This is a genomic window from Sphaerisporangium sp. B11E5 (assembly GCF_039871875.1).
Lineage (GTDB): Bacteria > Actinomycetota > Actinomycetes > Streptosporangiales > Streptosporangiaceae > Sphaerisporangium.
This window is the reverse complement of the sequence record NZ_JBDPMD010000039.1, coordinates 1-57,671: the sequence shown is the minus strand read 5'-3', so window position 1 is coordinate 57,671 and position 57,671 is coordinate 1. Positions and strand designations below refer to the sequence as shown.

Annotated in this window: 48 protein-coding genes (1 of these 48 running past the window's edge); 14 read left to right on the top strand and 34 right to left on the bottom strand. The window is 71.8% G+C overall.

Features of this window, described 5'->3' with window-relative positions:
* Positions 1-1,268, bottom strand: the beginning of a protein-coding gene (locus ABGB17_RS28440; protein WP_347634950.1) for an NAD-glutamate dehydrogenase. 3,529 nt of this gene lie to the left of the window's left edge; the window shows 1,268 of its 4,797 coding nt (coding positions 1-1,268); the start codon lies at positions 1,266-1,268; the stop codon falls past the left edge of the window.
* Positions 1,269-1,625: 357 nt separating this feature from the next.
* Here ABGB17_RS28440 and ABGB17_RS28435 point away from each other — a divergent pair, with 357 nt between their 5' ends.
* Positions 1,626-3,170, top strand: a complete 1,545-nt coding sequence (locus ABGB17_RS28435) for an FAD-binding oxidoreductase (protein ID WP_347634948.1) — start codon at positions 1,626-1,628, stop codon at positions 3,168-3,170.
* Between the two features lie 10 nt (positions 3,171-3,180).
* On the opposite strand, the gene ABGB17_RS28430 is transcribed toward ABGB17_RS28435, so the two are convergent.
* The 3 genes from ABGB17_RS28430 to ABGB17_RS28420 all read right to left on the bottom strand — a co-directional run bounded on the left by ABGB17_RS28430 (position 3,181) and on the right by ABGB17_RS28420 (position 5,838).
* Positions 3,181-5,091, bottom strand: a complete 1,911-nt coding sequence (locus tag ABGB17_RS28430) for an acetoacetate--CoA ligase (protein WP_347634946.1) — start codon at positions 5,089-5,091, stop codon at positions 3,181-3,183.
* Positions 5,092-5,247: 156 nt separating this feature from the next.
* Complete coding sequence (locus ABGB17_RS28425; protein WP_347634944.1) at positions 5,248-5,502, bottom strand: hypothetical protein; 255 nt, start codon at positions 5,500-5,502, stop codon at positions 5,248-5,250.
* Entirely contained in the window at positions 5,503-5,838 is a 336-nt protein-coding gene (locus tag ABGB17_RS28420; RefSeq protein WP_347634942.1) for a DUF6247 family protein, read from the bottom strand.
* Between the two features lie 461 nt (positions 5,839-6,299).
* On the opposite strand from ABGB17_RS28420, the gene ABGB17_RS28415 reads away from it, so the two are divergent.
* The 4 genes from ABGB17_RS28415 to ABGB17_RS28400 all read left to right on the top strand — a co-directional run bounded on the left by ABGB17_RS28415 (position 6,300) and on the right by ABGB17_RS28400 (position 9,816).
* A complete protein-coding gene (locus ABGB17_RS28415) occupies positions 6,300-6,647 on the top strand; it encodes a hypothetical protein (RefSeq protein ID WP_347634990.1) in 348 nt (115 codons plus the stop codon).
* 167 nt (positions 6,648-6,814) lie between these two features.
* Entirely contained in the window at positions 6,815-8,149 is a 1,335-nt protein-coding gene (locus tag ABGB17_RS28410) for an alpha/beta hydrolase (protein ID WP_347634940.1), read from the top strand.
* A 161-nt stretch (positions 8,150-8,310) separates the two neighbouring features.
* Positions 8,311-8,814, top strand: a complete 504-nt coding sequence (locus tag ABGB17_RS28405) for a SigE family RNA polymerase sigma factor (protein WP_347634938.1) — start codon at positions 8,311-8,313, stop codon at positions 8,812-8,814.
* 3 nt (positions 8,815-8,817) lie between these two features.
* Positions 8,818-9,816: a hypothetical protein gene (locus tag ABGB17_RS28400; protein WP_347634936.1), complete on the top strand. Its 999-nt coding sequence runs from the start codon at positions 8,818-8,820 to the stop codon at positions 9,814-9,816.
* 54 nt (positions 9,817-9,870) lie between these two features.
* Here the strand turns inward: ABGB17_RS28400 and ABGB17_RS28395 are convergent, their stop codons facing one another.
* The 13 genes from ABGB17_RS28395 to ABGB17_RS28335 form a co-directional block, all read right to left on the bottom strand.
* Positions 9,871-11,565 (bottom strand): RICIN domain-containing protein, encoded by a 1,695-nt coding sequence (locus tag ABGB17_RS28395; RefSeq protein ID WP_347634934.1) that lies wholly within the window; start codon positions 11,563-11,565, stop codon positions 9,871-9,873.
* A gap of 151 nt (positions 11,566-11,716) precedes the next feature.
* Complete coding sequence (locus ABGB17_RS28390; RefSeq protein WP_347634932.1) at positions 11,717-12,424, bottom strand: haloacid dehalogenase-like hydrolase; 708 nt, start codon at positions 12,422-12,424, stop codon at positions 11,717-11,719.
* A 119-nt stretch (positions 12,425-12,543) separates the two neighbouring features.
* Positions 12,544-13,182 (bottom strand): HAD family hydrolase, encoded by a 639-nt coding sequence (locus ABGB17_RS28385; RefSeq protein ID WP_347634930.1) that lies wholly within the window; start codon positions 13,180-13,182, stop codon positions 12,544-12,546.
* A 60-nt stretch (positions 13,183-13,242) separates the two neighbouring features.
* Positions 13,243-13,749 (bottom strand): hypothetical protein, encoded by a 507-nt coding sequence (locus ABGB17_RS28380; protein WP_347634928.1) that lies wholly within the window; start codon positions 13,747-13,749, stop codon positions 13,243-13,245.
* A 44-nt stretch (positions 13,750-13,793) separates the two neighbouring features.
* Entirely contained in the window at positions 13,794-14,486 is a 693-nt protein-coding gene (locus tag ABGB17_RS28375) for an HAD family phosphatase (protein ID WP_347634926.1), read from the bottom strand.
* An 83-nt stretch (positions 14,487-14,569) separates the two neighbouring features.
* Positions 14,570-16,279 (bottom strand): glycoside hydrolase family 3 N-terminal domain-containing protein, encoded by a 1,710-nt coding sequence (locus ABGB17_RS28370; protein ID WP_347634924.1) that lies wholly within the window; start codon positions 16,277-16,279, stop codon positions 14,570-14,572.
* Between the two features lie 40 nt (positions 16,280-16,319).
* Complete coding sequence (locus ABGB17_RS28365) at positions 16,320-18,263, bottom strand: hypothetical protein (protein ID WP_347634922.1); 1,944 nt, start codon at positions 18,261-18,263, stop codon at positions 16,320-16,322.
* A gap of 40 nt (positions 18,264-18,303) precedes the next feature.
* Entirely contained in the window at positions 18,304-20,061 is a 1,758-nt protein-coding gene (locus ABGB17_RS28360; RefSeq protein WP_347634920.1) for a carbamoyltransferase N-terminal domain-containing protein, read from the bottom strand.
* A gap of 49 nt (positions 20,062-20,110) precedes the next feature.
* Positions 20,111-21,490, bottom strand: a complete 1,380-nt coding sequence (locus ABGB17_RS28355; RefSeq protein ID WP_347634918.1) for a TrpB-like pyridoxal phosphate-dependent enzyme — start codon at positions 21,488-21,490, stop codon at positions 20,111-20,113.
* A complete protein-coding gene (locus ABGB17_RS28350; protein WP_347634916.1) occupies positions 21,487-21,789 on the bottom strand; it encodes a phosphopantetheine-binding protein in 303 nt (100 codons plus the stop codon). The genes ABGB17_RS28355 and ABGB17_RS28350 overlap by 4 nt, the downstream gene beginning before the upstream one ends.
* 43 nt (positions 21,790-21,832) lie before the next feature.
* Positions 21,833-23,200, bottom strand: a complete 1,368-nt coding sequence (locus ABGB17_RS28345) for an FAD-linked oxidase C-terminal domain-containing protein (RefSeq protein WP_347634914.1) — start codon at positions 23,198-23,200, stop codon at positions 21,833-21,835.
* 94 nt (positions 23,201-23,294) lie between these two features.
* Entirely contained in the window at positions 23,295-23,750 is a 456-nt protein-coding gene (locus ABGB17_RS28340) for a hypothetical protein (RefSeq protein ID WP_347634912.1), read from the bottom strand.
* Positions 23,747-27,340: an SDR family NAD(P)-dependent oxidoreductase gene (locus tag ABGB17_RS28335; RefSeq protein ID WP_347634910.1), complete on the bottom strand. Its 3,594-nt coding sequence runs from the start codon at positions 27,338-27,340 to the stop codon at positions 23,747-23,749. The genes ABGB17_RS28340 and ABGB17_RS28335 overlap by 4 nt, the downstream gene beginning before the upstream one ends.
* Before the next feature lie 579 nt (positions 27,341-27,919).
* Between ABGB17_RS28335 and ABGB17_RS28330 the strand changes: the two genes are divergently transcribed.
* From ABGB17_RS28330 to ABGB17_RS28320, 3 genes are read left to right on the top strand one after another with little or no spacing between them, the layout of a single operon-like run.
* Positions 27,920-29,095 carry an acyl-CoA dehydrogenase family protein gene (locus ABGB17_RS28330; RefSeq protein ID WP_347634908.1) on the top strand — a complete coding sequence of 392 codons (1,176 nt, stop codon included), beginning with the start codon at positions 27,920-27,922 and terminating at the stop codon, positions 29,093-29,095.
* Complete coding sequence (locus ABGB17_RS28325; protein WP_347634906.1) at positions 29,095-30,669, top strand: amino acid adenylation domain-containing protein; 1,575 nt, start codon at positions 29,095-29,097, stop codon at positions 30,667-30,669. The genes ABGB17_RS28330 and ABGB17_RS28325 overlap by 1 nt, the downstream gene beginning before the upstream one ends.
* A gap of 22 nt (positions 30,670-30,691) precedes the next feature.
* A complete protein-coding gene (locus ABGB17_RS28320) occupies positions 30,692-31,489 on the top strand; it encodes an alpha/beta hydrolase-fold protein (protein ID WP_347634904.1) in 798 nt (265 codons plus the stop codon).
* A gap of 10 nt (positions 31,490-31,499) precedes the next feature.
* On the opposite strand, the gene asnB is transcribed toward ABGB17_RS28320, so the two are convergent.
* The 9 genes from asnB to ABGB17_RS28275 all read right to left on the bottom strand — a co-directional run bounded on the left by asnB (position 31,500) and on the right by ABGB17_RS28275 (position 43,258).
* Positions 31,500-33,329, bottom strand: coding sequence for an asparagine synthase (glutamine-hydrolyzing) (gene asnB / locus ABGB17_RS28315; RefSeq protein WP_347634902.1), 1,830 nt, complete (start codon positions 33,327-33,329; stop codon positions 31,500-31,502).
* A 34-nt stretch (positions 33,330-33,363) separates the two neighbouring features.
* Complete coding sequence (locus ABGB17_RS28310; protein WP_347634900.1) at positions 33,364-34,614, bottom strand: MFS transporter; 1,251 nt, start codon at positions 34,612-34,614, stop codon at positions 33,364-33,366.
* The gene (locus ABGB17_RS28305) at positions 34,614-35,630 is read right to left on the bottom strand and encodes a ParB/RepB/Spo0J family partition protein (protein WP_347634898.1); all 1,017 of its coding nucleotides are present in this window, start codon (positions 35,628-35,630) and stop codon (positions 34,614-34,616) included. The genes ABGB17_RS28310 and ABGB17_RS28305 overlap by 1 nt, the downstream gene beginning before the upstream one ends.
* A 263-nt stretch (positions 35,631-35,893) precedes the next feature.
* Positions 35,894-36,676, bottom strand: coding sequence for an HAD family hydrolase (locus ABGB17_RS28300; protein WP_347634896.1), 783 nt, complete (start codon positions 36,674-36,676; stop codon positions 35,894-35,896).
* 32 nt (positions 36,677-36,708) lie between these two features.
* Positions 36,709-38,010, bottom strand: a complete 1,302-nt coding sequence (locus ABGB17_RS28295; RefSeq protein ID WP_347634894.1) for a DegT/DnrJ/EryC1/StrS family aminotransferase — start codon at positions 38,008-38,010, stop codon at positions 36,709-36,711.
* A gap of 120 nt (positions 38,011-38,130) precedes the next feature.
* The gene (locus ABGB17_RS28290) at positions 38,131-39,546 is read right to left on the bottom strand and encodes a condensation domain-containing protein (RefSeq protein WP_347634892.1); all 1,416 of its coding nucleotides are present in this window, start codon (positions 39,544-39,546) and stop codon (positions 38,131-38,133) included.
* Positions 39,543-40,565, bottom strand: coding sequence for a glycosyltransferase (locus ABGB17_RS28285; protein WP_347634890.1), 1,023 nt, complete (start codon positions 40,563-40,565; stop codon positions 39,543-39,545). Before ABGB17_RS28285 ends, ABGB17_RS28290 begins: the two co-directional genes overlap by 4 nt.
* A 217-nt stretch (positions 40,566-40,782) precedes the next feature.
* Entirely contained in the window at positions 40,783-41,760 is a 978-nt protein-coding gene (locus tag ABGB17_RS28280; protein ID WP_347634888.1) for an NAD-dependent epimerase/dehydratase family protein, read from the bottom strand.
* 457 nt (positions 41,761-42,217) lie between these two features.
* Complete coding sequence (locus ABGB17_RS28275) at positions 42,218-43,258, bottom strand: phosphotransferase (protein ID WP_347634886.1); 1,041 nt, start codon at positions 43,256-43,258, stop codon at positions 42,218-42,220.
* Between the two features lie 104 nt (positions 43,259-43,362).
* On the opposite strand from ABGB17_RS28275, the gene ABGB17_RS28270 reads away from it, so the two are divergent.
* Entirely contained in the window at positions 43,363-44,052 is a 690-nt protein-coding gene (locus tag ABGB17_RS28270) for a PIG-L family deacetylase (RefSeq protein ID WP_347634884.1), read from the top strand.
* 6 nt (positions 44,053-44,058) lie between these two features.
* Here the strand turns inward: ABGB17_RS28270 and ptsP are convergent, their stop codons facing one another.
* From ptsP to ABGB17_RS28245, 5 genes are all read right to left on the bottom strand, one after another.
* Positions 44,059-45,720 carry a phosphoenolpyruvate--protein phosphotransferase gene (gene ptsP / locus ABGB17_RS28265; protein ID WP_347634882.1) on the bottom strand — a complete coding sequence of 554 codons (1,662 nt, stop codon included), beginning with the start codon at positions 45,718-45,720 and terminating at the stop codon, positions 44,059-44,061.
* A gap of 28 nt (positions 45,721-45,748) precedes the next feature.
* Positions 45,749-46,006 carry an HPr family phosphocarrier protein gene (locus tag ABGB17_RS28260; RefSeq protein ID WP_347634880.1) on the bottom strand — a complete coding sequence of 86 codons (258 nt, stop codon included), beginning with the start codon at positions 46,004-46,006 and terminating at the stop codon, positions 45,749-45,751.
* A 68-nt stretch (positions 46,007-46,074) separates the two neighbouring features.
* Positions 46,075-46,521, bottom strand: a complete 447-nt coding sequence (locus ABGB17_RS28255; RefSeq protein ID WP_347634878.1) for a PTS glucose transporter subunit IIA — start codon at positions 46,519-46,521, stop codon at positions 46,075-46,077.
* Positions 46,522-46,532: 11 nt separating this feature from the next.
* On the bottom strand, positions 46,533-46,769 hold the full coding sequence (locus ABGB17_RS28250) for a PTS glucose/sucrose transporter subunit IIB (RefSeq protein WP_347634876.1): 237 nt from the start codon (positions 46,767-46,769) through the stop codon (positions 46,533-46,535).
* Positions 46,770-46,823: 54 nt separating this feature from the next.
* Positions 46,824-47,858 carry an SIS domain-containing protein gene (locus ABGB17_RS28245; protein WP_347634874.1) on the bottom strand — a complete coding sequence of 345 codons (1,035 nt, stop codon included), beginning with the start codon at positions 47,856-47,858 and terminating at the stop codon, positions 46,824-46,826.
* 158 nt (positions 47,859-48,016) lie between these two features.
* Between ABGB17_RS28245 and ABGB17_RS28240 the strand changes: the two genes are divergently transcribed.
* The 3 genes from ABGB17_RS28240 to ABGB17_RS28230 all read left to right on the top strand — a co-directional run bounded on the left by ABGB17_RS28240 (position 48,017) and on the right by ABGB17_RS28230 (position 50,742).
* Positions 48,017-48,757: a GntR family transcriptional regulator gene (locus ABGB17_RS28240; protein WP_347634872.1), complete on the top strand. Its 741-nt coding sequence runs from the start codon at positions 48,017-48,019 to the stop codon at positions 48,755-48,757.
* 31 nt (positions 48,758-48,788) lie between these two features.
* Positions 48,789-50,123, top strand: a complete 1,335-nt coding sequence (locus ABGB17_RS28235) for a PTS transporter subunit EIIC (RefSeq protein WP_347634870.1) — start codon at positions 48,789-48,791, stop codon at positions 50,121-50,123.
* A gap of 124 nt (positions 50,124-50,247) precedes the next feature.
* A complete protein-coding gene (locus tag ABGB17_RS28230) occupies positions 50,248-50,742 on the top strand; it encodes an Rv3235 family protein (RefSeq protein WP_347634868.1) in 495 nt (164 codons plus the stop codon).
* A 236-nt stretch (positions 50,743-50,978) separates the two neighbouring features.
* Here ABGB17_RS28230 and secA read toward each other — a convergent pair whose 3' ends face one another.
* Positions 50,979-53,795 (bottom strand): preprotein translocase subunit SecA, encoded by a 2,817-nt coding sequence (gene secA / locus ABGB17_RS28225; protein ID WP_347634867.1) that lies wholly within the window; start codon positions 53,793-53,795, stop codon positions 50,979-50,981.
* Between the two features lie 283 nt (positions 53,796-54,078).
* Between secA and ABGB17_RS28220 the strand changes: the two genes are divergently transcribed.
* Together ABGB17_RS28220 and ABGB17_RS28215 are read left to right on the top strand one after the other, a co-directional pair.
* Positions 54,079-54,360 (top strand): HGxxPAAW family protein, encoded by a 282-nt coding sequence (locus ABGB17_RS28220; RefSeq protein ID WP_347634865.1) that lies wholly within the window; start codon positions 54,079-54,081, stop codon positions 54,358-54,360.
* A 160-nt stretch (positions 54,361-54,520) separates the two neighbouring features.
* The gene (locus tag ABGB17_RS28215) at positions 54,521-55,759 is read left to right on the top strand and encodes a crosslink repair DNA glycosylase YcaQ family protein (RefSeq protein WP_347634863.1); all 1,239 of its coding nucleotides are present in this window, start codon (positions 54,521-54,523) and stop codon (positions 55,757-55,759) included.
* Between the two features lie 3 nt (positions 55,760-55,762).
* Here the strand turns inward: ABGB17_RS28215 and ABGB17_RS28210 are convergent, their stop codons facing one another.
* Entirely contained in the window at positions 55,763-56,467 is a 705-nt protein-coding gene (locus ABGB17_RS28210; protein ID WP_347634861.1) for a response regulator transcription factor, read from the bottom strand.
* A 136-nt stretch (positions 56,468-56,603) separates the two neighbouring features.
* A complete protein-coding gene (gene raiA, locus ABGB17_RS28205; RefSeq protein ID WP_347634859.1) occupies positions 56,604-57,260 on the bottom strand; it encodes a ribosome-associated translation inhibitor RaiA in 657 nt (218 codons plus the stop codon).
* Between the last annotated feature and the right edge of the window lie 411 nt (positions 57,261-57,671).

Below are 57,671 nucleotides of genomic sequence, written 5' to 3'. Positions count from 1 at the left end.
CGCACGCGCACGTCGGTGGTGTACCGGTCGCGGGGCAGGTAGATCAGGCAGGAGATGTAGCGGCCGTAGTCGTCGCGGCTGAGGAAGAGGCGCACCCGCTTGCGCTCACGCAGCCGCAGCACGCCGGCGACGACCGGGACCAGCTCCTCGGCCGGGACGTGGAACAGCTCGGCGCGGGGGTAGCTCTCCAGGATCTCGATGGCGTCCTTGCCGTCGTGGCTGTCGGGGGCCAGGCCGGCGCGGTCGAGCACCTCGCCGAGCTTGCGGCGCAGCACCGGGATGCGGGAGATCGACTCGCTGTACGCGACATGGGTGAACAGGCCGAGAAAGCGGCGCTCGCCGACCACCTCGCCCTCAGGGGAGAACACCTTGACGCCCACGTAGTCGAGGTAGACGGGGCGGTGCACGGTGGCGCGGCTGTTGGCCTTGGTGACGACCAGAAGCTGTTTCTCGCGGGCCTTGGCGCGCAGCTCGGGGGGCAGGGCGGCGAAGCTGGTGGAGCCGGCCTTGTCGGCACGCAGGATGCCGAGGCCGGTGCCGGGCACGGCGCGCAGCCGGTCGCCGTCGGAGGCGCTCTCCAGGCGGTACTCGCGGTAGCCGAGGAAGGTGAAGCGGTCGTCGGCGAGCCAGCGCAGCAGCTCGGTGCTGTCCTCGATCTCCTCCGGTGGCAGGGGAAGGGAGGTGTCCGCCGCGAGGTCCAGGGCGAGGGCGCGCATCTTGTCGCAGTCCTCGACGGCGTTGCGTACGTCCTGGAGGACGCGGCGCAGGTCCTCCTCCAGGGCGCGCAGCACGGTCTCGTCGGTCTGGCGGTCGATCTCGATGCGCATCCACGACTCGGCCAGGAGCTGGCCGGTGACGCCGCGCTCGGCGCCGAGCATGCGGCCCGTCATGTCCCGTTCGACGGCCATCTGGGGGTGCACGATGAGGTGGACGCCGATCTCGTGCCGGTCCAGCTCCATGGTCACCGAGTCGACCAGGAAGGACATGTCGTCGGTCACGACCTCCACCACGGAGAACGGCCGCTCCGCCGGGCTGTAAGCACGCACCAGTGCCCGTCCCTGCGGCCGGTGCGCCGCGAACGCGCGATGCCCCGTCACGGTGCGGTACAGCTCCTCCGGCGCACGGTCCTGGAGGTCCTCCGGCGCGACATGCCGGTAGTACTGCCGCAACAACGTCAGCGCCCGCTCGCCGTCCAGCCCGTCGCCCCCTGCCGCGTCCAGTCCGGCAGCCGACCGTAGCAACTCGTCCTTCTCCTCTTCGAGGGACATGTCGCGCTCACTCCTTTGTGAGGGGTATCACCTATGTGCCACAGCCGGACCCCCACCCCGCCAAGGCGGCCGGCGTCTTACCGTCCCCATGGACGCCACAGACCCGGAAAGCCCCCAGGTCACGGGCTCCACCAGCGGTGGCACCCTTGATCCCCATTGATCAGGCTCACCCCCCGCCGTACCCGATATCAGCCCATCACACCTCAAACGTCAACTTGCGCGCCCACCTCCACCACACCAGCCTCCCGCATCCCAAGCGCCTCCGAGACCGACCTGTGATAAACCACAACTCCTTTGGGCACGTCTCACGTAATAGGCACCTTTTTTCGCGCCCCTTGACCGTTTCGAGGAGGAAGCATGGCCACGACCGGGCAACCCCGGCTCGACCGGCGGAGCTTCCTTGGCGTGTCGGCGTTGTCGGTGCTCGGGGCGGCCGGGTGCGCGCCGGAGGGCACCGGCGTGCGGACCCGGACGCCGCCGCCCGGGGGGGCCACGTCCAGGTCACCGATCGCGGCGCGGACCAAACCCGTGCCCAGGGACTGGTCCGCGCTCAGGGAAGGGCTGGCCGGGCGGCTGGTCCGGCCGGGGGACGCGGCGTACGACGCGGCGCGGCGGCTGTACAACCCGCGGTTCGACGGCATCCGGCCGGCGGGGGTGGCGTACTGCGCCGACGCCTCGGACGTCGCGGAGTGCCTGGCGTTCGCCCGGAAGACGGGAGTGCCGGTCGCGGCACGCTCGGGGGGGCACAGCTACGCCGGGTGGTCCTCGGGGACCGGCCTGATCGTGGACGTGGCGCGGATGAACAGAGTGAGGGCCACATCGGGACGCGCCGTCGTGGGCGCGGGCGCGCAGTTGATCGACGTCTACGACCGCCTCGCGGCCCAGGGTGTCAGCATCCCGGCGGGTTCCTGTCCCACCGTGGGCATCGCCGGCCTCACGCTCGGGGGCGGCATCGGGGTGGTCGGCCGCAAGTACGGGCTCACCTGCGACGTGCTGGAGTCGGTCCAGATCGTCACCGCCGACGGGCGGGTGCGGACCTGTGACGCCGACCACGACGCCGACCTCTACTGGGCGTCGCGCGGCGGCGGGGGCGGCAACTTCGGGGTCGCGGTCTCGTTCACCTTCAGGACCCACCCCATCGAGGACGTCACGGTGTTCTTCCTCAACTGGCCGTGGTCGATGGCGCGCAAGGCCCTCGCCGTCTGGCAGCAGTGGGCGCCCACCGCGCCGGACGCCCTCTGGGCCAACTTCCACCTCGGGCACGACCCGAGCCCCGCCCTCACCGTCGGCGGGCTCTACGTCGGCCCGCGCGCCGCGTGCGAACGCCTCCTCGACCCGCTGATCGACCGCGTCGGCGGGCGGCTCACCGGCCGGTCGATCACCCAGACGTCCTACCTGCGGGCCATGAAGATCATGGGGGGCTGCTCGTCGCGCACCCTGTCCCAGTGCCACGTCCAGGGCACCCTCCCCGGCCGCACCCGCGAGGGCACCTTCCCCCGGGACGACTTCCGCGCCTCGTCGCACCTGGCGTACCGCCCGCTGTCCGCGGCGGGCATCGCTGCCCTGGTCGAGCAGGCCGCCCGGCCCGGCCGCCACTCGATCCTCGTGGACGCCCTCGGCGGCAGGATCGGCCGGGTCCGCCCGGACGCGACCGCGTACCCCCACCGCCAGGCCCTGTTCAGCGTCCAGTACTACGCCCACCTGAGCGGCGCCGCCGCGTGGGTGCGCACCGCCCGCGCCGCGATGAACCCCCACTTCGGCGACCACGCGTACGTCAACTACATCGACCCCACGCTGAAGAACTGGCGCCGCCAGTACTACGGCGCGAACGCCACCCGCCTCGCCAAGGTGAAGGCCGCCTACGACCCGGGGCGCCTGTTCCGCTTCCCCCAGGCCGTCTGACCCGCCGCCCTCAGGGCAGGAAGTGCTTGAGCACCTCAGGATTCGCCATCGCGCCGGTGTTGGCCGCCTTCTCCGGCGGCGTGCCGAGCAGGATCTTGCGCACCGGCACCTCCAGTTTCTTGCCGCTGAGCGTGCGCGGGATGCCGGGCACCTCGTGGATCTCGTCCGGCACGTGCCGCGGGGACAACTCGGTGCGCAGCGCCGCCTTCACCCGGCCCGCCAGGTCGTCGGTCAGGGACTCGCCCTCGGCCGGCGTGACGTACAGCAGCAGCCGCCCCTCCCTGCCGAGCTGCCCGGTGTCGATCACCAGGCTGTCCGCGATCTCCGGGAACCGCTCCACCACCCGGTAGAACTCGCTGGTCCCCATGCGCACGCCGCCCCGGTTCAGCGTGGAGTCCGACCGGCCGTAGATCACGCACGACCCGTCCGGCATGATCTTGATCCAGTCGCCGTGCCGCCACACCCCCGGGTAGTCCGCGAAGTAGCTCTCCCGGTACCGCTCGCCGCCGGGGTCGTTCCAGAACATGACCGGCATGGACGGCATCGGCCGCGTCACCACCAGCTCCCCGACCTCCCCCACCACGGCGTTCCCCTCGGCGTCGAACGACTCCACCTTCGCCCCGAGACACCGGCACGGGATCACCCCCGCCCGCACCGGCAGCACCGGCACCGCCCCCACGAACCCCGTGCACACGTCCGTCCCCCCGGAGAACGACCCGAGCTGCACGTCCGGCAGCACGTCGTACATCCAGGCGAACCCCTCGGGCGGCAACGGCGACCCGGTGGACCCGACCCCCCGCACCTTCTCCAGCCCCGCCGGCCGCAGCTCCGCCCGCATCGACGCGATCAGATACGGCGCCCCGGTGCCGAAGTACGTGGCCCCCTCCTCGGCCACCAGGCGCCACAACGCGTCCGTCCCCGGATGGGTGGCGCTCCCGTCGTACAACACGACGGTCGCCCCCACGAGCAACCCGCCGACCAGGTAGTTCCACATCATCCAGCCGGTCGTGGTGTACCAGAGGAACACATCTCCTTCCCCGAGGTCCTGGTGGAAGCTCAGCGCCTTGAGGTGTTCGAGCACGATCCCCCCGTGCCCGTGCACGATGGCCTTGGGCAACCCGGTCGTCCCCGACGAGTACACGATCCACAGGGGGTGCCCGAACGGCACCTCCGCGAACTCCAGCTCCCCCGCCTCGCGGCGGAGCTCCTCCCACCCGAGCACCCGCCCACCGGTGGCGACGCCCCCGGCCTCCCCCACCACGACGGTCGCCGTCAACCCCGGCAACCGCCGCGCGATCTCCGCCACGACGTCCGACCGGTCGAACCACCGCCCGTTGTAGGTGTACCCGTCCACCGCGATCAGCACCTTGGGCGTGATCTGCGTGAACCGGTCCGCCACACTGGACGCCCCGAAGTCCGGCGAACACGACGACCACACCGCCCCGAGGCCGGCGGTCGCCAGGAACGCGATCAGCGCTTCGGGCGTGTTGGGCAGATAGGCCGCGACCCGGTCGCCCCGCCCGACCCCGAGCCGCACCAGCCCGGCCCGCACCCGCCCCACTTCCTCGGCGAGCTCACCGTAGGTGAACGTCCGCCGCGTCCCGTCCTCACTCCTCGCGACGACCGCGACCCGACCGGGGTCCCCCTTCAGCGCGTTGGCCGCGTAGTTGACCGTCGCCCCCGCGAACCACTCGGCCCCCGGCATGCCCCCCTGGAGCACAGGCCCGTCCCCGCGCTTCCCCACCACCGAGAAGTAGTCCCAGACGGCCCCCCAGAACTCCTCCTGCCGCTCGACCGACCACTCCCAGAGCTCGTCGTACCGCTCCCCACCCCGCCCCAGCCATTCGGCGAACCGAGTGACCCGCGCCCCCCGGACCACATCGTCCGACGGCTCCCACAACAACGCACCTTCGTCGACCATGCCCCCATCCTGACCGACCCCCGTCGTCCGATGCCATCCCGCCCACCCACATATCGAGGCCTCGCACCACGTCGATCGCCCGGGGATCCGCACGACCGCCGCGGGCCCGCCCGCCCCACAACGCCCCGGTCCATGTGGCCGCCCCCCACATACCGGTCACCCGCACCACACCACGTTGACGATCTCGACCGTGCGCCGGTACTCCACGATCAGGTACGTGACCATCCCCTCACCGCCGCCCCCGAACGTACGCGTCCGCACCGGCGAATCCCCCCGCCCGCACACGAACGGCAGCCCGTTCCACGGAGCCACCTGCAAGAACACCGTGACCTCGAGAAGCCCCGGCAAGGCGCCGCCGGGAAGCCCGCCGATCTGCTCCTCCGCCTGCTTGGTCGCCCCGACGCTGTACATCTAGAGATCGAGCCGGGCACCGAGCTCAGCCGCCCTCTCGGCGATCGCTTCCCCGACCGCCCGCCCCGGGACGTACGCCCCGCTCTCCACCTGTCCTCCGAGCCGCCCGCTCTCCTCCAGGACCTCCTGGTACTCCCCCGTCGCCGTCATCCGCGCGACATGCCACCAATACGCGAGCACCTCGCTCACCGCATCGAGATCCAGTTCCTCGGCGGCCCTGGCCATGGACCGCCGGAAATCCCTCTCGAAGACCTCCCGATGCTCCCCAGGCAGGCAGTCGCGGATGTTCCGAGGACTGCGATCACCCTTGAGGGACTCCACGACCTCCGCGGGCACCCGCCCCGTCCCTCGATCGCGAGCCCCGGAGGCCGGAGCGCCACCACCCCGCGCCACCCCCCGCCCACGCCGCCCCCGCGGCCGCGGCACATCCGCCTCCGCCCCCCGCCGTCCACCCTCCACCGGCACCCGGCCGTCCGGCGATTCCCGCCCCGCACCGGGAACGACATCCATCTCCGAAGTCACGCCTCACAACGTACTCCCCCGATGATCGACAACCCGTCATTCCCCGGCTGACCGGCGGCGATGTCGTACCCGTGGCCGTGACCGACCCACACATCCCCTGCCTCGAGAGCGTGTGGCCGTCAGCGGTGCGCGGCCTGACGCCCTCCTTGCTCACCGCCGGACGGCGAGTACTCACTTTTGACCATCCCAAGGGCTGCATCCAACCGCGAATGGCACCCTCCGGTCCGACCTCGGCCGCCATCCGGACGACCCGCTGCTGCACAAGCTGATCGGCGATCTGCCGGCGTCCAGCACCCTGTTCGCGCGGCTGTGGGCCGAGCGCGGCGTCAACGAGCGCCGCAGGGGGCGTGAAGCGCTACCGTCACCCCGTGATCGGCGAACTGACCGTGACCTATCAGGCGATGGCGCCTCCCGGTGAGCCCGACCAGACCTTGATGGTCTACACCGTCCCGCCCGGCTCACCGGACGAGCAGACCTTGCGCAGGATCGTCAGCTGGGCCGAGAACAGGAAGGGGCCGAGGCGCCGGCGCGGCGGTTCAGCGGTTGATCACAGCGGTGCGGCCGACCGGCGCCCAGCGGACCGGACTTCCCCTGAGCGATACGGCTTTTCAGCTCCTTATTAGGGTGATGGTCCGTGTTCCCTGTTTGTAAGGGGTCCTCAATGAAGAAGTGGTTCTCGGGGCGGGGTGGGGCGGTTGTCGGTGCGGTAGGGATTGTGGTGCTTTGGGGAGTGGTGGCGGGTTTATGGACGCCTCGGGGGCCGGGGACGGTGGGCGAGGCGTTGGGGACCATGGGGGTTTCGTTATTGGTGGGGGGTTCGGCGGGGTGGATGCTGGGGGCGCGGTGGGTGGCGCTGGGGGCGCCTCTGGTGTTCTGGGGGGTGTTCGAGGTGGTGCGGATGGGGGTCGGGGGGCCGAGTGTGGACGGGGTGCGGGTCTCCACGTTCGGGGTGCTGGCGTTGGTGACCGGGCGGGGGGTGCACCTGGTGGTGGCGCTGCTTCCTCTGGTTCTGGGTGGGCTGCTGGGGGCGGGGGTCGCGCGGCGGCGGGGCGGAGTCCGGGAGGGGCGGGTCCGGCGGTATTCGGGGCGGGTGGTCACGGGGCTGCTGGCGGTGGTCGTGGGAGGTGTGGCGGGGGTGGTGGCGGTGCCGGGGCGTACCGCGCCGGTGGCGGGGGCGCCTCGGGGTGGGGTCGCCGAACTGGCCACTGTTTCCGTCAACGGGCATCGGTTCGGGGTGATGATCCGGGGGGTGGACACCGGGAAGCCGGTGTTGTTGTACGTGCCGGGGCCGCCGGGTGGGTCGGAGATCGGGGCGATGCGGCGGCATCTGGAGGAGCTCGAACGGCATTTCGTGGTGGCGACGTGGGATCGGCGGGGTGGGGGGAAGTCGTTCGCGGCGTTCGAGCCGGCGGCGACGTTCACGGTGGAGGACGAGGTGCGGAGCACCGTGGGGATGGCGGCGTATCTGCGGAAGAGGTTCGGGAAGGACCGGGTCTATCTGGTCGCGCATTCCGGTGGGTCGATGGTGGGGGTGCTCGCCGTACAGGAGCGGCCCGACCTGTTCCGGGCGTACATCGGGATCGGGCAGGCCGTCGATCTGGCGGCGGCCGACCGGTCGCAGTACCAGGAGACGCTGGCCTGGGCGCGTTCGTCGGGGCGGGCGGAGCTCGCGAAGCGGCTCACGGGGCTCGGGCCGCCGCCGTACGGTGACGCTTACTCGTACGAGCCGATGTTGACGAGTGAGCCTGAGGCGTTCGCCTATGACCGGAGCCGGAACAGCGAAGGGGTGAGCGGATTCGCGGAGAGCCTCGGGGTGCCCGAGTACTCACTGCTCGACCAGGCGCACGCGCTCGGGGGGCTGCTGGACGGGTACGACCTGCTGTACCCGCGGATGCAGGACATCGACTTCCGCGTGGAGGTTCAGCGGCTGGAGGTGCCGGTGTACTTCGTCGTCGGCGCGCACGAGGTGCCGGGGCGGGTGCGGCTGCTGCTGGAGTGGACCGCCGACCTCCAGGCGCCGCACAAGGAGGTCGTGACCTTCGCGACCTCGGGGCACCGGCCGCAGTTCGAGCAGCCCGCGGAGTTCGTGGCGCTCATGAGACGCGTGCTGGACGAAACGCCCTGACTCCATAAGTGACCGCGCTCTACGGCAACCCATTCACCTGAGGGTTGTCTTCCGAAGGCCCCGCCGTGGACCGGCGGGGTCTTCGCCGTTCCCGGCCGCGAGGCAACCTTCCGGGGGCGTGGAGGCGTGAAAGGGGTGACGATCGGCGGAGGAGGGCGTGGATGGCGGATCGCACGGAGTACGACGCGTTCGTCGCGGCGGCGTGGCATCGGCTGCTCCGCACCGCCTATCTGCTCACCAGGGACTGGGCGGCGGCGGAGGACCTGGTGCAGACGGCGCTGATGAAGGCGTGGGTGGCGTGGGGGCGGATCGGACCCGAGCGTGAGGCGTACGTCCGAAAGATCATCGTGCACGTCCACGTCTCCTGGTGGCGCCGGCGGTGGCGACACGCCGAGGTCGTCAGCGGCTCACCGCCCGACCTGACGCAGCGCGAGGACCACATCGAGCGGGCCGACGAGCGGGAGCTGGTCTGGCAGGCGCTCGGCCGGTTACCGGCCCGGCAGCGGGCCGTGGTGGTGCTGCGGTTCTTCGAGGACATGACCGAGGCTCAAGCCGCCGAGACCCTCGGGTGCAGCGTCGGGACGGTGAAGAGCCAGACCAGCAAGGCGCTGGCCAAGCTACGCGTCGACGACTCGTTCACCTCGACGTTCACGAGAAGGGGGTAGGCCATGCCCGTCAACCGACATGAACTTCGCGACCTGCTCGACGAGCGCAGCCGCCCCGCGTTCGACCGACCCATCCCGTGGGAGTCGCTGCGGTTCCGCGCACACGGGCCCCGTGGCCGCCGCCACCTCAGCGTCGTCGTCGCGTGCGCCGTGGCCCTGACGGCGGTGGCGGTCGTCACGGCGACCCGGTCGGCCCTGCCGAGCCCCGGCCACCGCCCGCAGGTCGCCGCGTCCGTGGTCGATGAGCTCCCGCCGCGGCTCCAGACGCCGGACGGCAAGCTCTACGAGCGGGTCGCCACGGCGGTGATGGACTCCAGGCACCAGGACAAGGTGACGTTCGACGTCCGTGTGCGCGACCGGCCGCTGGCCCTCCTGGTGAACTGCCCGGCGTCGTCGCCCGGCGCGCTGAGGATCAGCGTGACGGTGCCGGGCGAGCCCGGGAGGTTCAGGCTGGAGCCCGCCCCGTGGTCCGGTTGCCGGTACAAGGCTCCTTACGACGTGTCGCCCCTGCCGCCGGGGACGCGCACCGCGACGTTCACCGTCGAGATGACGGACCGTGACGACGACCCTGGCCCGCAGACCCCGTCCGTCTGGCGGTTCGGCGTCTACGAGTGGACGCCGCCCGCCACACCGGCGCGGGAGACGCCACCGACGACGATCACGAACTCGTCGCCGGAATTCACACTGGTGGGACAGCGGACGGCCTCCTGGCACACCGGCGGCAGGGTCACGCTGACCGTCCCGCACCGGGGACGGCCGCTGATCCTCCTCGCGTACTGCGCGGGCGACATCGCCGGTCGTGCCGGGATCGAGGTCCGGGTGAACGGCCGCCTGCTCAAGAACGCGCTCGCCTGCCCGCGCACCCCCTCGCACGGCATGTCGTACACCGTTCTCCGCGAGATCACTCCGGACGCCCACGGCATGGTCACCGTCCGGGTCGGCCTGGTGCCGAAGATCCCGCGCTCCGGCACGCTGACCGCGGCCCTCTACGAGGCGGGCTGAGCTCCCGCGCGGGACGGCGGCCCGGCCGGGCCGGGCCGCCGTCGCGTCTCGTCGTCAGCCCATCCGGTGCACGCTCCACCGCTGGCTCGGCTCGCTGCTGGAGCAGGTGCCCTGCACCAGGGGCGCCAGCATGGCGGTGCTCAGGTTCTCGGTCTGCGCGCACAGGTTCGAGCCGGCGTTCCTGAGCTGGTACGTCAAGCCGATGACCGGCACGAACGCCCACCGCTGGTTCGCCGCGCCGGTGCAGGTGCTCTGCACGATCGCGGCGCCCGCCGAGGTGGAGCCGCCGAGGACCGCGAGGCACTTGCCGCCGTACTCGCTGCGCACGGTGTAGGTGCCGCCGGTGGCGGCGGTCAGTTTCCACTGCTGGTTGGTGGCCTCGTGGCGGGGATGCTGCAGGGTGCCGGCGTCCTCGTCCGTGGCGTTGCCGCTGTCCATCGCCTGGTAGGCGCCCTGGAACTCCCCGTCGGGCTGGACGTTCTCGTTGGTGAGGACCATGACGGCACCCGGGGCGACGTCACCCGCCTCGGTGGAACCGGTGACCGTGGTGGCGCTGAGCCCTTGCGACGCGATCGAGTAGCGGCTCGTGCCGCCGACGGTGACCCGTGACCGGACGTTGTAGAACGCCGTGGTGCCGGCCGGCAGCCCGTCCACCCGTGCCGTGGTGCGCCTCTCGCTCGCCGGGACGGTGGCCACCAGCACCCCGTTGCGCAGGATCTCGTACGCGGTGACGCCGGCGGTGTCGCCCGGCGGGCGGAAGCTGAAGGCGATCGACGTGCCCTGGATGTCCACCGCCCTGAGGTACTGGGGAGGCAGCGGGAAGGGGACGGTGAGGGGGGTGACCGGCGAGCCTGGCGTCAGGTAGAGGCTGTCCAGCGCCGCGTTGAAGTGGGTCGGCAGGTAGCTGCCGCTCGGGTTCAGCGAGAAGTAGTCGTCGCCGTCGCAGTCGAGGTAACGGATGGAGATGGGGTCCGGGCACACCGCCCCGGTCGCGGGCTGGCAGAGCGTCTCGTGACCGTCGGTGCAGTGGCCGCCGCCGTCGCTGTTCGGCGCGCCGGGTAACAACCCGCCCAGCGCGTGCGCCAGCTCGTGGGTCACCACGTGGCCGTTCAGGCAGCCGAGGCCGACGAGGACGTAGCCGGTCCTGCTGTTGTGCAGGTTGCCCGTGCCGGGTGTGCTGTCGTTCTCGACGTTGTCGTTCCAGGCGGCGCCGCACTCGCCGGTCTGTTCGGCGATCATCAGGTAGATGCGGTCACCGGCGGTGAGGTCCTCGTCGAGGATCCAGTTCCCCGCGTCCGTCTGACCGGCCGGCACCTGGACCGTCGTGATGAGGGCGTGGCAGCTCCCGTCGTGCACGACGTTGAGCAACCGCCGCCCGCCGTCACGCCGGGCGCTGTCGTTGATGTTGGTCTGGGCCTCCCAGATCGCCTGCCGGATGGCGGGCTCGCGGAGGCTGAGGTTGTCGGCGCCTTCGTAGGCGTAGACGATCTGGACGCGGTTGCCGCTGGTGCCGTCGCCGGTGCAGACCAGCGGCGGGGCCGCGGAGGTGCCGCCCGCGACCGCCAGGGCGGGGGTGGACACGGTGGCGACGCCGGCGAGCGCGCCGGCGGCCATGACCGCCGCCATGACGGCGCGCGCGGCGGCGCGGCGCGGTCGCCGTACGGCGGACCGGATCCTCGATGTCAGGGTCTCACGTTCGAGCCGGCGACCACCGGTGATGGCCGTCTGGCACCTCCTGATCGGACGCACGTCGCTCTCCTCACTGCATGGGGAAAAGGGCACAGGAGAAGCGGCGACCCGCGCGGTGCGCCGGGTGTCCTTCCCCCGCGCGACCAGCCAACGCGACCAGGCATCCGCGCAACAGGAAATGACACCGGCAGAAACGCCGTGGACGCGGGACCTAGACGGCCTTGCGGTCCAGCGGGCTGGTGAGGCGGGCGACGGCGGCCACCACCTCGGAGGCGTTGGTGAGGTCCGCGAGGACGATGTCGGCGCCCGCCTCGTGCAGCTCGGCGGGTGTCGAGCGGCCGGAGGCGACGGCGATCATGGCGGCGTCGGCGATGCGGGCCGCCTGGACGTCGCGGGCCGAGTCGCCGATGAGGACGGTGTTGGTGCCGTCGCAGCGGAAGCCGTGGCGCTGCTTGACGCGGCTCTGCGCGACCTGCAGCAGGGTGGCCTTGGGGTAGACCTCCTCGCCGTAGCCTCCCACCTCGAAGTCGACGTAGCGGTCCAGCCCGAAGGCCTTGAGCTTGAGCACGGCGTTGCTCTTGATGGTGCCGGTCAGCACCGACTGCACCACGCCGTCCAGGCGGGCCACGGCCTTCAGGGCGTCCTTGGCGCCGGGCATGGCGTGGCCGTCCTTGTCGAGCCGCTTGCGGCGGGCGGCGAGCGCGGCGGCGAGGGCCTCGATGAACCGCGGCAGGTGGTCGTCGCCGGTCACGATGCCGTTGACGGCGAGCGTCTCGAAGATGATCTCCGAGTCGGGGCGGCCCATGGCGGGCGCGAGCTTCACCAGAGGACGGCCGGTGACCTGCCGGAAGGCGTCGGCGTAGGCGTCGCGGGTGACGATCGCCACGTCGACCAGGGTGAGGTCGACGTTCCACAGCACGAGACGGTTAATGGGGGGCCTCCGGGGACGCGAAACGGCTGGGCCCAGAGTACGACGCCCGCGGCCCACCGGCGGCGGCCATGCCGAGAATGTCACGCCGCCCCTGGGCAGGCGCGGGGTCAGCGGGCGTGGTCGAAGGCCTCGGCCAGCGTGTCGACCACCGGCAGGCCCGAGGCTCGCAGGTCGGCGCGGCTGGTCATGCCGCCGGTGTACAGGACGGCCGTGGCGCCGACGTGCTCGGCCGCGTGCGCGTCGTCGAGGCTGTCGCCGATCACCAGCACGTCGGAGGGGTTCACCGCCAGCGACTCGATGTGCGCCACCATGTGCTCGGCCTTGCCGCCGCCGGGGGCGCCGTTGCTCAGGCCGTCGATGCGGGAGAAGTACCGGTCGATGCCGAGCTCGGCGGCCTTGAGCACCAGCCGGTCGTGGGCCCACATGGACAGCAGCGACTGGGTGCGCCCGCGCTCCGCCCACGTGGACAGGCAGTGGAGGGCGTCCTCCGCCAGCACGCACGAGATCATCAGCCGGTGGTAGTGGTCGTGGAAGGCCTGGTCGAGGCGCTCCCACTCCCCCTCCTCCAGCGCACGGCCGAGGATGCGCTCGTAGGCGACCCAGATGGGGCGGGTGTAGGCGGCACGGAAGCCGTCCGCGTCGAAAGCCCCCACGCCGTACGGCCTGAAGACCTCGTTGGTGGCGCCGACCACGGCGTCGATGTCGTGGAAGAGGGTGCCGTTCCAGTCCCAGATGATGTGCTTCATATCGCCGTCCAGGGTAAAGCCTGCCCGCCCGCCGTCCACAACCGTATTTCGCGCCGGACGTCAGACGAGCAGGTCGCCGATCTCCTGTGTCGCGTACCACATCAGCTCGTGGGCCTCGGCGCCGTCCACGGCGAACCGGGCGTCCTCGTCACCGGTGTCCGCGGCGAACACGGCGGCGATGGCCTGCTCGATGTCCGGCATGGCCTGCAGGTCGTCCACGTGGACCGCGGCGATCACACTCAGCGGCACGGGGACGGCGAGGGTGACCCGGGCGCGGTCCTCCAGCTCGGGGCTCGTGCGCACCGCGTCGTCCGGCACCTCGGCCGCGACGACGACCCGGCGGGCCGGGGCGGGCCGCCCGTCGGCGCGGTCGTCCGCCAGCAGGCGCAGGGACGCCCGGGCGGCGTCGGTCAGGGCCACGTACTCCAGCTCCTCGGTGTCGCCCGAGACGTACCACTCGACCAGCGCGGGGGTCACCGCGTAGCCGGTCAGCGGGGCCGGGCCGAGCTCCCCGTCGGCGGCCACCCGGGCCAGCGCGGGCAGCGTGCATGGCAGATAGACGCGCATGCGTTCCTCGATCACGATGGGTGCGGCGCCGGGGCGCCGATGGACTACACGAGTGTGCCAGCAGCGGCGCCGCCCGCCGTACCTGACGGGCCGGAAGGCCGCAGCGGATGGCCGAGCAGCTCCTCCATCTCGGCGATGGTCGCCTCGGCCTCGCGGTGGTGGACGCCGACGAGACCCAGCGCGCGGGCCGCGTCGACGTTGGCCACGATGTCGTCCACGAAGACGCACCGCTCGGCGGGCAGGCCCACGAGGCCGAGGGCGTGGTGGAAGATCGCGGGCTCGGGTTTGCGCATGCCGACCTCGCCGGAGATGACGATGCGGTCGAAGTAGTCGTCCCAGCCGTCCCGGATGTAGTGGTCGCCCCACGAGTTGGACAGCAGGCACGTCACGACGCCCGCCGCGCGGGCGGCGACCAGCATCTCGTACATCAGGGGCACCGGGCGGAACCCGGCGAACATGCGGGCGAGCAGCCCCTCGGCGACCGGCGGGCCGCCCTCGATGGTGAGCAGGCGGGCGGCGAGGTCCCTCTCGAACTCGGCCACCTCGACCTCGCCCCGCTCCAGCGCGTGGATGGGGTTGCCCCGCCCGTCGCCGTCGTACGCCTCGCGGATCAGCTCGGTCATCAGCTCGCGGTAGTGGAGGGCGTCGATGCCGTCGGCCACGAGCCACTCGCTGATGGCCTCGTGCAGGCTCGTGGTGAGCACGCCGCCCCAATCGATGAGCACACCTTTCAGCACATCGCGCTCCTTCGCTCGGCCCCCAGGAGGACCCGGGCCTATCAGGGTAAGCCTCGCGAAGTGCTCGGCGCGTGCCCGGCCCTCTAAAGCAGATCGACCGGCAGTTCACCGGAGGGGGTGAGGGTGCCGTCCAGGGCCTTGGCTGCGGCCCTGAGGGAGGCGCTCCCGGCCGAGTAGACGGCGAGGGCGGTGTCGTAGCCGTCGAGGCGGGACAGCTCGTAGGGGGCCGACAGGGAGACGACGGTGACGTGCTTGCCGGTGGCGGCCATGGCGGTGACCAGGCGGGACTGGGCGGGGCCGGCGTCCTCGGTGGTGACCACGATCGTGTCGGCCCGCGCGGCGGCGGCGCGGGCGGCGGCGATCTCGGACGCGGTGGGGGTGGCCGCGGTGGGGGCGGCCTCGGCGCCGTCCAGCAGGGACGCCAGGGTGCGGGCGGCGGGTCCGGTGACCAGGATGTCGCCCTTGAGGGGGAGGTCCCCGGCGCCCTTGACGGCGGTGACGGCGCGGTCGGCGATGCCCTGGGCCGTGTCGCGGTGCTCCTTCGACCGCAGGACGGCCTCGGCGCCCGCCGGGTCGGCTTCCGGTGCGGAAAGGATGCCGCGTTCGGCCTTCAGGGTCAGGAGGCGGGTGACGGAGGCGTCCAGGCGGTCCTCGGTGATGCGGCCCGACTTCACGGCGGCCAGCACCGCGGCGTACGCCTTGGGGAGGTCGGGGGGCATGAGCAGCAGGTCCACGCCCGCGAGGACGGCGCGGACGGCCACCTCGGCGTCGCCGTACTTCTTGCGCACGCCCGCCATGTCCAGGGCGTCGGTGGAGACGACACCGTCGTAGCCGAGGTCGTCGCGCAGGAGGCCGGTGACGATCTTCTTCGAGAGGGTGGCGGGGGCGCCGGAGCGGTCCAGACCGGGCATCACCACGTGGGCCGTCATCACGACGTCCACGCCCTTGCCTATGGCGGCGCGGAACGGAGGGGCGTCCAGGGCGCGCCAGCGGGACGGGGAGTGCTTGATCACCGGGAGGCCGGTGTGGCTGTCGACCCCCGTGTCGCCGTGGCCGGGGAAGTGTTTGGCGGCGGCGCCGACGCCCGCGTCGTGGAAGCCCTCCACGGCGGCGGCGACCATCTCGGCGACCTTCCCCGGGTGCTCGCCGTAGGACCTGGCGCCGATCACGGGGTTCGCCGGGTTCACGTTGACGTCGGCCACAGGGGCGAAGTCGAGGTTGACGCCGAGGGCGCGCAGCTCCGTGCCGGTGACCTTCGCGGCGTCGCGGGCGGCGCCGGGGTCCCCTGTGGCGCCGATCGCCATGCTGCCGGGGACGTCGGTGACCAGGTCGCCCAGCCGGGACACCAGGCCGTTCTCCTGGTCGGCGCCGATCAGCAGGGGGGTCTTCGCCGCCTTCTGCAGCCCGTTGGTGAGGCCGACCAGTTGCCCGGCGTCCTCGATGTTGCCCGACCAGGGGAACAGGATGACCCCGCCCGGGTGGTACTTCCCGACCACCTCGGCCGGGCTGCCGACGCCGTACCTGGCGCGGTTCTCCCCGTGCGCGCCGCCCGCCTCGGCTCCGTACAGCACCGGCATGAAGAGCTGGCCGACCTTCTCCCCCAGGCTCATCCCCTGGAGCCGCTCGGCCACCGGATCGGCGGACGGGGCGGGCGACGGGGGCTCCGGCGGGGCCGGCGCCGGGGTGGTCGCCGCCCTGGAGGGGACCGGTTCCGCGTCGGACCTCGCCCCGGAACACCCGGCGCCCATGGTCGCGATCAGCAAAAGCGCGGCCACGCGCGTTGGTCGACCCATGGCATTACGGTAGCCGCGCCGCCGCCCGCCCGCGCCGCCATCAGTGGTCCGTCCCGGCCACCGGCGCCGGTCCGCTCAGCCTCATCCTGGCGACGCGCACCAAGTGGAGGCTTTCCGGTCCGGTGCCGAGGCGGGAGATCTGCGCCAGGACGCCGTCGGGGTCCCTGGCGGCGGCCGGCCAGGCGTAGGCCAGCTCGTTCGCCCCCGCCCTCAGCAGGGCGGGCGGAAGGGTGATCCGGTGCGTGGTCCACTCCGGTGTGACCGTGCCCGTGTGGCAGAGGTGGCCGTTGAGTCTCATGGCGAAACGGCCGTCCGGGAGGGCCGGGCCGGCCGCGAGCACGATCTCCAGGCCGAGCGGGCGGTCGCCGGAGGCCAGGAAGCCGTAGCGGCTGACCGGGGCGCGTTCGCCCAGGAACACCGTGGCCGACTCAGGCCCCCCGTCACGTTCCCGCCAGAACGGTTCCAGCAGATTCACCTCGCCCTGTTCCTCGACCCGGAGCCCCAGCCAGAGAGCGTCCAGTTCCTTGCGGAGCAAGGCCTCGCCGGCCTCGTCAAGCACTCGCAAAGCGCGCTGAGCGAACCGAGCGTCCAGAACGGCCAGGTGGGAGAAGTTCTTCAGGAACCAGTACATGCGTTCCGACCGGTCCGCGAGCCGGTCGCCGGACAACCAGAAATGCGCGTCCGGCATGGACATGGCGAAGTAGGTCGTGAGGTCCCTCACGCTCGCGCTGTCGGTGCGCGCCGCGCGGGCCAGCCAGTACTCGACGGTCTCGGCCGGCTGGCCCCAGTGCTGGTTGTGCAACGCCGACAGCAGGTAGCCCGCGGCGAGGTCGCGCGACGGCACGCCGGCCGCCGACGCCGTCGCCCGCCATCCGGGCGCCGTCTCCAGCCCGGCGCCGGCGAACACCTCGGCGGTGATGTCGTGGGCGACCAGCTGGAGCGACTCCAGCGTGTGGTGGCAGTAGTCGAGGAACACCTCCTTGCCGAACGCCTTCGCGCCGTACCGCGCCCGCAGGAGGGCCGGCACGTCGACCAGGCGGCAGCCCGGGTGACCGCCCAGCAGCCGGAGCTCGGCCGCGACCTCCGGCGGGCACCGGCGGTCGTAGTTCGCCGGGTCGGCGCCGACGCTGATCGCGTGGCTGAGCAGTTCGAGCCCTTCCTCCTCCTGGCCGGACCGCACGAGGCCACGGCCGATGATCTCCAGGGGGCGGGGCGTGGTGCCGCCGTCGAGGCCGGCGAGCCGCTCGGCCAGCGCGCGTTCCAGGCCGGGGTCGGGCGCCGTCCCGTCCTCGTCCGACAGGGCACCCAGCCGTTCGCGGGTGGCCACCCACTCCGCCACGCGGTCGCCGGGCAGCCAGGTCGGCACGGTCCACGGGGAGAGCCAGTCGAGCTGGTTGACGGCCGGGACCACGACGACCACCCGCACGCCGGCCGAGGCGCACAGCTCCTCCACCTCGCCGCGGAACCGCCGGGCCAGGGCGGCCACCGCCGCGCGCCGCGCGCCGAGATAGCCCTCGAACCCGCCGCTCGCGTAGGTCCGCGCGATCGTCTCCCGGTCATCGGGTCCGAGCCAGGGGGTCGACCGCAGGAAGTTGTTGCCCACATAGAGCACGATCAGCGCGGACCCGAGCTCCACGGCCGCGCGGCACAGCTTCAGCGCGCCGCCGGGCGCGAGGTTGTTGACGGTGAGGTCCACCAGCTCCAGCCGGTCACCCGGGTCGGCCGCCCGGAACGCCGTCCTGCACAGATCGGCCAGCGTCACGACGGGATCGAGCAGGAAGCCCCTGGCGACCGACTCGCCGATCAACGTGACCCGGAACGGCTTCTCCGGCCTGACGGAGATCCGCTCGTCCCGCGGCCACGACCCGCTCTGTCTCGGCCATTCGCCGAGCGGCGGGTCCGCCCGCCGGACCAGGGCCGTCCCGTCCGGCGACAGCCCCCACGGCCCGATCCCCTCGTCGATGACCCGTCGACCCGTTCCCATCGCGCCCCCTTCCGCTGGATATGCCGGCACGGATTCGGTCTCAGAAGAAGCTGTAGACTTCCCGGCCCGTCTGGAGCCCGGCGCCCGCCACGAACCGATGCTCCTCGCGGGCCGCCTCCCGCAGGCCCTCGCCGATCTCCCTGGCGTCCACGAGGACGTTCTCCAGGCACAGCAGGTCCAGCGACGAGCGCAGGAAGGTCCTCAGCGCGTCGACCGGCGTGCAGACGATCGGTTCGTCACTGAGGTTGAACGAGGTGTTGAGCAGCACGGGCACGCCGGTCAGCTCACCGAAGCGGCGGATGAGCCCGTGGAACCGCGGCGCCACCGACGCGTTCACGGTCTGCACGCGGGCGGTGCCGTCCACGTGGGTGACCGCGCCGAGGAGGTCCGGCCTGCGCACCGAGAAGAGGTCGATCATGAATGGGGAGGTGCGGTCCATGGAGAAGAACTCCTGTGCCCGCTCCTCGAGCACCGCAGGGGCGAACGGCCGGAACTCCTCGCGCCATTTGATGTCGGCGTTGAGCCTGTCGCGCATGCGTGCCGTGCGGGGATCGGCCAGGATCGACCGCGCGCCGAGGGCGCGGGGGCCGAACTCCATGCGGCCCTGGAACCAGCCCATGGTCCGGCCCGCCGCCAGCGCGGCGGCCACGGCCTCCAGCAGCCCGGCCTCGTCGCCGAACTCCTCGAACCTGATGCAGGCAGCGGACAACATACGGGTGATGCCGTCGCCGTCGTACCGGGGGCCGAGATAGGCGTGGCGCATGGCCGGGGGCACCGACGGCTCCGGCGAGGCGGACATCTCCGCGCACAGCGCCGCCCCGAGCGCCGTGCCCGCGTCTCCCGCCGCGGGCTGGACGAACAGGCGCGTGAAGCGGGAGCGGTCGAAGGCCACCGCGTTGGCGCGGCAGTTCAGCGCGACGCCGCCGGCGAGGCACAGGTTCGCGGACTCCTGCCGTTCCGAGAGCCAGTGCAGCAGGCTCGTCACGGCCGACTCCAGCACCGCCTGCCCAGAAGCCGCGACGTCCGCGTGGTGCGCGAGGACCGGCTCGCCGTGCCGGCGCGGGGGCAGGCCCAGCAGCTCGGCGAGGTTGCGCAGGTAGCCCTCGGGCTCGCTGAGGAAGTCCATGACCCCGGTGTCCAGGGTGAACCGGCCGGCGGCCTCGTCGACCGCGAGAAGCCGCCGCAGCTCCGGTTCGTACTTCGGCGTGCCGTAGCTCGCCAGGCCCATGACCTTGTACTCGTCGGAGTTCGGGCGGTAGCCGAGGTACGACGTCAGGCAGGAGTAGAACAGGCCGAGGGAGTGCGGGAAGCGCACGTCGCCGAGGCGCGTGAGCTCCGGGCCCCTGCCGCTCCAGAAGGAGGTGGTGTCCCATTCCCCCACCGCGTCGCAGACGAGGACCGCCGCGTCGCCGAACCCGGAGACGTGGTAGGCGCTCGCCGCGTGCGCGTGGTGGTGCGGGACGAAATGGATCTCGCCGGTCCAGTGGAGACCGTCGCGCAGCCGCATCTCGGTGTCGTCTGCGGACGGCCGCGCCGGCGCGGCGCCGGTCCTGCGCGCCCGCTGCCATTTCTGCCGTTCGCGCTTGTCGGCCGGAACCTCGTAGAAGGCCAGGCGGTCCACGTCGGCGATCGTCGCGCCGGCCTGGTCCAGGCAGTACCGGACGGCGTTCACGGGCAGGTCCGCGTCGTACTTGCGGCGGGTGAACCGTTCCTCCTGGACGGCGCCGACGATCTGCCCGTCCCTGATCAGGCAGGCGGCGGCGTCGTGGTAGTAGGCGGAGATCCCCAGTGTCAGCATGCCGAGTCCCCTTCCGTGCGCACAGTCCTCCTTCCGGCCGGCCGCGTCCCTACTCGAGGCTCCGCAGGGACGCCTGGATGTCCGCGTCGCTGGGCGCCGAGTCGACGATCTCGCCGGAGAGGTACTTCTCGTACGCGCCGAGGTCCAGCAGGCCGTGCCCGCTCAGGCCGAACAGGATGACCCGCCTGCTCTGCCGCCGCCTGGCCTCCAGCGCCTCGTCGATGGCGCATGCCACGGCGTGCGCCGATTCCGGTGCCGGCACGATTCCCTCGGCCTTCGCGAACGCCACCCCGGCTTCGAACACGCGGGTCTGCCCGTACGACACGGCTTCCACCAGGCCCTTGTCGTACATGGCGCTCACGATCGGCGCGGCGCCGTGGTAACGCAGCCCCCCGGCGTGAATGTGATAAGCGGTGAATTTATGGCCGAGCGTGTACATCTTCACCATGGGCGTCACACCGGAATAGTCCGTGTGGTCCATGAGGTAACGGCCCCGCGTCATCTTCGGGCACGCCTCCGGCTCGACCGCCACGAAACGGGTGCCGGCGTTCTCCGCCTTCGCCGCCCGGTAGAACGGGAACGTCAGACCGGCGAAATTGCTCCCCGCCCCCATGGCCCCGATCACCACGTCGGGGAACTCCCCCGCCATGGCCATCTGCGTCAGCGCCTCCTCACCGATGACGGTCTGGTGCAGCAGGACGTGGTTCTCCCCGCTGCCGATCGAGAACCGCGCACCGGGGCGGCTGTTGGCGTACTCGATGGCCTCGGCGTTGGCGATCCCGAGACTGCCGGGTGTGTCGGGATCGGCCCGCAGGGCCGCGCGGCCCACCTCGGTCTCCTCGCTCGGGCTCAGCAGCACCCGGGCACCGTTCAACCGCATCAGCACACCCCGGTAGGGCTTCTGCTCGTAGCTGCACCGCACCATGAAGACGGTGCAGCCGATGCCGTACGGCCGGCAGGCCATGGCGAGGGCGCTCCCCCACTGTCCCGCCCCGGTGCCGGTCACGATCTCCCTGATCCCGGACCGCTGGTAGTAGTAGGCCTGCGGCAGCGCGGTGTTGAGCTTGTGGCTGCCCGACGGGCTCGTGCCCTCGTACTTGAAGTAGATGTGCGCCGGCGTGCCGAGCTCCCTTTCCAGCCGGGTGGCCCGGTACAGGGGGGTGGGCCGCCAGCGCTGGTACTGCGCCCGGACGGGCTCGGGGATCTCCACGAAACGGGAGCGGCTCCTGGCCTGCCGGAACATCGACAGCGGCAGTTGCGGCTGGATCGGGTGGCCCTCGCCGGAGAGCGGCGCCGAGGACGGCCCGCGCGCCGGCTCCGGCACCTCTATGTCCAGGTCGGGAAGGATGTTGTACCAGTGCCGGGGCACCTGGCCCGGGTCCATGGTGAACACGTCCCCGGCGGCGTTCACGCTCTGCTCCACGGTCACGCCGTCCGCCCGCTCTCCGACGCGACGCCGCCTCCGGTCACCGCCTGGCGGATCATCGCGATCAGGCTGCCCACGTTGTCGAGGTTCGCGTTCATGACGTCCTCGTCGTCGATCTCGACGTTGAACTCTCGCTCCAACGTCACGAGGAGCTGCAACAACGTCAAGGAGTCCATCCGGACGACCGACGAGTAGAGCGATATATCGTCGGTCAGGCGCTCGTGATCGAGATCCAGGTCCAGCACGCGAATGATGGCGTCCTTGATCTTCACCGTCAGCTCCGAGTCACTGAGCCGGTCCATTCCTCACCTTTCCCAACCACACATGAAGCGCCTTTTCGGCATGTCAGAGGACCTTTCCGGGATTCATGAGCCCGAGCGGGTCCAGCGCGTCCTTCACGGCCCGGTGGACCTCGATTCCCTCGTCGCCGAGTTCGTCGCGGAGCCAGCGCCGTTTGAGCGTCCCGACCCCGTGTTCCCCGGTGAGCGTGCCGCCGAGTTCCAGCGCGGCGCGGAACATCTCGCCGGCCGCGGCCCAGACCTTCTCGGGGACGTCCGCGGCGGCGTGGTCGTAGAGGAACGTGGGGTGCAGGTTCCCGTCGCCCGCGTGCGCGACGGTCGCGACGAAGACGCCGTGCCGGTCCGCGATCCGCCGGATCAGCGTGAGCATCTCGGGCAACCGGGACCGGGGCACGGCGAAGTCCTCCACCATCGTCCTGCCGAGGCGTGACACGGCGGCGAGGGACTGGCGCCGGATGTCCATGAGCCGCCCGGACTCCTCCGCCCCGGTGACGACCTCGGTGGCCAGGGCCCCCGTGTCCGCGCACAGCCGGGCCATCGCGGCCGCGGCCCGCCCGGAGCCGGACGAGTCGAACTGCCCGAGGAGCAGGGCGGCCCCGCGCGGCAGGCCCGGCGCCTTCCACTCCTCCAGCTCACGCAGGGTCACGTCGTCGACCAGTTCCAGCAGGCTCGGCCGCAGGCCGGCGCGGGTGAGCGCGAGCGCCGCCCCCGCGGCCCGCGCCGCGTCACGGTAGAAGGCCGCGGCCGTCGCCGGAGCCCCGGCGGGCCTCGCGCGCAGCCGCAGGGTGGCACCCGCGATGACGCCGAGCGTGCCCTCGGAGCCGACGAACAGGCTCGTGAGGTCGTACCCGGTGACGCCCTTGGACGTCCGGCCGCCGGTCCGCAGCAGCCGGCCGTCGGCGAGCACGACGTCGAGGCCGAGCACCGAGTCGCGGGTGACGCCGTACTTGTAGCAGCGGAAACCCCCGGCGTTGGTGGCGAGGTTCCCCCCGAGGGTGGAGCGCTCGGCGCTGCCGGGGTCGACGGGATACATCAGGCCGAGCTCCGCCGCGGCCCGGGCGAGATCTGCGGTGATCACCCCCGGTTCCACCACGGCCAGCATGTCGTCGGCCGACAACTCCCTGATGGCGGTCATCGCGTCGAGCACCAGCACGACGCACCCGGCGGTGGCGGTGGCGCCGCCCGCGAGGCCGGTGCCCGCGCCGCGCGGGACGACGGGGACGCGCCGCCGGGTGGCGAAGCGCATCGTCGCCACGATGTCGGCGACGCCGCGCGCCACCACCGCGCACAGCGGCTCCCCCGCCGCGGCGTGCGTCTCGTCGTGCCGGTAGGCCGCCAGCCGGCCGGGATCGCTCACGATCTCGCCGCCGGGCAGGCACCCCGCCAGCTCCGCGACGATCGAGTCGTTGCCCACTGTCGAACACTCCCGCCGCTGCCTCGTCCGTCGCGGTCCCGGCCCCGCGAGCCGTTCCCCGGTCACCGGGGTCCGGGGCACACGCCCGTGCGCCTCACCTGTGCAGGGACGACTCGATCGCCAGCCGGATCAGCGGCCACGACTTCATGAGCTGGTCGCGGTCCATCGACGCCTGCAGGTCCGGATGGCCCTTCTTGCCGAGGATCTCGGGCAGTTCGAGGAACCGGCGCTCGATCCAGCCGAACGGGTCCGCCGACAGCTCCTCGTCGAAGGCACGCGGCCCCACGTCGCCGTTCTGGAAGTCGGGGTGGTGGTGGTAGCGCTGCTCCGGCGCGTCGGAGTCGATCCGGGTCGACAGGTCGATGCGCCAGATGCCGCCGTCGCCGACCGGGAGGACGCGGTAGCCCTGCGCGCCGTCCCGGTGCGCCGTGCCCTCGAAGAACTCCGCTCTGCGGATGTCGATCCGGGCCCCGGCGTCGACCTGCTCGTAGTGCTCCACCCAGTACTGGACCACTATGGCCACCTGGCCGTTGACGAATGTGTAGATCACGGACGCCACCCTCCTTCGAGGTCGTTTCTGGTCTGACTGCTGCGGGTCTCGGGCCCTCGGTCCCGCGGGAGCCGGGCCGTGTCCCTTTCGATCTCCTCGGCCAGCTCCCTGACCGTCGGGCGTTCGTACAGATGGCGTACGGCCAGCCGGGTGCCGAACGCGGCGTTCAGCCGGTCGACAAGCCGGATGGCGTTCAGTGAGTTGCCGCCGAGGTCGAAGAAGTGGTCCTCCCGGCCCACCGACGGCTCTCGCAGCGTCTCCCGCCACACCTCGGCGACGGCGCGCTCGGTGTCCCCCATCGGTTCCGGATGGCCGGCGCGGTGCCCACCCGGCTCCGCGCCGTCGTGCCGTGCCGCGGCGGGGGCCGGGGACGTGCCGCTCTCCCGCGCGACGTGCTCGTTGCGGTGGTCCAGACCGATGAGGACGTGCGCCGCGGGGTCCGCCAGCGCGGCCGTGAAGAGCCGGACACCGTGGTCGGGCGGTATCGGACGGAAACCGCGCCGCTCCACGGCGGCCGTCTGGCCCGCGCTCGTGGCGGTGCCGGCCCACAGGCTCCAGGCGTGGCACTGGGCCGGGTGGCCGAGGCGCCGCCGGTGCTCGGCGAAGGCCGGCAGGAATCCGCTCGCCGACGCGTAGGCGCCGAAGGCCGTGCCGCCGAAGTGGCCGTTGACCGACGAGAACAGCACCAGGAGGGCACCCGGCCGGTCGTCGAGCACCGAGGCCAGCGCCCTGGTGCCGTGGACCTTGGCGCGGTACATGCGGTGGAACTCGGCGGTGCTCTCGCGCGGCAGCAGATGCGACTCGATGTCGTGCCAGTACCGCGAGATGTCGTCGCCCGCGAGGTGGAGCGCCCCGTCGAGCGGCCAGCCGTACCGCCGTTCCGCGGCCGCCACCGCGTCGCCGAGCGCGCCGGCGTCGGCCACGTCCGCCTGGTGGTAGGTCACGTCGCCCAGTTCGGCGAGCCGCGCGAGTCGCCCGGCGCGTTCCCCGGCGGCCGGCGAGCGCCCGGTCAGCAGCAGCCTGACGCCGTGCTCGGCGAGCAGGAACCGCGCCAGCCGGTACCCGATGTCGCCGAGCCCGCCGGTCATCAGGTAGAGGCCACCCGGCAGGATCCGGTGGGCGGGGTCACGCGGCGCGCCGTCCGCCGGCCGCAGGCGGGGGACGAGCCGCGTGCCGGCCCGGTACGCGACCACTTCCTCGTCCCCGGCGTCCCCCAGTTCGGCCAGGACGGCGGGGACGGCCGAGGCGCCGCCGGTGTCGCCGTGGCCGAGATCGAGCTGGCGGACCCAGCGGACGCCGCTCTCGGCGTTCGCGGTGCGCACCAGGCCGTTGACCGTCGCGTGGACCGGCTCGACCGCGTCGGCGTCGCCGGTGGGGCACGCGCCGGCCGTGACCACGAGCAGCCGGGGCCCGGGACGGCCCGCGCACGCCTTGATCAGCAGATGCACCGACGGGGCGGACAGCTCCAGGCCCCGGTCGTACGCCTCGGAGTCGCCGGCGTACCGCGCGGTGGCCCAGCCGTGCACGAGTGCGCCGAGGCTCCCGTGCTCGTCGCGCAGCACGCCGAGCAGCTTGTCGTAGCCCGCCGGGTCCGCCGGGTCGATCTGGTACTCGTGCCGCGACCGCCGCGCGTACGCGGGGCCGGGGACGACCGAGACGACCGCGGCCCCGCCGCCGCCCCGCTCCGCGCGCAGGCGTTCCGCGAGATCCCCGTGGCCGAAGACCAGCCAGGTGCCGGCGGGCGCGGGCCCGGGGACGCGGGTCGCGGGCGTCCACGCCGTCCGCGACAACCATCCCGCCGTGTCCCCGCCGGGGGCGGGCGCCGCCGGGTCCTCGGCGAACTCGCCCGCCTGGTACGCCTCGAGCAGCCGCCGGCGTTCGATCTTCCCCGCGGACGTCTTGGGGAAGCGTTCCCGCGGCACCGGCACCACCCTCCGGGGCCGCAGCCCCACCTCCTTGGAGAGCGCGGCGCCGACGGCGTCCGCGACGTGGCGGGGCCGCCGCAGCCCCTCCTCGGTCAGCGAGCAGAACACGATCAGTTCGTCGGTGCCGCTCTCGTCGTCGTGCTCGGCGCACGCGGCGGCGAACGTGGGCAGGACGCCGCCGACACGTTCGACGACGGACTCGATCTCGTGGCAGGGGTAGTTGGCGCTGCGGATCACGATCATGTCCTTGGCCCGGCCGGTGATCACCAGCCGCCCCTCGTGCACGAAGGCGAGGTCGCCGGTGTCGAACCACCCGTCGGCGGTGAACGACTCCAGGTCGGCCTGGGGGTTGTTGTGGTAGCCGTCCATCAGGGTGACGCCCCGCACCTGCAGGCGCCCCACGTGGTCCTCCGGCAGGAGGCCGCCGGCGCCGACCACGCGCACCGACGTGCCGCGGACGGGCCGGCCCACCTCGGTGTACGTGGGATACCCCGGTGCCGGCGCGGGCAGCACGGTGAGCGCGCCGTCCGTGGCCCGGCCGCCGACCGTGACCACGCCGGCCGTCTCGTCGTCCCGCCGCAGGGTCGAGTGCACCACCCCGCCGCACAGCTCCGACATGCCCCAGGCGGGACGCATGACGTCGGGCGCCAGGCCGTGGGGGGCGAGGAGGTGGAGGAACTCGTGCATGGTGTGGCTGACGATCGCCTCGCCGCCGTTGGTGATGTCACGCAGGCTGGACAGGTCCCACCGGCGGCGCGCGATCTCGCCGGCGAGGCGGGTGACCAGCGTGATGACGAAGTTCGGCGCCGACGTGTTCGTGGCCCGGTAGCGCTCGATCCAGGTGAGCCACCGCAGCGGGTCGGCGATGAAGCTGCCGGTGCGCGCGTTGACGTGCTCGCACATCAGGATCACGTCGCGGAGGTTGTGCATCACCATGCCGGCCACGTGGTCGAGCGGCATGAAGTTGAGCGTGACGTCGTCGGCGCCGAAGCCGTTCACCATCGCGTTGGCGTAGGCGCGGGTGATCACGGTCCGGTGGGAGTGGCGTACGCACTTGGGCACCCCGGTGCTCCCCGAGGTGAGCAGGTGCACCGCCGGTTCACCGGGGCTCCCCCGGTACAGGTCCCCGGTGGGCTCCGGTGCCCGCAGGTCCTCGATCGCGAGAGTGCGCAGCGCCGTCGTCTCCCAGAGGACCCCGAGGCCGGCGACCTGGGGCGCCAGCGCGGCGTCGGTCAGCACAGGTGGCCGGTCCAGCAGCTCCCACGCGCCGTGCATGCGGCGTGTCGTGGCGTTGTCCCACTGGTAGGTGGGCGCGACGCCGATCGGGGTGGGGACGAAACCGCCGAGCAGGCAGGCCCAGAACCCGGTGACGAAGTTGCGGTTGTCGTCGCAGTGGAGCAGGACCGAATCGGCGGGCCGCAACCCGGCGTCCCGCAGGCCGGGCAGGACACGGGCGGCGTCCGCCAGCAGGTCCCGGTAGGTCTGCCGGTCCTCGCTGTCGTCGGCCGGCACGTAGGTGGTCCCCCGGTCGCCGGCGCTCGCGGCCGCGCGCACCAGCGCGTCGGTGAGAGTGGCCGGCGCGTCGCCGGGCAGCACCATCGGCTCGCCGTCGATCTGTGCCATCGGCCGGTCCGCGGGTGTGCCGGGTGACGGCGCGGTCGACATGGCATCCCCTTTTCTGCTCGTGCTGTTTGTCGTGCCTTTCGGCGCACGTGCAGAAGCGACCGCCTGGACATGGCGAAATGCCAAACGAAATGGTCCGTGGCGCCGCTTCTGGCACTGTGGCGAAAATGAACCCGCGGCCGCCGGCGTCCGTCGGTCATCCCGGTCGTGAGCGTGAGGCTCCGCCGAGGAGGCAATGGGGGAGAGGGTTTGCGTCTTCTCCGGCTACCTTGCCCGATCACAGTAACCGCCAGCGGCCGCGGGCAAAAGATCGGCGCACGCGCCGGGGCGCGCCTCCCGCTCCCCCGCCGCGGTGGCCTCGCCGGTGAAGATGCCGGGCGTCGACGCGTCCACGCTGGTGGTGAGCGCATGGCGGTCCTCGTCCGGGGCGGGAAGGGCCCGGTGCCGCGCTGTTCAACTGCTGCCGTGGAGCAGTTGAACAGCCGCCGCGCGTGATCGCGTTTCCCCGAGAATCAACTGACCTTGGAAAAGCACGGCGCCGAGATTAGGATTTCGTGTAATTCCGTCCCGGTTCCGCCATGCCGGCCGGTGTCCCCGACCATATCAACTGAATGGAAGAACATGAGGTTCGAAAGGGACGACGGCGAGGACGAGCTCTATAACACATTCAGGCGCCTCGGCGAGGAGTCGTTGAGCACCGATGTGGCGGAACGGGAAAAGGACGGCGTCTTCCGGCGCGAGGACTGGCTGCTGTGCGCCGGGCACGGGCTGCAGGGGCTGATCCTGCCGGCCCGTCACGGCGGCGGAGGGCGGGACGCCGGCGCCTACGTCCGCGCGATGGAGGGGCTCGGGCACGGCTGCGCCGACAACGGGCTGCTGATGTCGCTCGGCGCGCAGATCCTCTCGGTGCAGGTGCCGATCTGGCAGTTCGGCGACGAGGAGCAGTGCCGCAGGTATCTGCCCGGGTTCGCGTCCGGCCGGCTCGTCGGCGGCAACGCGATGACCGAGCCGGAGACCGGTTCCGACGCGCTCGCCCTGCGGACCACCGCGGAACGCGACGGCGACGGGTACCGCATCACCGGGCGCAAGTGCTACGTGACGAACGCCCCGCTGGCCGACGTCTTCGTGGTGTACGCGTCGATCGATCTGGCGCTGGGCTTCACCGGGGTCACGGCGTTCCTGGTCGAGCGGGACGACGGCGGGGTCGTCGTCAAGGACGGCGGCGCGAAGATGGGGCTGCGCACCGCGCCCTGGGGCGAGGTGGAGCTCGACGGCTGCCGGGTCCCGGCCTCCCGCAGGCTCGGCGCGGAGAAGCAGGGGTCCGCCGTGTTCGCGCGGTCGATGGCGTGGGAGCGTGCGCTGCTCCTCGCGCCGTGGCTCGGCGTGATGCGGCGCGAGATCGACCTGTGCGTCCGGCACTGCAGGCGGCGGCGCCAGTTCGGCAAGCACATCGGCCATTTCCAGTCGGTGTCCAACCGGCTGGTCGACATGTGGATCCGCTGGGAGGTGGCCCGCATGCTGACCTACCGCGCCGCGGCCGAACTCGGCACCACGGGGCCGTACTTCTTCCCCGAGGTCGCCAAGCTCTACGCGAGCGAGGCGGCGGTCGACACCTTCACCGGCGCGCTGCAGCTTTACGGGGCCCTCGGATACACCGCCGGCGGGCGGGTGGAGCGGAACCTGCGGGACGCCCTGGGCATGACCGTCTCCTCCGGTACGTCCGACATGCAGCGGGTGATCATCGCGAGCCGTCTCGGGATTCCCTGGCCCGAGCGGGTGGATGGCGGGAGTGGATGATGCGTACCTTGACCGACTACCTGGACGAGCAGGCCGCGGCGCGGCCGCAGGCCCCGGCCGTCGAGTTCCAGGGCGAGTCGCTCACCTACGGTGAGCTGCACCGGCGGAGCGCGGCGTTCGCCGCCACCCTGCGCCGCCGGGGGATCGTCCCGGGCGCCAGGGTCGGCGTCTGGTTGCGCAAGTCCGTCGAGGCGGTCGTGGCGATCCACGGCGTGCTCAGGGCCGGGGCGGCGTACGTGCCGATCGACCCGAGCGCGCCCCTGCCCCGGGTCGCCCGGATCATCGCCGACTGTGACATCACGTGCCTGGTCGCCGACGCGGGCGACACCGCGCTGCTGCCGGAGCACCTGGCGGCCGACCGCCTCGTCGTCGCCGTCGGCCCGGCGAAGGACGCCGCGGGGGACCCGCGGCAGGCGAACGTCGTGCCGTGGGAGGAGGCCGTGGACGGCGCGGGCGAGCCGTCCCCCGCGGCCGCTCCGCAGGCCGGCCCGCGGAGCGTGGCCTACATCCTCTACACCTCCGGGTCCAAGGGCGTGCCCAAGGGTGTGGCCCTGACCCACGGCAACGCGTGCGCCTTCGCCGAGTGGGCCGTCCAGGAGTTCGGCCTGCGCCCCGCCGACCGGGTCTCCAGCCACGCGCCGTTCCACTTCGACCTGTCCGTCCTCGACCTGTTCGCCACCTGCCGTGCCGGCGCCTGCGTCGTGCTCGTCCCCGAGTCCCAGGCCGGCCTCGGCGGCGCGCTGAACAGGCTGGTCGCGGACCTGGGGATCACGGTGTGGTACTCGGTGCCGAACGCCCTGACCCGCATGCTGGCCGCGAGGAACAGCGAACTGCTCGCCGGGTCGGCGCTGCGCGTCGTGTTGTTCGCCGGGGAGACGTTCCCGCTCGCGTACCTGCGGCGCCTGCGGGCCCTCGTCCCCGGCGCGGACTTCTACAACCTCTACGGCCCGACCGAGACCAACGTGTGCACGTTCCACCGGGTCACCGCGGACGACGTCGCGCCGGACCGCACCGAGCCCGTCCCCATCGGGCGGCCGTGCCCGTACGCGACGGCGTTCCTCGTCGATCCCTCCGGCCGCCCGCTCCCCCACGAACCGGGGAGCGAGGGCGAGCTGTGCGTCGCCGGCGAGTCCGTGATGGCCGGCTACTGGCGGGACGCCGAGCTGACCGCGGCGAAGACGGCGCTGATCGCGCGGGACGGCGCGGAGCCGGTGGCGGCGTACCGGACCGGCGACATGGTGATGGTGGACGCGGACCTGAACTACGTGTTCCGCGGGCGGCAGGACGACATGGTGAAGATCCGCGGGCACCGGGTGGAGCTCGGTGAGATCGAGTCGGTGCTGGCGGGCACGGAGAACGTGCACGAGGTCGTGTGCGTCGCGGTCGGCGACGACGAGAAGCACATCGAGGCGTTCGTGGTCCCCGGCTCGCATCCGTGCGAGGTGTCGCGCCTGCGCCGCGCGTGCCTGGCCGCGCTGCCCCGCTACATGGTGCCCGAGCGCATCCACGTCATCGAGACGCTGCCGCGCACCCGGACCGGCAAGATCGATCGACGTTCGCTGATCGAGTCGTGACGGCGCCGTACGGCGGGTGCCCGTGAAGACGCTCACCGAGACCTGGTGGAGCGACGCCATCGGCCGGCGCAAGTCCGTCACGGTGGCGCTGCCGCCGGGGTACTCGCCTGACGGGCCGCCGTTCCCGGTGCTGTACCTGCTGCATCCCTACGGCGGCGACCGCCGCTCATGGTTGCGGTGCCAGGACCTGGCGTCCCACGTGGCCATGGGCCAGATCATCCTGGTGCTCCCGGAGTCGGGACGCTACTGGCTGATCAACGACGCCGGCGGGCGGAGGTACGAGGACTACCTCGTGGACGAGGTGGTGCGGTACGTGGACCGGCACTTCAACACGTTCGCGCACCGGGGCGGGCGGGCCATAGCGGGCTTCTCGATGGGCGGCGCGTGCGCTCTCTTCCAGGCGCTGCGGCACGGGGACCTGTTCTCCGTGGCCGCCAGCAACAGCGGCGCCTTCGAGGCGCCGCTGCGCGTGGGGGACCCCTACGCGAGGTACCGGGACGACACGCGGCTGATGATGCCGACGACGCGGGACCACGAACGGGTGTGGGGCCCGCCCGGGAGCGCGACCCGGGAGACGTACGACCCGTACCGGCTGCTGGCGGCACGGGACCGCGGCCTGCCGCTGAGCGTCTACCTCGACGTCGGCCTGGACGACTACGACCGGGTGATCTCGATGAACAGGAACATGCGGGACGCGCTGTCGGCGCATTCCGTCCCGCACGAGTACCGCGAACGCCGGGGCGGGCACGACTGGGAGTTCGTCGCCGCCGGGCTCGGCACGCTCTTCGGCTTCGTGCGGGACCACCTCACCTGGCCGTGAGCGCGCGCCGTCACGCCACGACGCGCACGTTGTAGCTCTGCAGCCACCGGTTCATCTCCAGCAGATAGGTCAGGCTGATGGCCGGCGTGGCGGCGGTGATCGGCCCGGGCAGGTCCGCCCGCCGCTCCGCCAGTGCGGCGCGGACCTTCCCCCGGTCCACCAGGTCGAAGACCGGCGCGTCGGGATCGCCGAGCATGTCGAGCACCAGCTCGGTCACCTTCCGCAGGTAGCCGGAGTCGCGGCTCGCCGGGTACGCGCTCTTCTGCCTGCGGACGACCTCGCCGGGCAGCAGGCCCGCGGACGCCCGGCGCAGCAGCGCCTTGGCGGTGCCGCCCGCCGTGCTGAGCTCCGCCGGCACGTTGAAGAGGTACTGCGCGAGCCGATGGTCGGCGAAGGGGACCCGCACCTCCAGGCCCACCGCCATGCTCATGCGGTCCTTGCGGTCCAGCAGCGCCCCGAGCCATCGCGTCACGCCGAGATGGAACACCTCACGCCGCCGGCGCCGGGCGGCGTCCTCGCCCTCGACGACCGGGACCTCCCGCAACGCCTCGTGGTACCGGTCGGCCTCGTACCGCTCCGGCTCGATCCGCCGGCGCACCTCCTCCCGCAGCAGGCACTCGGGCTGGCGCCTGGCGTACATCCACGGGAACGACGGATGCCCGACGTAGCCGGGGTCGAGCTGCCAGGTGTACCCCCCGAACACCTCGTCGGCCGTCTCGCCGGAGAGCGCGACGGTGCACCGTTCCCTGACCGCCTTGAACAGCATGTACATCGAGGTGTCGAGGTCGCCCCACCCGGGCAGGTCGCGGGCCCGGAGCCCGAGGTCGATGCCCTCCACGAGCCGTTCGGTCCCGACGCGGGTCACGACGTGCTCGATCCCCAGCTCCTCGGCCACCATGAGCGCGTACGGCTCGTCGGCGCTCGGCCGCCAGGAGTCGCCACCCGGGTCGTCCGACGAGGGAACGCTCACCGAGTAGCTCGTGAGGCCGCCGCCGAGCTCCCGGGCGGCGAGCGCCGTGATGGCACTGGAGTCGATGCCGCCGGAGAGCAGCGTGCCGACGGGCACGTCGGCCACCACCTGGCGCCGCACGATGTCCTCGAGGAGTTCGCGCACGTGGTCCGTCGTGCCCGCGAGGTCCGCCTCATGGGGCCGTGCCTCCAGCCGCCAGTACCGGGTCTCCCTGACGCCGCCCGCGCCGGCGACGACGACGCATCCCGGCCGCACCTCGCGCATGCCGCGGTAGACACCGTGGCCGGGGGTCCTGGCGCGGGGAAGGGCCATCAGCTCGGCGATGCCCTCCCCGTCCAGCTCCGCCGTCATGGCGGGATGGGCGAGCAGCGCCTTGGGCTCGGACCCGAAGACGAGCCCGTCCCCGAGCCGGGCGTAGTACAGCGGCTTGATGCCGAGCCGGTCCCTGACCATGACGAGCTCGCGCCTGCCCTGGTCCCACACGGCGAAGGCGAACATGCCGTTCAGCCGCGAGGTGAGGTCCGCACCCCAGTGCAGGTAGGCCGTCAGCAGCACCTCTGTGTCCGACCGTGTCGAGAAGGACCAGCCGTGCGAGACGAGCTGTTGCCTGATCTCCTGGAAGTTGTAGATCTCACCGCTGAAGGTGATCACGACGGGTTCGCCGTCCCGTCCCTTCCGCACCATGGGCTGCCTGCCGCCCTCGATGTCGATCACGGCGAGCCGGCTGTGCCCGAGCGCGGCGTGCCGGGAGATCCACACGTCCTGGGCGTCCGGCCCCCGTGGCACCAGCGTCTTGGTCATGCCGGAGATGACCGGCCCCTGAAGCGTCAGATCCTGCTGCCAGTCAACCCATCCGGCGATACCGCACATGGTGGTCCTTTCCGTGAACTGACGTGTGCACCGTTCAGGCCGCGGCCGGGCCGGGAAGGCGCCTGCCGAGCCGGGCGAGGGGCGACACGGACATGAACAGGGGCGAGAGGAACAACGCGAGGGCGGTGAGGAAGACGGCCGGGCGCAGCCCCGCCGCGTCCCCCAGATAACCGCCGAGCAGCGAGCCGAGCGGCGCGAATCCCAGTGCCGCGAAACGGACCGTCGCCGACACCCGCCCCTGGTACGCGTCCGGCGTGATGGCCTGCCGTATCGAGGTGACGGCGACGTTGACCGTCTGGGCCAGGGCGCCGAAGAGGAAATTGATGGCCATGAGCAGGGCGATGGTGCCGATCCCCGAACCGTGCACCGCGGCGACGCCGAGCAGCATCGCGTCGGAGACCGCCGAGGCGGCCAGGAGCAGGACACCGTAGCCGAGCAGCCTCGGCAGCCTCGCCGAGAGCAGCGACCCCACGAGCGCCCCGGGGCCGAGCGCCGCCAGGCACAGGCCCACCGCGGCCCCCGAGAGCCCCAGTTCCCGGGGCAGGAAGATCAGGTAGACCGTCATGAACGCGGCGAGCGCGAAGTTGAAGGCACCCGAGACGAGCGCCACCGCGCGCAGCGCGGCGTCCCCGCCGACGACCACGAGCCCTTCGCGGATCTGCCGCACCATGCCCTCGCGCCGCCCGGCGGACGAAGGCACGGACTCGGGCCTGCGTATCCGCCAGATCGACAGGAACGAGACCGCGAACAGGACCGGGCCGGCCGCGACCGCGACGGGGGCGGTGAGCAGGGTGACGAGCCCGCCGCCGAGCGACGGGCCGCCGATCTGCGCCGCCGACCGGGTGCTCTCCAGCATGCTGTTGCCCTGGATCAGTTGCTCCCGGTCCACCAGCCGCAGGAGATACGCCTGATAGGCCACGTCGAAGAAGATCGTGAAGATGCCCACGAAGAACCCCGCGACGTAGAGCGTGGCGACGCCGAGCGCGTCGAACGCGTAGGCCAGCGGGACCACGGCGAGCGCCAGCGCCCGGCCGCCGTCGGCCAGCAGCATCACGCCGCGCCCGCGCCACCGATCCACCCATACACCTACGAAGAGAGCGAACAAGAAGATCGGCACCTGCTGTACGGCGCGCAGCAGCCCCACCTGCTCCGATCCGGCGCCGAGCGCGACGACGGCGGTCAGCGGCACCGTCAACTGGGTGATCTGGCCGCCGAACTGGGAGGCCGTCTGACCGGCCCAGAACCTGAGGAAGTCACGGTCGCGCCGCAGGCTGGGGACGGGCACTAGGCGCCGATTCTCTTATTCCGCTTCAACTCCTCCCCGAAGGAATGCCATATCTCCGCGTAACCCTGCACCAGCTCCGCTATGGGCTCCGCGCAGTGCGGGGGCATGCTCTCGATGATTTTGTGTTTTTCCCGTACCGCCATCGCACACACGTCGAGCATCCGGAGCACGGCCCTGCCGGCCTCGCTGAACCGTAACGACGGATCTTTCCTGACCCTCTCGAAGATGGACATGAGTTCGTTTATCGATTTCTGGCCGTCGGCCCGTTGTCTACCGTCGATCACTTTGGCGCGGCCGTATCTGCCGCCGTCGGGCCCGCGCCTCGTTTTCGGTACCACGTCCATTCCGCGGCGCATACGGTCGCGTACGTCGGCCACCGTGGCCGGTGAGATTCCGGCCACCTTCGCGATCTGCCGCAGGGAGGCGGAGGGATCGCTCTTGATGAGTTCGCTGGCACGTTGACGGCCCTGCGCGCTGCTCAGCGGCCTGTACCGCCCGTCGCGGCCCAATCTGGCCTGCTGTTCGACCGCCGGCTCGGGACGCAGCTCGGAGGCCTTCTTCGCCGAGATCCCGGTCAGCGAGGCCACCGCGCGGTCCGACAAGCGGGGGTGGGAACGGAAGATCCGTTGCGCGGCCGCCACGCGGTCCGCCAGCGACAGCGGCAGCCCGTGCCTCATGTTCGCCACCACGGAGTACACGAACGCGTCGTCCTCGTCCCCGTCGAAGAACCGCGCCTGTATGTGGCTCTGCCCGCGCCGCAGCGCCGCCCGTACGCGGTGCATGCCGTCGATCACTTTCATCGTGCCGCGGTGCACGACGATGGGGGGCAGGCCCGTCTCGAGCTCCGCCAGCAGATGGACGTGCGCCAGGTCCTCACCCTCGAGACGCGGTGAGCACGCTCCGAGCAACGAACTGACCGCGAGCAGCTCGACGGGAGACTCACGCAGGTCCGCCATATTGAGGGTGGCCGAAACCACCCCGCTGTCGATTTCGCCACTGTCGGTAGAATTGATCACGTCTGCAGGGACTCCTTGCCGCATCAGCAACCCGGGCAAATTGCTGTCGGTGACTGTTCGACTACCACATTCACCGTTCAAGAAATGCGCATGCCGAAACGACGTTCTACATCTGCCGCCCCCGATCGAACTCCGAAATATTTCGTGCCGCCGCCGAAATTATTCGAAATCTTACGTTCATGTGTAAGTATCGTCAATTCTTTATGTCTGTCCACACCGAGCTGCGGGACCAGGCATTGATGTCGGTCTCCGCGTGTCGTGCACTAAAGTGGCGACGCGACCCGTGTGCCGAAGAGGTCCTCGACCGTCACGTCGGCCAGCGAGGCGACACACCCGCCGGGGCCGGCGTCCCGCAGGCGGTCCGCGGAGGCCGCGCCGGTGCTCACGGCCAGGGAACGCACCCCCGCGGCGCGCGCGGCGAGGACGTCGCTCGGAGTGTCCCCGATCAGCACGATGTCCGCGCGGCTCAGCGCCAGCGACCCGGCACGCGCCAGCCCCCGCACACTCGTCACCGCGTCCCGCGCGATGTCCGCCCGCAGCAGGTGCCGGTCGCCGAACCCCCCGCCGGCCTCCAGCCCGCCGAGGCCCGCGGCCAGCATCTTGCACCCCGCCACGGCACGGGCGTTGCCGGTCGACAGGCCGATGATCACCCCGTGGCGCCGCAGGTCGGCCACCAGCCGTGCCACACCGGGCAGGACGTCGCCGCGGGCGTCCAGCCCTTCGGCGGCGCCCGTCATCCGGCGGCACATGGTCGCCACGATCCTCTTCCTGAGCCCCGGCCGCCGCGCGGCCGGCACCCCGCCGCGGTCGAGGATCAGATCGATCGTGCCCGCGTCCGTGAAGCCGGAGAGGTTGTGGCCGCGGACGAACAGGTCGCCCCCCACGTACTCGAACGCGGCCGCGACGCCCGCCTCCCGTTCGATGGCGTCGGCCATGGTCCCCATGTGCAGCCGCTGGAGACCGCACCCCGGGCGCATGATCGTGCCGTCGATGTCGAAGATGACCGCGGTGGCCCTGCCGTCCCCCCGGCGTGCCGTGCCGTCCACGCTTCCCCCCTTCGCTCTGCTTCGGACGGCCGTCAGAGACGGCTGAACACCACCTTCGCCACCGCTTCCGCGATGTCGGCCATGTCCTGGCGGGTACCGAGGAACGTGCTGTGGTGGGTGAGCACCGCATGGCTCGCGAGATGTTCGGCGTGCGGGTAGACGCGGCCACGGTGCTCGGCACGGAACCGCTCGGCCAGCGGCCCGAGCGTCGGCTTCGTCCACGGCTGGAGGAGACGGCTGCGGTTGAGCGGTTCGCGCGGAGGATAGAAGCGCACGTGGAGCTCCGCGGTCAGCGCGTCGGCGACCTGCTCGTTGGTCATCCCGGCCGGCAGCGGGTCGAAGATGATCGGCGCCTCGTAGATGGAGATGCGCGTCTGCTCGGGGCGGTGCCGCAGCAGCCTGACGCCCGGGATGGCGTCGAGCAGGCCGGACAGGGCCGCGTAGTTGCGGTTGCGGATCTCGTGCTGCTCATCGAGCCGCGCGAGCTGGGCACAGAGCAGCGCCGCGCCGAACTCGCTGAGGCAGAGGTTGGCGCCCATCATCGTGGCGCTCTCCTCCAGCTCAAGGCCCTGCGGGGCGTCGGCCCGGGTGGTGTACCGCCGCGAGTCCGCGCGCAGTTCCTGTGCCAGCGACGCCAGGGTGTCGTCGTCGGTCACCACCGCGCCTCCCTCGCCGCCGGTGAGCACCTTCGAGTGCTGCATGCTGAAGCACCCGAGGCGGGCCAGCGAGCCCGCCTGCCGGCCGAGCCACTGCGCGCCGTGCGCCTGCGCCGCGTCCTCCACGACGGTGACGCCGCGCGGCGCGGTGACCTCCCGCAGCGCCGGGATGTCGGCCATCGCGCAGGACCAGTGCACGGCGAGCACGGCCCGCGGCCCGGCGGCGAGATCCAGGGTCTGCGGGCTGACGCATCCGGTGTCGGGGTCGACGTCGACGAGCACCGGGACCAGTCCCGCGCGCAGGACGGCGCTGGCGGAGGCCACCCAGGTGAGCACGGGCACCAGCACGACGTCGCCGTACTCGAGACCGAGCGCCTCCAGGGCCACGACAAGGGCGCTCGACCCGTGGTCCACCGGCACGCAGTGCCGCACCCCGACGTACTCGGCGAACATGCGGGAGAAGCGGCGCTCGAACAACTCGCCGCTCCCGGGGCTGGTGATCGCCCAGCGTCCGCTGCGCAGGACCGCGTCGAGGTGGCGGCCCGCGTCGTCGGCCGGCACCGGCCAGGCCGGCCAGGCGCGTCCGGGCGGGCGTACCGGGACACCACCCTCCACCGCCAGCGTGTCGGCCCCCGGCGGCCGCCGACCAGTACTGATGTGACGCTTCGAAGATGTCACGGTGCCTGATCCCTTCGGACGAGCGGTACGACCGGGCGGCGGCGCGGCCGCCCGCGGGCGTCGTGAGGACACCGTCCGGCCGCGGGGGCGGACGGCGGGTGGTGCGGGACCGCCGGTGTCTCAGCGGGGGGCGTGCAGGGAGCCCACGCTCCGGAGAGGGTCCCTGACGAGCGCGGAGACGATCGACACGTAGTCCCGCGCCGCCTCGCTCACCATGTGGTCGTCGAAGAAGCGGGGACTGTGGACGAGTGCCCCGCCGCTGCGGTCGTTGTCGATGATCAGGGCAGGCGTGCCACGCTTGATCCACAGCGGGACACGGGCGTCGTCGTCCCGCGTCTTGGTGCCGGGCGGTGGCGTGCCCTCGTCGAATTCGAGGTACTCGACCGTGAGGTCCGGGAACACCAGCCCGGGGCCGTCCGGGGAGAGCGCCTGGAACCACGCGTCATAGAGATGCAGGAACGGCCACGGCCTGCGCTTGGGGAAGTCGGGGTTCACCGCCGCCGCGGTCGCTTTGAACGACGCCAGGCGGGCGAGACCCGATTCCATGGCCGAGTGGACCTGGGTGACGACGTCCCGCGCCGGGCTCTCCGGCCTGATGTCCGCCGCCAGGTAGACGTTGTTGGTGAACTGCCCCACGACGTGCCGCGAGGCGCGCGTGTCCCGCCCCATGGTCGTCGTCCCGACGATGATCCTCTCCCGTCCGGTGCGGAGGGACAGCAGGATGTGGTAGGCGGCCAGGAGCAGCGTGAACGGCGCCGCCCTCAGGTCCCAGGCGACGCCGGCCACCTTTTCTGCGAGCTCCGCGCCGAAGTCGAACCCATGGGAGGTCTCCGCCATCAGGTCGGCGTCGCGCGGGGGGTCGAGCACGGGGAACGGCACACCCTCGGGCGCCGGGAGCAGCCGGCCGGTCCAGTGGTCCAGGTCCTCGGGCAGGCCGGGCAGGCTGCGGCGCTGCAGGGCGACGATGTCCTGGTACTCGATGTCCGGCCCGGCCGGGTGCGGGGCCAGGCCGAGGTGGGCCCGGTAGGCGTGCACGATGCCGGCGACCAGGACGTTGGCCGACCAGCCGTCGAAGATGATGTGGGAGAAGCTCAGCGCCAGCACGTGCGACCGCTCGGCGGTCCTGATCAGGTGGATCTCCCACAGCGGCCCGCGGCGCAGGTCGAACGACCGGAAGCGCTCCCTGGCGTAGAAGGAGTCCAGCCACTCCCGCCGCGCGTCCTCCGGCATCGACGAGACGTCGGCGAACCGGACGGGCGGGTCGATCTCCGGCTCGATCATGACCAGGGGGTCGTGATCGACCGTCAGGAAGACGGTGCGCAGGCTGGGCTGCCGGCGCACGACGTCCGCCACCGCCCGCCGGAACACCTGCTGGTCCAGGTGCCCGGTGACACGGCGCAGGCCGAGGAAGTTGATGCGGGCGTCCCCCGGGTCCTCGGGGGCGAACGCCTTCATGTACTCCCAGAGCGTCTCCTGGCTCGGCGTCAGCGGCAGCCCCTCGCACGGCCCTGCCCGGGCACCGGGGCCCGGCGTCACTTGACGTCCTCGGTCGGCGTGAACCCCATGAACAGCAGTTCCGGCCGGCGGAGCTGGAACGCGGCCGTGAACGCGCCGACGTCGAACAGCGAGTCGACGAACGCGCAGGCCACCGAGTCGAGCGCGGCCCGCGGCGTGCGGTCGCCGCCCCTGCGTCTCCACGCCCGGGACGCGAGCACCGCCCCGGCCACCACGGGCGCGGCCAGCAGGCTGCGGCCCCGCGAACGGCGGGCGGCGGGGAGGCTGAGCAGGCCCACGGCGGCGACCAGCGTCGCCGCGTTCAGCACCAGGCGCCGCCGCCCCGGGTGCATGACGCAGAGCCACTGCTCCGACTGCCCGTACATGAACAGGCGGGCGCAGACCGTCCGCAGGGAGTCCGTGCTGCCGCTGTCGTGGGTGACGATCGCGCCGGCGTCGCAGATGATCGCGTACCCGGCCTCGGTCAGCCTGATCCCGAGGTCGATGTCCTCCCCGCACACCACGGTGAGGCTGTCCGACGGGAACCCGCCCACCTGCTGGAACGCCGACTTCCTGATGATCACGTTGGAGGTGGCCGCCCAGGAGAGACGGCTGTGGACGAGAGGGCGTTCGTGGTCGGTGTTGAGCAGGGTGGACCTCTTCATGATCCTGAAGACGGCCGTGTCGCCCTCCTCGACCATGGTGGGGCCGGTGATCGCGGCGACGTCGTCGGGGAGGGACGGCATCGCCGCCGCGTACCGCTCCAGCAGGTCGGGGGCGACCCGGCAGTCGGAGTCGGTGAAGAGGATGTGGTCGTACTTCGCCAGCTCGACGCCGAGGTTCCTCTTCGCCCCGACATGCCGGGGCCCCGGTACGTACCGGGCGTCGTGGAAGCGGCAGTTCTCCTGGTGCAGCGACGCCTCCGCGGGCACCGAGTCGTCGACGACCAGCACCTCGGAGGGAACCGGGGAACGGCCGGCCGCCACCCGCAGGCTCTCCAGCAGGGCGCGCGTCTGCGGCACGCGACCTTTCACGGGAATGACGACCGAAATGCCGTTCACAATGTCCGTCCGGAGGAGAGGGAAAACCGCGGAGCACCACGTGTCCCCCGCACGTCCGACGATATCCCGTACTTCCGGTTCGACATTCGCCCTACCTTTTTTCGCGTGACACCGAACGCAAGGGCGCAGCGGTGTCCCCAATGGTGGCAGCACTTCTGAATCGCGGCAAGGAATGTTTTCGCGGCCACCGTGAACAATGCCGGCGGCCCACGGGACGCTACTTCGTCACCGCGGCATTGGCGCGGACCTCGGAGATCACGTCAAGCAGCACGTCGTCGAGTGACCGCGTCGGTCGCCAGCCCGTCAGCGACCGGAGCCGCGCGGTGTCCGGCACGCGGCGCAGCGGTTCCTCCGAGTGCGCGCCGTACACCTTTTCGTGCGGCACGAAAACAATGTCGGAACGGGAGCCCGTGAGCTCGATGACGCGTCTGCCGAGATCGAGCACGCTGATCTCCTCGGACGAGCCGAGGTTGAACGTGCCGCCGACCGCCCGCTCGTCCCCCAGCAGGGACAGCAGCGCCGCCACCGCGTCGCCGACGTGCAGGAAGCAGCGGGTCTGCCTGCCGTCCCCGTAGATCGTGACCGGCTCGCCCGCCACCGCCTGCCTGACCAGCCGCGGCACCACCATGCCGTAGGCGGGGCTCTGCCGGGGGCCGACGGTGTTGAAGAAGCGCACGATGATCGTGCTGAGCCCGCGCTCCCGGTGATAGGCGTTGACGAGGCACTCGTCCACGGCCTTCGCCAGGCTGTAGGACCAGCGGGCGACCACGGGCCGGCCGAGCACGTGGTTGGCGTCCTCACGCAGCGGCACGTCCTGGCTCTGGCCGTAGACCTCGCTCGTGCTGGCGAGCAGCACCTTCCTGCGGAAACGGTCGGCCGCCTGCATGACCACCTGCGTGCCGCGCACGTTGGTGGCCAGCGACCCGAGGGTCTGGTCCACGATCAGGCGGACGCCGACCGCCGCCGCCAGGTGGACGACCACGTCGCAGCCCTCGACGAGTTCCGCCACCAGCGCCTCGTCCAGCACCGAGCCCTTGACGAACGTGAAACGCCCGCCGGCCGTGTGCGCGGCGACGTTGCCGGGGTCGCCCGTCGACAGGTCGTCGAGTGCCACCACCAGATGGCCCTGTCCGAGCAGCGCCTCGCCGAGATGCGAACCGATGAAGCCGGCGCCACCGGTGATCAGGTATCTCACGGTGATTCCTTCCGTGGCAGGGCGCGCGGAGGCGACCGCTTGACCTGTGCGACGGTGCCCGGGGACCCGCTCACAGAAATAGGGAATTCACCGGGACCGGCATTTCTCGGCGGTGACGCTTTCGGCGCGCCGGCCATGATGATTTCGGCGGGACCGCCGCGACCACACGATCCGCCGGACCGATTACCTATGACCTATAAGCTGCCGCCCGATTTGCCCAGCATAATGGAAAGTGCTCTTCGTTGGCCCGTCCGCGGCGACCGCCGAACATGAGCACCCGGCACGGGCCGGCATATGAGGCGTCAATGCCCGCGCTTTTTACCCGGGTCTTCTTTTCGGCTCCCGTGCCGGCCGGCGTTCCGCGGGCCGTGTGAACGGCGCCGCCGCCACGTCCGCGCCGGGAAGCCTTGTTCAACTGATGAAACACGCAGTTGAACAGTGCCCGTGCGTCCCGCGGTCAGCGCGGGGGCACGAGCGGGTCCGGCAACGCTCCCGGCGCGGGCCAGCGGCCCGTCAGCAGCCGCCGCACCCGGTGGAGGGAGTGATCGGGGGAGAGCTCGTCCAGGGGCCGGTCCGGGGGATCGACGACGATGTCCCGGAGCGCGTAGGCCAGGGTGTACAGACGCATGCGCCCGGCCGCGTCGTCCTCGCGGAAGGCATCGGGGTACTCCTCCGCCAGCCGGCGCAGCACGGCCGGATGGGGGCCATCGCCGTTCAGCGTGTCGATGTCGGCGTTGTCGCAGAGGCGTTGCAGGTCGAGCAGGGGCGGGCCGAACCGCACCCACTCGAAGTCCATCATGACGACCGCGCCGTCCTGCGACCACCAGAGGTTGCCGAGGTTCAGGTCCCCGTGCATGAGCCCGTGCCGTGAGGGATCGTCGACCGCCGGCGCCAGGTGCTCCAGCTCGCCCAGCGTCGCGACGGCGTCCGCCATGAGCCCCGGGTCGATGAAGGGCAGGCCCCCGGCGTGCCGCGCCATGGTCACGGCACGCGGGACGGGCAGCGGGGTGTGGTCCGCGCCGAGCAGGGCGGACATCCCACCGCCTTCGAGGCCGGGGCGGGCGCACACCTGGCGGGCCAGGCCGGCGGGGGGCGTCCACCGGTGCAGCTCACGGAGCATGTCCGCGAGCTGCGCCACCGCCGAGCGGCGCTCGGCCTCGGTGAGCGACGGCCAGCGGAGGTCGAGCGGCCCGCCGGTGAGCCGGCGGGTCACCGAATAGTGGAGCGGGAAGTCGTGCACGGCCGCCGGCCCGTGCCCCACCACCTCCGGGTAGCGGACACCGCCCGGCATGGCCTGGACGACCGCCACCTCGCGGCCGAGGCGGGAGACGTCGCCGCGCCAGCAGACACGCAGGACCACCGGCCCGAGCCGCGCGTCGTCCATCAGCCACGTGTCGTTGGACCGGCTCTCGATCAGGTGTGACGCCGTCACCGGCTCCAGACCCGCCACCGTGAGAACGTGCTTCAAGCGCTCCGCCGGGCCGGGAATGGTCGTCACGGGGGCCACTCTAGTGGTCATATCCGTCTTTTCTCCGCTGTGATCGTCTGATCAGATGGACGGGGCAGGCGGCCGGGGCCCCATCGGCGGACGCGGGAGGCGGATTGAGAAGGCTGCTCGTGGTGGTCGCGCACGGTGACGACGAGACCCTGGGCGCCGGCGCCACGCTGGCGCACCTGAGCGACTCCGGCGTGCGCGTCCGGTTGTGCGTGCTGACCGACGACGACGGGTCCCGCCATTCCACCGGGCACGGCGCCACCGACCGCGTGGCGGCGATCGAGGAGGCCGCCCGGATCCTCGGCATCCACGAGGTCTCCGTCCACGGCTACGGCGACAACCGGCTCGACCGGATCGGTCAGTTGACACTCAACCGGACGATCGAGGGGGAGATCATCCGGTTCGAGCCGGACACCGTCTTCACCACCAGTCTCAGCGACCTCAACCAGGACCACCGCCTGGTGAGCTCCGCGGTCCGGGTCGCGGCCCGCCCCGGGCGGACCGGCGTCACCGAACTGCGGTGCATGGAGGTGCGGTCGGCGACCGACTGGGGCGAGGCGTCCGGCGTGCGGCCGACGTTCACCCCCCAGTGCTGGCAGGTCGTCTCCGAGGAGCATCTGGAACGCAAGCTGGCGGCGCTGCGCGCGTACGGCCGCGAGGTCGAGAAGTGGCCGCTGCCGCGCAGCGAGGAAGGCGTGCGGGTCCTCGCCGCGTACCGGGGCAGCCAGGTCGCGGTTCCCCTCGCCGAGGCGTTCGAGGTGCCCCGGGTCGTTCACCATCCGCCGGACGGGACCTGAGTCCCCTCAGGAGGCGGGGAGGCCGGGCAGGTGGGCGAGGGCGGCCCGGCGGGCGTCCTCGGGGGTGACGGCGCGCCGGGCCGCTGTGGCGGCGGCGTGGCAGTCGGACGTGGTGTGGCGGGCCAGGGCGGTGCGGGTCCAGGGGACGGCCGTGGGGGTCATGGACAGGGTGGTGGCGCCGAGGCCGACGAGGACGCAGGCCATGGCGGGGTCGGCGGCCGCTTCGCCGCAGATGCCGGTGGGGAGGCCCGCCTTCGCGGTCAGGGCCACGAGGTCGAGCAGGGCGGGGTGCCAGGGGGTCTGGAAGGGGGACAGGGACGGGAACTGGCGGTCGGCGGCGAAGGTGTACTGGGAGAGGTCGTTGGTGCCGACGGAGAAGAAACCGGTCCTTTCCGCCAGGTCAGCGGCGCGGAGGGCGGCGGCGGGGACCTCGATCATGACGCCGGCGTCGGCGAGGCCGGCGTCGCGGGCCAGGGCGGTGAACCAGGCGGCCTCGTCGGGAGTGGAGATCATGGGGGCCATCACCTGGAGCCGGGCCGTGGTGCCCTCGGCGGCGCGGGCCAGGGCTTCGAGCTGGGTGGTGAGGATGTCGGGGTAGACGCGGAACAGGCGGATGCCGCGTTCCCCGAGGGCCGGGTTGGGCTCGGGGGCGGTGGGGCGCAGGAAGGGCAGGGGCTTGTCGGCGCCGGCGTCGAGGACGCGGACGACCACGGGGGCGCCGGGGAAGGCCGCGAGGACCTCGCGGTACACCTCCACCTGCTCCTCCAGGGACGGCGGCTCCTCGCGTTCCAGGAAAAGGAACTCGGTGCGGTAGAGGCCCACGCCCTCGGCGCCGTTCTCCAGGGCCGCGGCGACCTCGTGGGGGCCGCCGATGTTGGCGAGCAGGGGCACGCGGTGGCCGTCGGCCGTACGGCCGGGGCCGGTGACGGCGGCGGGCTCGGCGGCGGCCCCGGCGTCCGCCAGGCGGGACCGGACCTCCTCCTCGCCGGGCGCGAGCGTGACCACGCCGGACGTGCCGTCCACGAGCACCATGGTGCCGTTGACGAGGCCGGTCGCCCCGGCGCAGGCGACCACGGCGGGCACGCCCATGGCACGTGCCAGGATCGCGGTGTGGCTGGTCGGCCCGCCCCGCTCGGTGACGAACGCCGCCACGACCTCCCTGGACAGCGTGGCGGTGTCGGCGGGCGACAGATCATGCGCGACCAGCACGTACGGCGCCCCCGCCTCCCCGGGCAGGCCGGGCATGGGCACGCCCGTCAGCTCGGCGATCACCCGGTCCCGCACGTCGTCCAGGTCGGCCACCCGCTCGGCGACGTACCCGTCCCCCTCGGCCAGCTCGTCACGGAACCGCAGGAACGCGTCGTACACCGCCCGCTCGGCGGCCACCCCGGCGTCGACCAGCCCGGCGACCTCGGCGCTGAGCGCGGGGTCGCGCGCCATCAGCGCCTGGGCGCGCAGGACCTCCTCGGCCTCTCCCCCGCAGGCCGCGCCCCGTTCCCCGAGCATGGCGGCGACCCGGGCCAGCGCGGCCTCGGCCCTGGCCGTCTCGGCGACCGGGTCTCCGTCGTGCCGCGCCCCGGCGGGCGGCTCGGGGATCGTGACGCGCAGCAGGAACGCCGCGCCGTACCCGGCGCCGGGGCTGACCCCGGCTCCGGTGAGCGTCTCCATCACAGGGCCTCTCGAAGGTTCTCGGGACTCAGGGGACCGAGACGATGGCGGCGAGGTCGTCCAGCAGGCGGTCGGCGTCCTCACCCTCGGCGTGGATGACGATGGTCTCGCCGTTGCGGACGTCCAGCGCCAGGATGGACAGGATGCTCTTGGCGTTCACCGGCGTGCCGCCCGGCCGGGCGACGGTGACGTCGATGGGCGCCTTCGCCGCGGTCTGCACGAACGTCGCGGCCGGGCGCGCGTGCAGGCCGACCTCCGACTCCACGATCACCTTGCGCTCAGGCACGGTTCCTCCTCAAGAAAGTTGATTTCACTAGGCCTTGATACCCGGCCCCAACAAATCAGGCGGCTCCATCAGTCCCACCGGAACAGTTCCTCTCCGGCGAGCACCGGACCGGCCGCCAGGGGCCGCAGCGCTTCAGGCCGGGCCTCCAGCGCGACCACCGGGCACACCGGCGACAACCCGGCCCCCGCGACCGCCACCGGGTCCCAGACCACGACCGGACGCCCCGCCGTGACGGCCTGGCCCTCACGGACCAGCACCCCGAACCCCTCTCCCCGCAGCCGCACGGTGTCGATGCCGAGATGCACCAGCACCGCCCGCCCGTCCACGCCGACGATCACGTACGCGTGCGGGTGGATCTTGAGGACGGTGCCGTCCAGCGGCGCCAGCGCCTCGCCCGCCGTGCGGCGTGGGTCGACGGCCGTGCCCGGCCCCACCAGCCCCCCGGAGAACACCGGGTCGGGCACGGCGGCCAGCCCGATGACGAACCCGGCCACCGGGGCGAGGACAGTGGTCACGGCGCGGGGTCTCAGCCGATGATGTCGTCGATGTCCGAGGCGAGCGTGTCGGCGTCCGGGCCCACGACGACCTGCACGACGTTGCCCGCCGCCATGACGCCGTGCGCCCCGGCGGCGCGCAGCGCGGCCTGGTCGACCTTGGCGGCGTCCCGCACCTCGGTGCGCAGGCGCGTGATGCACGGCTCGATCTCGATGATGTTGTCGGCGCCGCCCAGCCCGGCGATGATGGCGTTCGCGTCAGCAGACATGTCGTCCTCCTCGTCACGCCGCTCCGGCGGCGCTCCCGGACCGGGTAAGCAAGGCTATTCCGTCTGCGTGACCTTGTTGAGGCCGCGGGGCGAGTCCGGGTCGTGGCCGAGGCGGCGGGCCAGGGCCTCGGTGAGGAGCTGGCCGGGCACGATCAGCCCCATCGGCGCCACCCACTCCGGCAGCGCCGGGCCGTTCAGCGCCGCCGTGGCGGCCCCCGCGAGCTCCGCGCCGCCGCCCACGGCGTACGCGGCGGCGCCGGCGCCGGTCACCCGCCGGGCGAGCGCGACGGTGCCGGGCAGCGTCGGCCCCTCCCCCGCGGCCACCAGCAGCGCCGGGGTGTCGCGATCGACCACGGCGATCGGGCCGTGCAGCAGGTCGGCGTACGACAGCCCCATGGCGTGCAGGTAGCACGCCTCCTTGAGCTTCAGCGCCGTCTCGAGCGCCGTGGAGAACGCCATGCCGCGCCCGGACACCACCACGCCGGCCACCCCGGCGAGACCCTCGACGACGGCGTCGAGATCGCCGGGGTCGGCGACGAGCTCCTCGACGGCGTCCGGCACCCGGGCGAGGTCGTCGGCCTTGACGTCCGCGCCGAGCCCGAGGGCGAGCACGGCCAGGGCGGCGAGCTGGGTGGTGTAGGTCTTGGTGGCCGGGACGGCCTCCTCGACACCCGCCTCGGTGCACAGGGCGAGGTCGGCGGCCTGGGCCAGCGGCGACCCCGCGCCGCCGTTGGTGATCGCCACGGTGGCGGCGCCGCAGTCCTTGGCCCAGGCGAGGGTCTCGACGATCTCCTCGGTGCGCCCGGACTGCGACAGGCCGACGGCGAGCGCGCCGGACAGGTCGATCTTGCGCTTGTACGTGGTGGCGATGGACGGCGCCGCGAGCCCGGCCATGCGCCCGGCGTACGCCTCGACCAGGTAGCGGCCGTACACCGCCGCGTTGTCGGACGTGCCGCGCGCCACGAAGACGAGGTGGCGGGTGCGCGCGGCGAGCGCCTCGACCTCGTCCACCCGGGGCAGCAGGGCGTCCAGTGTGGCCCGCAGCGCGGCCGGCTGCTCGGCGATCTCACTGCGCATCTTGGTGGTCATCCGGGCGCGTCCTTCGGCTGCGGGTGGCGAGATCGGGCCGTTATAGATCCGTCGCCGGTCCGTACGTTGACACTCATTTCCGAGCTGTGGTCTAGTCCGGACTAGACCAGCACAAACCCTAACGCATCCCGCCGACGAGATCGAGAGGGGAGGGATCGGTGGCCCGGATCGACCCCGACAGCCCGGTGCCGAAGTACTTCCAGTTGCGCGAGATCCTGCTCGACCTCATCGAGAACAACGAGCTGTCCATCGGCGCGGCCATCCCGTCCGAGCGGGAGCTCTGCCAGCGTTTCGGCCTGTCACGCATGACGGTACGCCAGGCGGTGGACCAGCTCGTCTCCGAGGGGCGCCTGCACCGCGTGGCCGGCAAGGGCACCTTCGTGGCCCGGCCGAAGATCGAGATGGCGTTGCGGCTCACCTCGTTCAGCGACGACATGCGGGCCCGCGGCATGGAACCCGGCTCCCGGGACCTCGACCGGCGGGTGGTCCGGGCCAGTGCCCACCTGGCGCGCGAGCTCGGCATCCAGCCCGGCGAGGCCGTGCACTTCATCGAGCGGCTGCGCACGGCCGACGGCGACCCGCTGTGCATCGAGCGGGCGCACATCCCCGTGTCGTTCGCCCCCGACCTCGGCTCGCACGACCTGACCGGCCGTTCCCTGTACGCGCTGCTCGAGACGCGGCACGGGGTGGTGCTCGACGCCGGGGAGCTGACCATCGACGGCGGCATCGCCGACCCGGGCGACGCCGACCTGCTCGGCATGCCGCGGGGCGGGGCCGTGCTGATGCTGCAGCGGCGGTCCTTCGCGGGTGGCGTCTGCGTGGAGTTCGGCGTCTCGACCTACCGCGCCGACCGGTACCAGCTCCGCACGGTGCTGGAGATCCCGGCCAGGCGGGGCTGAGTCCTCCCCCCATCTTTCCTGGAGGAAGCCGATGAGCACCTCTTCGGCAGACGTGCGCCTCCCCGGCGCCCCCTCGGCCCGGTCCGCGGTGATGGCGGTCCTGTCCCGCATCGGACGCTCCCTCATGCTGCCGATCGCGGCGCTGCCCGCCGCCGGCCTGCTGCTGCGGCTCGGGCAGGACGACCTGCTCGGGCGCACGGACAACGCGGCCCTGGACAAGGTGGCGGAGGTCGTGGGGGGCGCGGGCGGGGTGCTGTTCGACAACCTGCCACTGCTGTTCGCCATCGGCGTCGCGGTGGGGTTCGCCCGCAAGTCGGACGGCTCGACGGCGCTCGCCGCGCTGATCGGCTACCTGGTGTTCGACCGGGTGTCGCGGCTGCTGTTCTTCGACGCCGACCCCGGGTTCGCGGTGCACCAACGGGTGGCGCGGACCGTGGTGGGCGCGGACGGGCGGCCCGCCGAGGTGATCGACCTGGCGGCGGGCAACCCGACGGGGGTGCTCGGCGGCATCGTCATCGGCATCACCGCGGCCCTGCTATTCCAGCGGTACCACCGGATCAAGCTGCCCACCTGGCTGGCGTTCTTCGGCGGGCGGCGGTTCGTGCCGATCGTCACGGCGTTCGCGGCGCTGGTCATCGGGGTGCTGTTCGGGCTGGCGTGGCAGCCGGTGGGCGAGTGGATGACCGGGTTCGGGCGGTGGCTGGCCGAGCACTCGACCGTGGGGGCGGGGATCTACGGCGTCGCCAACCGGCTGCTGATCCCGCTCGGGCTGCACCACTTCCTCAACTCGATCGTGTGGTTCCAGGTGCCCGACTGCACGGTGGGCGGCAAGGCGTTCGCCGGGGACCTGACCTGCTACCTGCGGGGCGCCCCGGGGTCCGGGGAGTTCATGGCCGGCTTCTTCCCGGTGATCATGTTCGGCCTCCCCGCCGCCGCGATCGCCATCTGGCGCGCCGCGCCACCGCACCGTCGCCGCGCGGTGGGCGGCATCATGATCTCCGCGGCGCTGGTGGCGTTCGTCACCGGCATCACCGAGCCGATCGAGTTCGCCTTCATCTTCGTGGCCCCCCTCCTGTTCGTGATCCACGCCCTCCTCACCGGCCTCTCCATGGCCCTGGTCGCGGCCCTGGACGGCCACCTCGGCTTCACGTTCTCGGCGGGGGCGATCGACGCGGCGCTCAACGCCACCAAGTCCAACACCGACGGCTTCGGCATGATCATGCTGATCGGCGTCATCTATGCCGCCGTGTACTACACGGCCTTCAGCTTCCTGATCCGCCACCTGAACATCCTCACCCCGGGCCGCGACCCCGAACCCGACCCCGACTCCGGCGAGCACCCCCCTCCCGCCACCACCGATCCCTGAACACCCGCGCCCCCACCGGCGCGTGCCGGGGCGAGCTGATCACAAGTTGGCGGTCCCGCGTATCACCGGGCCGGGTGGTGCGCTCCATGGTGGGTCACGAGTCCCCCCACCAGCGGAGCATGCGATGTCCCGACCCGACCCGAAGCTGCTGACCCTCCCGGCGTCCGAGCCGCCCTACGACGAGCACGACCGCCGCCACGGATCCGCCTCTCCCACCGCGGGGGCACTGGCGCTGGCCCACCTGCCGCCGCGAGCGGCGTTCGCCGGCGGCGGCCGGGCCCCCGAGGAGCGGGCACTGCGGGGGCTCGCACAGGCCGTGGCGGAGATCCTGGCCGGGCAGCGACCGGCGGGTGTCGTGGCGGGACGGTTCACCGAGCGGGCGTACGGGGAACTGGTGCGGGCCGGTCGCATGATCCACACCCCGCGGCGTGTCCTGGTCGGACGACCGCACATCACCCGCCCTCAGGACGACGTCATCGAGTTCTGCGTGCTCGTGCACTGCGGCGACCGCAGCCGCGTCCTCGCCCTCCGCCTGGAACGCCGCCGCACCCACTGGCTGTGCACCGAGTTCGAGACCGCCGAGACCACGACCTCCCACCGACGGCCCCAGCGGACGTGAGGTGAGGCCCGTACCTACAATCCCGCACGTGAGGCACGTACCCCCACACCCCGCACGTGAGGCACGTGCCACCCTCCGCACGTGAGGCACGTGGCCACCCTCCGCACGTGAGGCACGTGCCATCCTCCGGGCAGGAGGCCCGTACCCACCCTGGGACGGAGGTCCGTGCCCACTCACCCTGGAACGACGACGGGCGCCTCACCCACGAGGGGAGGCGCCCGTCTGAGGTGCGTCTGTCAGGCGTTGGCGTTCTTCGGGTCGCCGTGGCAGCGCTTGTACTTCTTGCCCGAGCCGCAGGGGCACGGGGCGTTGCGCTCGACGTTGCCGTAGGCGGCGCGTTCGGCCGAGGTGGTGCGGACGCGGGTCTGCTCCACCTCGCCGCTCTCGCCGGGGGCGGTGTAGATCATCTCGGTGGGGCGCTGCGGGCGGCGCAGCGCCTTGGAGATGATGGCCTCGGTCTCGCTGACGGCGCTGCCGGGCACGGCGTCCTGCGGCGAATCGTCCTGGACGATCGGGTTGTCCTGCACCTGGATCTCCAGGTTGAACAGGTACCCGACCGACTCCTCCTTGACGCCGTCGAGCATCGCGGTGAACATGTCGAAGCCCTCGCGCTGGTACTCGATCAGCGGGTCGCGCTGGGCGTACGCCCGCAGGGAGATGCCCTCCTGCAGGTAGTCCATCTCGTACAGGTGCTCGCGCCACTTGCGGTCGATCACCGACAGGATGACGCGCCGCTCGATGTCGCGCATGGTCTCGGCGCCGAGCTGCTCCTCGCGCCGGTCGTACGCCTCAAGGGCGTCCGCCTTGACCCGGTCGACGATCGCCTGCGCGGTCAGCGCCTCACGCTCGCCGCCGGCCTCGCTCTCGATGAGCTCGTCGACGGTGAACGAGATCGGGTAGAGCTGCTGGAACGCCTTCCACAGCTTGTCGAGGTCCCACTCCTCGGCGAAGCCCTCGGTGGTGGCCGCCCGGACGTACTCCTCGACGACCTCGCCGATGAAGCCGCGCACCTGCTCGTGCAGGTCGGCGCCCTCCATGACCCGGTGGCGCTCGGCGTAAATCACCTTGCGCTGGCGGTTCATGACCTCGTCGTACTTGAGGACGTTCTTGCGGATCTCGAAGTTCTGCTGCTCGACCTGGTGCTGCGCCGAGGCGATGGCCTTGGAGACGATGCCCGACTCGATCGGCACGTCCTCGGGGATGTTCAGCCGGGTCATGATCATCTCAACCCGGGCGGAGTTGAACAGCCGCATGAGGTCGTCCTCCAGCGACAGGTAGAACCGGGACTCGCCCGGGTCGCCCTGACGGCCGGACCGGCCGCGAAGCTGGTTGTCGATGCGCCGCGACTCGTGGCGCTCGGTGCCGAGGACGTACAGGCCGCCGAGCTCGGTGACCTCGTCGTGCTCGGCCTGCACGGCCTCCTTGGCCTTCTCCAGCGCCTCGGGCCACGCCTTCTCGTACTCGTCGGGCGTCTCGGAGGGCGACAGGCCGCGCTGCTGCAGCTCGACGTCCGCCCGGAACTCGGGGTTGCCGCCGAGCATGATGTCGGTGCCGCGGCCCGCCATGTTGGTCGCCACGGTCACGGCGTGCTTGCGGCCGGCCTCCGCGACGATCGCCGCCTCACGGGCGTGGTTCTTGGCGTTCAGCACCTCGTGCTGCACACCGACCCGCTTGAGCATCTTGGAGAGCTTCTCGGACTTCTCCACCGAGGTGGTGCCGACGAGGACCGGCTGGCCCTTCTCGTAGCGCTCCTTGATGTCCGCCACGCAGGCGGTGAACTTGGCGTCCTCGGACTTGTACACCACGTCGGCCTGGTCGCGGCGGATCATCGGCCGGTTGGTGGGGATGGGAATGACGCCGAGCTTGTACGTCTGGTGGAACTCGTTGGCCTCGGTGACGGCCGTACCGGTCATGCCGGCGAGCTTGGTGTAGAGCCGGAAGTAGTTCTGCAGGGTGACCGTGGCGAGCGTCTGGTTCTCGTCCTTGATCTTGACGGCTTCCTTGGCCTCGATGGCCTGGTGCATGCCCTCGTTGTAGCGGCGGCCGTGCAGGACGCGCCCGGTGAACTCGTCCACGATCAGGACCTCGCCGTCGACGACGATGTAGTCCTTGTCCTTCTTGTACAGCTCTTTCGCCTTGATGGCGTTGTTCAGGAAGCCGACCAGGTGGGTGTGCTCGGGCTTGTAGAGGTTGTCGATGCCGAGCCAGTCCTCGACCTTCTCGACACCGGCCTCAAGCACGCCGACGGTGCGCTTCTTCTCGTCGACGATGTAGTCGCCGGTGCTCTCCTCGCCGTCCTTGCCCTCGACGCCGCGGCGCAGCCGGGGCACGATCTTGGCGAACTCCTGGTACCACTTGCCAGACTGCTCGCCGGGACCGGAGATGATCAGCGGGGTACGGGCCTCGTCGATGAGGATCGAGTCGACCTCGTCGACGATGCCGAAGTTGTGGCCGCGCTGTACGCACTCCTCCAGCGTCCAGGCCATGTTGTCGCGCAGGTAGTCGAAGCCGAACTCGTTGTTCGTGCCGTACGTGATGTCCGCGTTGTACTGCTTGCGGCGCTCCTCCGGCGGCATGTTGGCCAGGATCACGCCGACGTCGAGACCGAGGAAGCGGTGGACGCGGCCCATGGTGTCGGCGTCGCGCTTGGCGAGGTAGTCGTTCACCGTGATGACGTGGACGCCCTTGCCCGAAATGGCGTTGAGGTACGCCGGCAGCGTACAGGTCAGGGTCTTGCCCTCACCGGTGCGCATCTCCGCGATGTTGCCGAGGTGCAGCGCCGCGCCGCCCATGATCTGGACATCGAAGTGGCGCTGGCCGAGCACGCGGCGGGCCGCCTCGCGTACGGCGGCGAACGCCTCGGGGAGCAGGTCGTCCAGGGACTCACCGTCGGCGTGGCGCTGCTTGAACTCATCGGTAAGCGCGCGCAGCTCGGCGTCGGTGAGGCTGGTGAAGTCGGACTCGATCGAGTTGACCTGCTCGGAGATCCGCTTCAGCTTACGCAGGACCTTGCCCTCGCCGGCGCGAAGAATCTTGTCGAGAATGGCTGGCACTTTTCGTAAAGCTCCTCGCAGGTATGCACCGCGGCCCGACGGCCGGGACAATGAGGACGAGACATGGTTCCCGATAGCCATCGTAGGCGGTTTCACCACCCGGCACAGCCACCGTCAATGACGCTGTCGGGGCCACGTGGCGCGGTCCCCTCCCCGGACGGGCGGGTACGGCCGCGCCGACCGGCGGCGACGTTGGATATCGTGCGACGGTGAAGGGGCGCGAACCTCCGCCCCGGCGTGCCCTCGCCCGGCACCGCCGTATGAACGCGGACAAGGAGTCAGCATGGCCGACAGCGCACCGGCTCAGGCACACAGCGGTCAGTCCCACGCGGGGCGGCCCACGTCGTGGCTGGCCGTCACCGTGATCCTCCTGGGGTTCACCATCGGCGGCGTGGCGCTGACGATCGGCCCCAACTGGTTCCTGTTCTGGGTCGGCGTCGGGGTGACCGCGATCGGCGGGGTGCTCGCCCTGATCTTCGACATCTTCTCCGACGTGATCGAGGACGCGCCGCGCGAAATCGCCGTCCAGGAGCACCACTCGCCGTTCGAGCGCGCCAAGGACTGACCACGGCGCGGGCGGGACCTGCTCCCGCTCGCGGGGCGTGACCGGGCGGGACGGCCTCTCCTCCGCGGGGGGCCTTCAACTTCCCGCCGAGTTCGGGCGTGGCGCGGCCGGGCGGCGTCGGCGCGAGCGTTATGTCGGTGGCGGGTTCTAGCATCGGAGGATGCCGAGCGTCCTCCCCGCCCCTGTGATCGAGTTGTCCGCCGGCGAAGCCCGCCGCGCCATCCTGCGTGCCCAAGGGTTCCTCGGCGCCGGCTCCCGCCGGGGCGGGGTGGCCGCGCTGCTGCGCCGGCTCGCCGCCGTCCAGCTCGACACCATCTCCGTGCTCGCCCGTTCCCACGAGCTCGTGCCGTACGCGCGGCTCGGCGCGGTCGGGCGGGCCGCGGTCGAGCGGGCTTACTGGCACGAGCCCGCGGCGGCCTTCGAGTACTGGTGCCACGCGGCGTGCGTGCTGCCCATCGAGCACTGGCCGCTGTACTCCTTCCGCCGCCGCGCCTTCCGCGAGCGGCGCTACCGCTGGCACGAGGTGCCGGCGAGCATCGACAAGGTGCTCGAGCGGGTCAGGAACGAAGGACCGGTGACCACCACCGACCTCGGCGGCGCCAAGAACGGCGGGCCCTGGTGGGACTGGTCGGACGTCAAGATCGCCGTGGAGTTCCTGCTGGACATCGGCGAGGTGGTCTGCACCCGGCGGGTGGGCTGGCGGCGGGTCTACGAGGCGGCCGAGCGTGTCGTGCCCGCCGCCCTGCTCGCCGAGGACCTCACCGACGCCGAGTGCGTCACCCGGCTCACCGGCATCGCGGGCACCGCGCTCGGCGTGGCCACCCGGGCCGACCTGGTGGACTTCGTGCGGGTGCGCGGGCCGTACGCCACCCTGCTCGACGAGGCGCTGGCCTCCGGCGCGGCCGGGCTGGTGCCGGTCACCGTGGCCGGCTGGCCCGCCGCCCGCGGCAAGGGCGCCGGCACGGCCAACGCCTGGGCCGACCCCGAGGCGCTGGCCACCGTGCCGCGTGGCCGGCACCGCACCACGCCGCTGTCGCCGTTCGACTCGCTGGTCTGGGACCGCGCCCGCACCGAGCGGGTGTTCGGCTTCACCCACCGCCTGGAGGCGTACGTCCCGAAGGACAAGCGGGTCCACGGCTACTTCACCATGCCCGTGCTTGCGGGCGGCCGCCTCATCGGGCGGGTCGACCCGGCCCGTGAGGGCACCACGCTCGTGGCCCGCACGGTGGGCTTCGAGGCCGGCGCCGGTGCCCGCGCCGCCGAGGCCATGGCGCTCGCCCTCTGGGAGGCCGCGGCCTGGGTGGGCTGCGACGACGTGCGGGTGGAGCGGGTGTCCGCGCCGCAGCTCACGCCGGTGCTGGCCGCCGCCCTGCGGCAGGGCGGCGGCGCGGGCCTGTAGGCGTCAGGTGATCTCGAGGAGGCGTTCGCGCACCGCGTAGACGACGGCCTCCATGCGGGAGTGCAACTGGAGCTTCTCCAGGATGTTGCGTACGTGGTTCTTCACGGTGTTCTCGGAGATGAACAACTGCTTGGCGATCTCGCGGTTGTTCATGCCCTTGGCCACCAGCCGCAGGACCTCCATCTCGCGGTCGGTCAACCGCGGGACGGGGAGCTGCGGGGGCCGTTCGGCCTCCTTGCGGCTCATGTTCGCGAACTCGCTGATCAGCTTGGCGGCCATCGCCGGGTTGATCAGCGACTGGCCCTCGTGCACACCGCGCACGGCGTCGGGGACCTCGTCGATCTGGACGTCCTTCAGCAGGTAGCCGGTGGCCCCCGCCTTGATCGCCTCGAAGAGGTCCTCCTCCTCGTCGCTCACGGTCAGCATGATGACGCGCGAGCTCGGCACGGACGCCTTGATCGCCCTGGTGGCCTCGATGCCGCCCTGACGCGGCATGCGGACGTCCATCAGCACGACGTCCGGCAGGAGGCGGTCGGCAAGCTCGACCGCCTCCTGACCGTCGCTCGCCTCACCGACCACTTCGATGTCCGGCTCCGCGGTCAGCGCGAGATCCAGGCTCCGCCGGATCAGCGCGTGATCGTCCACGATCAGCACGCGGATCGGCTCGTCACGCCCGGAACGGCCGGCCGTTTCGTCGGTCTGCGTCACGCCTCCTCCTCGTGGGGAACCGGTCGCGCCGGGGGGATCGTCCCTGCCGCGCGATGCTCCCGCGCCGTCGGAACCGCCATCATTACACGGCTTTCCCGGGTACGGGGATGGTCGAGAGGATCTTCGAACGCGGAGGTTATTGTTCTTCTAGCCGCAGAACGCCGTACGCGTATCCGACACGGCGGTACACGACGCTGGGATGCCCGCTTTCCTTGTCACGGAACAGGTAGAAATCGTGCCCGACGAGCTCCATCTCCAGTAGCGCCTGGTCGATGGTCATCGGGTCGGCCTTGTGGAACTTCTCCCGGACGACGAGCGGCCCGTCGCCGTCCATCTCGATCGGCACGATCGGCTCGTCGGAGGAACGGGGCCGTTCCTCCGGCTCGTAGAGCCGCTCGGTCTCGGCCGGGAGCGGCTCGGGCAGCGGGGTGTACGTATCGCCAAGAGCGGAGGTCAACTCGGCCACCGAGGGGGGGCAGTGGTTGCCGTGATGGACCTTGCGCCGGTCGGCGATCCGCCGGAGTCGACCCTCCAGCTTGCCGAGCGCGATGTCCAGCGCCGCGAAACGATCATCGGCGGAGGCCTCGGCACGGATGGCCGGCCCCCTGGAGTGGATCGTCAGCTCGACCCGCTCGCGTTCGTCCTGCGCGCGCACGTTCGCCTGCTTGGACACCTCCACGTCCACTCGAATGAGCTTGCTGTCCAGTCGCTCGATTCTGGCCAGTTTCGTCGTCACATGATCGCGGAACCGGTCACTCACACTGGTGTGCCGTCCCTTGACGATGATGTCCACTCAAAGGCCCCCCTTCGTCTCGACTGCAGAGGAGAGCACCCGTTCGGCCGACCTGGTCTTCGTCCCCACATCCGCCTGCTGAGGGGTTCGCGGCTCCATGCCACTACTGCCCTTCTCTTCTGACGAGGGACATCTGGTCCCTGCGGGAAGGCAGGACTTACCTCTAAGCCGCACCGTGATCGGTCGACGAAGAGTCGCCTTACGTGGGCCGTTTCGCCTGCGGCTGGCATCGGCTAGCCGGCCCGGTCCCCTGAAGGGGATCGGCCCGGCGCAACCACGGACCCGAACGGGTGCCATGCTCAGACGCTAGTCGCTACCGGCCCGAATGTCAGCCTGGCCCCGACCGCAAACACCACCCACAGTGATCGCCCCACCCGCCCACCCCACCCACCTCGTAACCCTCCGCAACCC

Bases quoted from the DNA above. Each gene is read 5' to 3' on its own strand.
- ABGB17_RS28435 (WP_347634948.1), top strand. From the start codon at position 1,626: ATGGCCACGACCGGGCAACCCCGGCTCGACCGGCGGAGCTTCCTTGGC.
- ABGB17_RS28430 (WP_347634946.1), bottom strand. From the start codon at position 5,091: ATGGTCGACGAAGGTGCGTTGTTGTGGGAGCCGTCGGACGATGTGGTC.
- ABGB17_RS28425 (WP_347634944.1), bottom strand. From the start codon at position 5,502: ATGTACAGCGTCGGGGCGACCAAGCAGGCGGAGGAGCAGATCGGCGGG.
- ABGB17_RS28410 (WP_347634940.1), top strand. From the start codon at position 6,815: ATGGGGGTTTCGTTATTGGTGGGGGGTTCGGCGGGGTGGATGCTGGGG.
- ABGB17_RS28405 (WP_347634938.1), top strand. From the start codon at position 8,311: ATGGCGGATCGCACGGAGTACGACGCGTTCGTCGCGGCGGCGTGGCAT.
- ABGB17_RS28400 (WP_347634936.1), top strand. From the start codon at position 8,818: ATGCCCGTCAACCGACATGAACTTCGCGACCTGCTCGACGAGCGCAGC.
- ABGB17_RS28385 (WP_347634930.1), bottom strand. From the start codon at position 13,182: ATGAAGCACATCATCTGGGACTGGAACGGCACCCTCTTCCACGACATC.
- ABGB17_RS28380 (WP_347634928.1), bottom strand. From the start codon at position 13,749: ATGCGCGTCTATCTGCCATGCACGCTGCCCGCGCTGGCCCGGGTGGCC.
- ABGB17_RS28370 (WP_347634924.1), bottom strand. From the start codon at position 16,279: ATGGGTCGACCAACGCGCGTGGCCGCGCTTTTGCTGATCGCGACCATG.
- ABGB17_RS28365 (WP_347634922.1), bottom strand. From the start codon at position 18,263: ATGGGAACGGGTCGACGGGTCATCGACGAGGGGATCGGGCCGTGGGGG.
- ABGB17_RS28360 (WP_347634920.1), bottom strand. From the start codon at position 20,061: ATGCTGACACTGGGGATCTCCGCCTACTACCACGACGCCGCCGCCTGC.
- ABGB17_RS28350 (WP_347634916.1), bottom strand. From the start codon at position 21,789: ATGGACCGGCTCAGTGACTCGGAGCTGACGGTGAAGATCAAGGACGCC.
- ABGB17_RS28335 (WP_347634910.1), bottom strand. From the start codon at position 27,340: ATGTCGACCGCGCCGTCACCCGGCACACCCGCGGACCGGCCGATGGCA.
- ABGB17_RS28330 (WP_347634908.1), top strand. From the start codon at position 27,920: ATGAGGTTCGAAAGGGACGACGGCGAGGACGAGCTCTATAACACATTC.
- ABGB17_RS28325 (WP_347634906.1), top strand. From the start codon at position 29,095: ATGCGTACCTTGACCGACTACCTGGACGAGCAGGCCGCGGCGCGGCCG.
- asnB (WP_347634902.1), bottom strand. From the start codon at position 33,329: ATGTGCGGTATCGCCGGATGGGTTGACTGGCAGCAGGATCTGACGCTT.
- ptsP (WP_347634882.1), bottom strand. From the start codon at position 45,720: ATGGAGACGCTCACCGGAGCCGGGGTCAGCCCCGGCGCCGGGTACGGC.
- ABGB17_RS28250 (WP_347634876.1), bottom strand. From the start codon at position 46,769: ATGTCTGCTGACGCGAACGCCATCATCGCCGGGCTGGGCGGCGCCGAC.
- ABGB17_RS28245 (WP_347634874.1), bottom strand. From the start codon at position 47,858: ATGACCACCAAGATGCGCAGTGAGATCGCCGAGCAGCCGGCCGCGCTG.
- ABGB17_RS28235 (WP_347634870.1), top strand. From the start codon at position 48,789: ATGAGCACCTCTTCGGCAGACGTGCGCCTCCCCGGCGCCCCCTCGGCC.
- ABGB17_RS28230 (WP_347634868.1), top strand. From the start codon at position 50,248: ATGTCCCGACCCGACCCGAAGCTGCTGACCCTCCCGGCGTCCGAGCCG.
- ABGB17_RS28220 (WP_347634865.1), top strand. From the start codon at position 54,079: ATGGCCGACAGCGCACCGGCTCAGGCACACAGCGGTCAGTCCCACGCG.
- ABGB17_RS28215 (WP_347634863.1), top strand. From the start codon at position 54,521: ATGCCGAGCGTCCTCCCCGCCCCTGTGATCGAGTTGTCCGCCGGCGAA.